General features: G+C 56.9%; 60 protein-coding genes and 1 riboswitch (1 of these 61 cut by a window edge). Of the genes, 3 read left to right on the forward strand and 57 right to left on the reverse strand.

Annotated elements, in window-relative coordinates:
• The 24 genes from QZ177_RS01820 to QZ177_RS01935 all read right to left on the reverse strand — a co-directional run.
• Nucleotides 1–106: the start of a site-2 protease family protein gene (locus QZ177_RS01820; RefSeq protein ID WP_006192440.1), read on the reverse strand. Its footprint begins 521 nt before the window's first position; the window shows 106 of its 627 coding nt (coding positions 1–106); it begins with the start codon at nucleotides 104–106; its stop codon lies off the left edge, out of view.
• Between the two features lie 13 nt (nucleotides 107–119).
• A complete protein-coding gene (locus QZ177_RS01825) occupies nucleotides 120–668 on the reverse strand; it encodes an NUDIX hydrolase (protein WP_264918973.1) in 549 nt (182 codons plus the stop codon).
• 10 nt (nucleotides 669–678) lie between these two features.
• A complete protein-coding gene (recN, locus tag QZ177_RS01830; protein WP_294175330.1) occupies nucleotides 679–2,394 on the reverse strand; it encodes a DNA repair protein RecN in 1,716 nt (571 codons plus the stop codon).
• Nucleotides 2,395–2,404: 10 nt separating this feature from the next.
• Nucleotides 2,405–2,860: an arginine repressor gene (argR, locus tag QZ177_RS01835; protein ID WP_006192443.1), complete on the reverse strand. Its 456-nt coding sequence runs from the start codon at nucleotides 2,858–2,860 to the stop codon at nucleotides 2,405–2,407.
• Between the two features lie 35 nt (nucleotides 2,861–2,895).
• Entirely contained in the window at nucleotides 2,896–3,747 is an 852-nt protein-coding gene (locus tag QZ177_RS01840; protein ID WP_006192444.1) for an NAD(+)/NADH kinase, read from the reverse strand.
• 11 nt (nucleotides 3,748–3,758) lie between these two features.
• Nucleotides 3,759–4,574 carry a TlyA family RNA methyltransferase gene (locus tag QZ177_RS01845; protein WP_264918970.1) on the reverse strand — a complete coding sequence of 272 codons (816 nt, stop codon included), beginning with the start codon at nucleotides 4,572–4,574 and terminating at the stop codon, nucleotides 3,759–3,761.
• Entirely contained in the window at nucleotides 4,555–6,453 is a 1,899-nt protein-coding gene (gene dxs / locus QZ177_RS01850; RefSeq protein WP_294175331.1) for a 1-deoxy-D-xylulose-5-phosphate synthase, read from the reverse strand. Before dxs ends, QZ177_RS01845 begins: the two co-directional genes overlap by 20 nt.
• Before the next feature lie 11 nt (nucleotides 6,454–6,464).
• Nucleotides 6,465–7,352, reverse strand: coding sequence for a polyprenyl synthetase family protein (locus QZ177_RS01855; protein WP_294175332.1), 888 nt, complete (start codon nucleotides 7,350–7,352; stop codon nucleotides 6,465–6,467).
• Entirely contained in the window at nucleotides 7,336–7,587 is a 252-nt protein-coding gene (gene xseB, locus QZ177_RS01860) for an exodeoxyribonuclease VII small subunit (RefSeq protein ID WP_294175333.1), read from the reverse strand. Before xseB ends, QZ177_RS01855 begins: the two co-directional genes overlap by 17 nt.
• Nucleotides 7,587–8,789, reverse strand: a complete 1,203-nt coding sequence (xseA, locus tag QZ177_RS01865) for an exodeoxyribonuclease VII large subunit (RefSeq protein WP_294175334.1) — start codon at nucleotides 8,787–8,789, stop codon at nucleotides 7,587–7,589. The genes xseB and xseA overlap by 1 nt, the downstream gene beginning before the upstream one ends.
• A gap of 67 nt (nucleotides 8,790–8,856) precedes the next feature.
• Nucleotides 8,857–9,279 carry a transcription antitermination factor NusB gene (nusB, locus tag QZ177_RS01870; protein WP_294175335.1) on the reverse strand — a complete coding sequence of 141 codons (423 nt, stop codon included), beginning with the start codon at nucleotides 9,277–9,279 and terminating at the stop codon, nucleotides 8,857–8,859.
• A gap of 66 nt (nucleotides 9,280–9,345) precedes the next feature.
• On the reverse strand, nucleotides 9,346–9,633 hold the full coding sequence (locus tag QZ177_RS01875; protein WP_294175336.1) for a DUF2273 domain-containing protein: 288 nt from the start codon (nucleotides 9,631–9,633) through the stop codon (nucleotides 9,346–9,348).
• Between the two features lie 14 nt (nucleotides 9,634–9,647).
• Nucleotides 9,648–10,226, reverse strand: a complete 579-nt coding sequence (gene amaP, locus QZ177_RS01880) for an alkaline shock response membrane anchor protein AmaP (RefSeq protein WP_009646059.1) — start codon at nucleotides 10,224–10,226, stop codon at nucleotides 9,648–9,650.
• 17 nt (nucleotides 10,227–10,243) lie between these two features.
• The gene (locus tag QZ177_RS01885) at nucleotides 10,244–10,639 is read right to left on the reverse strand and encodes an Asp23/Gls24 family envelope stress response protein (protein ID WP_006192453.1); all 396 of its coding nucleotides are present in this window, start codon (nucleotides 10,637–10,639) and stop codon (nucleotides 10,244–10,246) included.
• A 102-nt stretch (nucleotides 10,640–10,741) separates the two neighbouring features.
• Nucleotides 10,742–11,299, reverse strand: a complete 558-nt coding sequence (gene efp, locus QZ177_RS01890; RefSeq protein ID WP_006192454.1) for an elongation factor P — start codon at nucleotides 11,297–11,299, stop codon at nucleotides 10,742–10,744.
• 18 nt (nucleotides 11,300–11,317) lie between these two features.
• Entirely contained in the window at nucleotides 11,318–12,403 is a 1,086-nt protein-coding gene (locus tag QZ177_RS01895; RefSeq protein ID WP_294175337.1) for a Xaa-Pro peptidase family protein, read from the reverse strand.
• Nucleotides 12,400–12,858, reverse strand: a complete 459-nt coding sequence (gene aroQ / locus QZ177_RS01900) for a type II 3-dehydroquinate dehydratase (RefSeq protein WP_294175338.1) — start codon at nucleotides 12,856–12,858, stop codon at nucleotides 12,400–12,402. The genes QZ177_RS01895 and aroQ overlap by 4 nt, the downstream gene beginning before the upstream one ends.
• A gap of 29 nt (nucleotides 12,859–12,887) precedes the next feature.
• Nucleotides 12,888–13,178, reverse strand: coding sequence for an acylphosphatase (locus QZ177_RS01905; protein ID WP_294175339.1), 291 nt, complete (start codon nucleotides 13,176–13,178; stop codon nucleotides 12,888–12,890).
• A complete protein-coding gene (locus QZ177_RS01910; RefSeq protein WP_294175340.1) occupies nucleotides 13,175–14,452 on the reverse strand; it encodes a U32 family peptidase in 1,278 nt (425 codons plus the stop codon). Before QZ177_RS01910 ends, QZ177_RS01905 begins: the two co-directional genes overlap by 4 nt.
• Nucleotides 14,453–15,700 carry an endolytic transglycosylase MltG gene (mltG, locus tag QZ177_RS01915; RefSeq protein WP_294175341.1) on the reverse strand — a complete coding sequence of 416 codons (1,248 nt, stop codon included), beginning with the start codon at nucleotides 15,698–15,700 and terminating at the stop codon, nucleotides 14,453–14,455.
• 141 nt (nucleotides 15,701–15,841) lie between these two features.
• On the reverse strand, nucleotides 15,842–16,129 hold the full coding sequence (locus QZ177_RS01920; RefSeq protein WP_294175342.1) for a hypothetical protein: 288 nt from the start codon (nucleotides 16,127–16,129) through the stop codon (nucleotides 15,842–15,844).
• A 74-nt stretch (nucleotides 16,130–16,203) separates the two neighbouring features.
• Nucleotides 16,204–16,710, reverse strand: a complete 507-nt coding sequence (locus QZ177_RS10460) for a hypothetical protein (protein WP_366461530.1) — start codon at nucleotides 16,708–16,710, stop codon at nucleotides 16,204–16,206.
• A 561-nt stretch (nucleotides 16,711–17,271) separates the two neighbouring features.
• The gene (locus QZ177_RS01930) at nucleotides 17,272–17,532 is read right to left on the reverse strand and encodes a hypothetical protein (RefSeq protein WP_294175343.1); all 261 of its coding nucleotides are present in this window, start codon (nucleotides 17,530–17,532) and stop codon (nucleotides 17,272–17,274) included.
• Between the two features lie 287 nt (nucleotides 17,533–17,819).
• On the reverse strand, nucleotides 17,820–18,044 hold the full coding sequence (locus tag QZ177_RS01935) for a hypothetical protein (protein ID WP_294175344.1): 225 nt from the start codon (nucleotides 18,042–18,044) through the stop codon (nucleotides 17,820–17,822).
• A 638-nt stretch (nucleotides 18,045–18,682) separates the two neighbouring features.
• On the opposite strand from QZ177_RS01935, the gene QZ177_RS01940 reads away from it, so the two are divergent.
• Nucleotides 18,683–19,129, forward strand: a complete 447-nt coding sequence (locus QZ177_RS01940) for a hypothetical protein (RefSeq protein ID WP_294175345.1) — start codon at nucleotides 18,683–18,685, stop codon at nucleotides 19,127–19,129.
• Complete coding sequence (locus QZ177_RS01945; protein ID WP_294175346.1) at nucleotides 19,089–19,781, forward strand: nucleotidyl transferase AbiEii/AbiGii toxin family protein; 693 nt, start codon at nucleotides 19,089–19,091, stop codon at nucleotides 19,779–19,781. The genes QZ177_RS01940 and QZ177_RS01945 overlap by 41 nt, the downstream gene beginning before the upstream one ends.
• Before the next feature lie 242 nt (nucleotides 19,782–20,023).
• Here the strand turns inward: QZ177_RS01945 and QZ177_RS01950 are convergent, their stop codons facing one another.
• The 19 genes from QZ177_RS01950 to clpB all read right to left on the reverse strand — a co-directional run bounded on the left by QZ177_RS01950 (nucleotide 20,024) and on the right by clpB (nucleotide 39,320).
• Nucleotides 20,024–20,362, reverse strand: coding sequence for a DUF1292 domain-containing protein (locus QZ177_RS01950; RefSeq protein ID WP_009646095.1), 339 nt, complete (start codon nucleotides 20,360–20,362; stop codon nucleotides 20,024–20,026).
• Between the two features lie 10 nt (nucleotides 20,363–20,372).
• Entirely contained in the window at nucleotides 20,373–20,822 is a 450-nt protein-coding gene (ruvX, locus tag QZ177_RS01955; RefSeq protein WP_294175347.1) for a Holliday junction resolvase RuvX, read from the reverse strand.
• Nucleotides 20,819–21,082 carry an IreB family regulatory phosphoprotein gene (locus QZ177_RS01960; protein WP_006190529.1) on the reverse strand — a complete coding sequence of 88 codons (264 nt, stop codon included), beginning with the start codon at nucleotides 21,080–21,082 and terminating at the stop codon, nucleotides 20,819–20,821. The genes ruvX and QZ177_RS01960 overlap by 4 nt, the downstream gene beginning before the upstream one ends.
• Before the next feature lie 42 nt (nucleotides 21,083–21,124).
• A complete protein-coding gene (locus QZ177_RS01965; protein ID WP_294175348.1) occupies nucleotides 21,125–22,159 on the reverse strand; it encodes an aspartate-semialdehyde dehydrogenase in 1,035 nt (344 codons plus the stop codon).
• 32 nt (nucleotides 22,160–22,191) lie between these two features.
• Nucleotides 22,192–22,983: a 4-hydroxy-tetrahydrodipicolinate reductase gene (dapB, locus tag QZ177_RS01970; protein ID WP_294175349.1), complete on the reverse strand. Its 792-nt coding sequence runs from the start codon at nucleotides 22,981–22,983 to the stop codon at nucleotides 22,192–22,194.
• Nucleotides 22,984–23,168: 185 nt separating this feature from the next.
• A complete protein-coding gene (gene gatB / locus QZ177_RS01975; RefSeq protein WP_294175350.1) occupies nucleotides 23,169–24,608 on the reverse strand; it encodes an Asp-tRNA(Asn)/Glu-tRNA(Gln) amidotransferase subunit GatB in 1,440 nt (479 codons plus the stop codon).
• Nucleotides 24,605–26,077 carry an Asp-tRNA(Asn)/Glu-tRNA(Gln) amidotransferase subunit GatA gene (gene gatA, locus QZ177_RS01980; protein WP_294175351.1) on the reverse strand — a complete coding sequence of 491 codons (1,473 nt, stop codon included), beginning with the start codon at nucleotides 26,075–26,077 and terminating at the stop codon, nucleotides 24,605–24,607. The genes gatB and gatA overlap by 4 nt, the downstream gene beginning before the upstream one ends.
• A gap of 12 nt (nucleotides 26,078–26,089) precedes the next feature.
• Complete coding sequence (gatC, locus tag QZ177_RS01985; RefSeq protein WP_265071788.1) at nucleotides 26,090–26,380, reverse strand: Asp-tRNA(Asn)/Glu-tRNA(Gln) amidotransferase subunit GatC; 291 nt, start codon at nucleotides 26,378–26,380, stop codon at nucleotides 26,090–26,092.
• 187 nt (nucleotides 26,381–26,567) lie between these two features.
• On the reverse strand, nucleotides 26,568–27,344 hold the full coding sequence (gene truA, locus QZ177_RS01990; protein WP_294175352.1) for a tRNA pseudouridine(38-40) synthase TruA: 777 nt from the start codon (nucleotides 27,342–27,344) through the stop codon (nucleotides 26,568–26,570).
• Entirely contained in the window at nucleotides 27,341–28,147 is an 807-nt protein-coding gene (locus QZ177_RS01995) for an energy-coupling factor transporter transmembrane component T (RefSeq protein ID WP_294175353.1), read from the reverse strand. Before QZ177_RS01995 ends, truA begins: the two co-directional genes overlap by 4 nt.
• Nucleotides 28,141–28,995 carry an energy-coupling factor transporter ATPase gene (locus tag QZ177_RS02000; protein ID WP_294175371.1) on the reverse strand — a complete coding sequence of 285 codons (855 nt, stop codon included), beginning with the start codon at nucleotides 28,993–28,995 and terminating at the stop codon, nucleotides 28,141–28,143. Before QZ177_RS02000 ends, QZ177_RS01995 begins: the two co-directional genes overlap by 7 nt.
• Nucleotides 28,989–29,849 (reverse strand): energy-coupling factor transporter ATPase, encoded by an 861-nt coding sequence (locus QZ177_RS02005; RefSeq protein WP_294175372.1) that lies wholly within the window; start codon nucleotides 29,847–29,849, stop codon nucleotides 28,989–28,991. The genes QZ177_RS02000 and QZ177_RS02005 overlap by 7 nt, the downstream gene beginning before the upstream one ends.
• A gap of 105 nt (nucleotides 29,850–29,954) precedes the next feature.
• On the reverse strand, nucleotides 29,955–30,632 hold the full coding sequence (locus QZ177_RS02010) for an ATP-binding cassette domain-containing protein (protein WP_294175354.1): 678 nt from the start codon (nucleotides 30,630–30,632) through the stop codon (nucleotides 29,955–29,957).
• A complete protein-coding gene (locus QZ177_RS02015; RefSeq protein WP_009646044.1) occupies nucleotides 30,632–31,822 on the reverse strand; it encodes an ABC transporter permease in 1,191 nt (396 codons plus the stop codon). The genes QZ177_RS02010 and QZ177_RS02015 overlap by 1 nt, the downstream gene beginning before the upstream one ends.
• Nucleotides 31,819–32,232 (reverse strand): DUF4418 family protein, encoded by a 414-nt coding sequence (locus QZ177_RS02020; protein WP_294175355.1) that lies wholly within the window; start codon nucleotides 32,230–32,232, stop codon nucleotides 31,819–31,821. Before QZ177_RS02020 ends, QZ177_RS02015 begins: the two co-directional genes overlap by 4 nt.
• A 170-nt stretch (nucleotides 32,233–32,402) precedes the next feature.
• Nucleotides 32,403–33,788, reverse strand: a complete 1,386-nt coding sequence (locus QZ177_RS02025) for an HD domain-containing phosphohydrolase (RefSeq protein WP_294175356.1) — start codon at nucleotides 33,786–33,788, stop codon at nucleotides 32,403–32,405.
• Between the two features lie 96 nt (nucleotides 33,789–33,884).
• Nucleotides 33,885–35,057, reverse strand: coding sequence for an HD domain-containing phosphohydrolase (locus QZ177_RS02030; protein ID WP_294175357.1), 1,173 nt, complete (start codon nucleotides 35,055–35,057; stop codon nucleotides 33,885–33,887).
• Nucleotides 35,058–35,253: 196 nt separating this feature from the next.
• Entirely contained in the window at nucleotides 35,254–36,570 is a 1,317-nt protein-coding gene (locus tag QZ177_RS02035; RefSeq protein ID WP_294175358.1) for an HD domain-containing phosphohydrolase, read from the reverse strand.
• Between the two features lie 176 nt (nucleotides 36,571–36,746).
• Nucleotides 36,747–39,320, reverse strand: a complete 2,574-nt coding sequence (clpB, locus tag QZ177_RS02040) for an ATP-dependent chaperone ClpB (protein ID WP_009646055.1) — start codon at nucleotides 39,318–39,320, stop codon at nucleotides 36,747–36,749.
• Nucleotides 39,321–39,531: 211 nt separating this feature from the next.
• On the opposite strand from clpB, the gene QZ177_RS02045 reads away from it, so the two are divergent.
• On the forward strand, nucleotides 39,532–39,924 hold the full coding sequence (locus QZ177_RS02045) for a hypothetical protein (RefSeq protein ID WP_294175359.1): 393 nt from the start codon (nucleotides 39,532–39,534) through the stop codon (nucleotides 39,922–39,924).
• A 120-nt stretch (nucleotides 39,925–40,044) separates the two neighbouring features.
• On the opposite strand, the gene QZ177_RS02050 is transcribed toward QZ177_RS02045, so the two are convergent.
• The 14 genes from QZ177_RS02050 to QZ177_RS02115 form a co-directional block, all read right to left on the reverse strand.
• On the reverse strand, nucleotides 40,045–41,043 hold the full coding sequence (locus QZ177_RS02050) for a sirohydrochlorin cobaltochelatase (RefSeq protein ID WP_009646039.1): 999 nt from the start codon (nucleotides 41,041–41,043) through the stop codon (nucleotides 40,045–40,047).
• Nucleotides 41,044–41,423: 380 nt separating this feature from the next.
• Nucleotides 41,424–41,602, reverse strand: a riboswitch (cobalamin riboswitch).
• 129 nt (nucleotides 41,603–41,731) lie between these two features.
• On the reverse strand, nucleotides 41,732–42,685 hold the full coding sequence (locus QZ177_RS02055) for a serine acetyltransferase (protein ID WP_265071455.1): 954 nt from the start codon (nucleotides 42,683–42,685) through the stop codon (nucleotides 41,732–41,734).
• Between the two features lie 76 nt (nucleotides 42,686–42,761).
• Nucleotides 42,762–43,502, reverse strand: coding sequence for an alpha/beta hydrolase-fold protein (locus QZ177_RS02060; protein ID WP_009646074.1), 741 nt, complete (start codon nucleotides 43,500–43,502; stop codon nucleotides 42,762–42,764).
• A gap of 112 nt (nucleotides 43,503–43,614) precedes the next feature.
• The gene (crcB, locus tag QZ177_RS02065) at nucleotides 43,615–44,004 is read right to left on the reverse strand and encodes a fluoride efflux transporter CrcB (protein ID WP_009646107.1); all 390 of its coding nucleotides are present in this window, start codon (nucleotides 44,002–44,004) and stop codon (nucleotides 43,615–43,617) included.
• A 3-nt stretch (nucleotides 44,005–44,007) separates the two neighbouring features.
• Nucleotides 44,008–45,354, reverse strand: coding sequence for an MFS transporter (locus QZ177_RS02070; protein ID WP_294175360.1), 1,347 nt, complete (start codon nucleotides 45,352–45,354; stop codon nucleotides 44,008–44,010).
• Nucleotides 45,355–45,493: 139 nt separating this feature from the next.
• Entirely contained in the window at nucleotides 45,494–46,657 is a 1,164-nt protein-coding gene (gene nspC, locus QZ177_RS02075) for a carboxynorspermidine decarboxylase (RefSeq protein WP_294175373.1), read from the reverse strand.
• Nucleotides 46,657–47,856 carry a saccharopine dehydrogenase family protein gene (locus tag QZ177_RS02080; protein WP_294175361.1) on the reverse strand — a complete coding sequence of 400 codons (1,200 nt, stop codon included), beginning with the start codon at nucleotides 47,854–47,856 and terminating at the stop codon, nucleotides 46,657–46,659. The genes nspC and QZ177_RS02080 overlap by 1 nt, the downstream gene beginning before the upstream one ends.
• Nucleotides 47,857–47,899: 43 nt before the next feature.
• Nucleotides 47,900–48,781 carry an agmatinase gene (gene speB, locus QZ177_RS02085; RefSeq protein WP_294175362.1) on the reverse strand — a complete coding sequence of 294 codons (882 nt, stop codon included), beginning with the start codon at nucleotides 48,779–48,781 and terminating at the stop codon, nucleotides 47,900–47,902.
• Nucleotides 48,768–49,622, reverse strand: a complete 855-nt coding sequence (gene speE, locus QZ177_RS02090; protein ID WP_294175363.1) for a polyamine aminopropyltransferase — start codon at nucleotides 49,620–49,622, stop codon at nucleotides 48,768–48,770. The genes speB and speE overlap by 14 nt, the downstream gene beginning before the upstream one ends.
• Complete coding sequence (locus tag QZ177_RS02095; RefSeq protein ID WP_294175364.1) at nucleotides 49,619–51,088, reverse strand: aminotransferase class I/II-fold pyridoxal phosphate-dependent enzyme; 1,470 nt, start codon at nucleotides 51,086–51,088, stop codon at nucleotides 49,619–49,621. Before QZ177_RS02095 ends, speE begins: the two co-directional genes overlap by 4 nt.
• 41 nt (nucleotides 51,089–51,129) lie before the next feature.
• Nucleotides 51,130–51,903, reverse strand: a complete 774-nt coding sequence (speD, locus tag QZ177_RS02100; protein WP_265071451.1) for an adenosylmethionine decarboxylase — start codon at nucleotides 51,901–51,903, stop codon at nucleotides 51,130–51,132.
• Between the two features lie 158 nt (nucleotides 51,904–52,061).
• On the reverse strand, nucleotides 52,062–52,931 hold the full coding sequence (locus tag QZ177_RS02105) for an Rpn family recombination-promoting nuclease/putative transposase (RefSeq protein ID WP_294175365.1): 870 nt from the start codon (nucleotides 52,929–52,931) through the stop codon (nucleotides 52,062–52,064).
• 225 nt (nucleotides 52,932–53,156) lie between these two features.
• Entirely contained in the window at nucleotides 53,157–55,112 is a 1,956-nt protein-coding gene (htpG, locus tag QZ177_RS02110; protein WP_294175366.1) for a molecular chaperone HtpG, read from the reverse strand.
• A gap of 113 nt (nucleotides 55,113–55,225) precedes the next feature.
• The gene (locus QZ177_RS02115) at nucleotides 55,226–55,828 is read right to left on the reverse strand and encodes a hypothetical protein (protein ID WP_294175367.1); all 603 of its coding nucleotides are present in this window, start codon (nucleotides 55,826–55,828) and stop codon (nucleotides 55,226–55,228) included.
• Nucleotides 55,829–56,063: the final 235 nt, after the last annotated feature.

The raw sequence follows: 56,063 nt of genomic DNA on the forward strand, positions 1-56,063 counted from the left end.
CGCCCATGGCAACGGCGACGCGTGCGTGGGAATACTCGTGCACGACCATGGCAATCAAAATTCCCGGGATACCCGCGATGAACCACATCAAATCAGAACCAAACATATTCCGCCTCCCGTCAGTGTTTCGCTTTGCCGAACGCCGTCATGAGAATTGCTGTCACGGACTTCGCATCGAAGATCTCGCCGGATTTGACGCGCTCTACGGCCTCTTCGAGCGGCATCTTGACGACGTGGATGAACTCATCATCGTCCGTATGCTGCTCGCCCGCCTGCAAATCGTGCGCGGCGTAGATATGGATGTACTCATTGGAAAACCCGACGGTCGTGCCGATCGTCGTGAGCTTTTCCCAATGCTTTGCCGTGTATCCCGTCTCCTCGGAAAGCTCGCGCACGGCACACACGAGCGGATCTTCCTTCGGAGAATCGAGCTTGCCCGCCGGAATCTCAAGCGTGACGCGGTCGACGGGATAGCGGTACTGGCGCACGAGCAGCACCGTACCGTCCTCGAACACGGGCAGGACGGCGGAAGCGCCGGGATGCCTGACCCACTCGCGCACGGCTTCCCTGCCATTCGGCAGCGTCACCGTATCGCGTCGAACATGGAGCAGGACGCCGTCGTAGATGTTTTCACTCCTGAGCTTTTTCTCCAACAAATCTTCGTACATATTTTCCCCTTTATTTCGAGAAACTGCGGCTGATTTCAGCGCGTTTAATTCTAGCATTATCCACCATTTCCCGCGCATTGTCAAGCGCGGCCGCTGTGATGTCGCTACCCGACGCCATGCGTGCGATCTCGTTGATGCGCTCGCCCTCGGCGAGGAGCTGCACTTCCGTCAGCGTGCGCCCCTCCTGCGTCTCCTTGTGGATGTAAAGATGCGCGTCCGCCATGCAGGCAATCTGCGGCAGATGCGTGATGCAGAGGACTTGTCTGTGCAAAGCGACCATGGCGATGCGTTCGGCGACCATGCGCGCCGTCTTGCCGCCAATGCCCGTGTCGATCTCGTCAAATACCATGCTTGGCGGCGAATCATCATTCGCGGCCGAAACAGCCTTGACGGCAAGAGCCACGCGCGAAAGCTCGCCGCCCGAGGCGACGTCCTGCAGCGGCTGCTCCTTCTCGCCCGCATTTGCCGAGAAGAGCATGACGATGTCATCCGCTCCCGTTGCACTGTAATCTGCTGCACGGAGCGCGATGGAAAAGTGCGCCTTCTCCATGCCGAGAGCCTTGATCTGCTCGCCGACGTGCGCGGAGAGCGCCTTGGCAGCGGCAGAGCGCAGTTTCGTAAGCTTCTGCGCCTCCTCTTTCAGCGTGTCCGCGGCGTTTTTAAGAGCAGCCTTCAGGTCTTCCAAGTCGACATCGTAGTTCTCGATGCGCTGCAGTTCCGCCTTGACCTTCGCCAGATGGGCGAGCACGTCCGTCGTCGTCGCACCATACTTGCGGCACAATTTGTCGATGACGCTCATGCGGCTTTCCAACGAGTCGAGCCGATGCTGATCGAATTCCATGTCCGAGCCGTAGTCGCGAATCTCATACGACGCTTCCTGCAAGTCGCAATAGGCATTTTCCACCATCTTGCAGGCATTGTCCAACTCATTGCCGAAGCGCGAGAGTGATTCGAGGTTCTTCTTGACCTTGCTCAGGGCCGCGAGGACGTTCAGCGCCTTGCCTCCCACATCGCCGTTCAAGAGCGCGTAGGATTCTTCGACAAAGCCTGAAATCTTCTCGGCGTTCGAGAGCTTCTTGATCTCCGCCTCGATGCGCTCGTCCTCGCCCTCCTTCAAATCGGCCTCCTCGATTTCCTTTTCCTGCCAATGCAGGAGATCGAGGCGTTCCGTCGTGTTCTTCGCTTCCTCCTCCTTCGCCCTGAGCTGCTTCTTGCAGTCGTTCCAAGCGGCGAAACTTTTCTGATAGACATCGCGCTGCTTTTCAATGGCGGCGTCCGAAGTGTCGAGGAGGAGAAGCTGGTTTTCGGGGCGCAGCAGTGCAAGATTGTCGTGCTGCCCGTGGATGTCGACGAGATAGGCGCCAAGCTCTTTTAGCAGCGCGAGCGTCACACGGCAACCGTTCAGGAGGACGGAACTCTTCCCCTTGTGCGAGACTTGGCGCGTAATGATGAGCTCGTCATCTTCCACAGGAATCGCCTGCTCCTCAAGGAGACTCTTCAATGCAGTCTGCGCTTCCAGATCGAAAACCGCCTCGACACGCAGCCATTCGCAGCCGCTTCGTATGGCGGTCGCCGCGAGACGCTTTCCCAGCACCGCGCCCAAGGCGTCGATGAGGATGGACTTGCCCGCGCCCGTCTCACCCGTCAGGATGTTCAGCCCCGCACCAAATTCGATTTTCACATGCTCCAAAAGGGCAAAATTCCAAACCGTCAATGTCTTTAACATGATGTTCCTCTCACTGAGCGAAGAATTTCTCCATGCGCCGCACGACCTCGGGCGCCGCCTCCCGAGGCTTGACGACGACGAGGATGCTGTCGTCGCCCGCCACCGTGCCGACGATCTCCTGCCAAGGCGTATGATCGAGGACGGCGGCGACGGCATTGGCAGCGCCGGGCAGAGTCTTGACGACGATGATGTTCTCACTGTAATCGAGAGAAACGACGGAATCGTAAAAGAGGCGTGCCATGCGCTCCTTGGAGAGCACGGCCCCCTTTTCTTTCGGCAGCGCATAGCGATAGCGGCCATTCCCCGCCGGCACCTTGACGAGCATCATCGTCTTGATGTCACGCGACACGGTCGCCTGCGTCACGTCGATCTGACGCGCACGCAGCGCCGCTGCCAATTCCTCCTGCGTTTCGATGGCAGTGTTTTCGATAATTTCACGAATGATCGCGTGACGCTTGACCTTCATGCTCTTCCCCCGTTCTCTCGAAAGCGCGCTTTCCCTCAGGCATTGTCCAGAAGTTTTTCCTTCATCGTGCGGTAATAATCCTTGTCGCCGAATTTCACAATGCGCGCGGGATTTTTCGCCTTGCGCACGATCACCTCATCCTCATCAGCAATCTGAAACGACTTCTGTCCGTCGAAGGTAACAAAAATATCGGAATGTCCGGCCTTGATGCGCATGCGCACCGTATCGTCCTCGGAAATCACCATAGAACGGATGTCAAAGGTATGCGGGCAGATAGGCGTGAGGACAAGCGCCTTGACGTGTGGATTGACGATCGGCCCGCCCGCCGAAAGGGAGTACGCCGTCGATCCTGTCGCTGTAGAGACGATCAGGCCGTCCGCCTTGTAGTTCGCGATGCGCGTATCGTTGATGGAAAGTCCGAAACGCAGCATACGCGCAAGCCCGCCCTTCGCCACCACGATGTCGTTGACCGCACTTCCCTTGTAGCTCTTCTTGCCATGATGGACGACGTAGCCCGAGAGCATGAGCCTTTCCTCGATGTGGTACTCCTTGTCGAGGATCTTCTGCAGCTTCGTCTCTATCTCATCCAGTTCGATGTCGATGAGGAAGCCGACCGTGCCGAAGTTGATGCCGCAGACGGGAACGGTCTGCTCGTAAACGCGGCGGCAGACATTCAGAAGCGTGCCGTCGCCGCCGATGCTCAGCGCCATGTCGATCGGATGACGGTTGATGTTCTCGATGCCGTACGCCTCGTGCCCTAAGAGCCTCGCCTCCTTCGCTGGAAGCAGCACGCACACCCTCTTATCGGCAAAGAAAGCGAGGACGCGATCGAGGATCGCACGAATATTCGCCTTCGTCACATTGGGAAAAACCGCTATGGTAAACATCAAATCCCTGCCTACTTGTCCAATTCCGTATGCGCCTCTGCTACGACGGCGACGATTTCCTCTTGTGAAACGCCCGACGCGGCAGACTCTTCTCCTGTGCCAACGAGGTGCATAAGGTACTCGATATTGCCCTCCGGCCCCTTGACAGGAGAATAAGAGAGCGCTCGAATGCAAAATCCCGCTTCCTGCGCGGCACGAAAGACGTCCCGGATCACGGTCTCATGCACATGCGGCTCGCGCACGACGCCCTTTTTGCCGACGTTTTCGCGCCCTGCTTCGAACTGCGGCTTGATCAGAGCCGCGACTTCCCCCTGCGGTTTCAGCAGGGAGCGCACCGCCGGCAGCACCTTCGCGAGCGATATGAAGGCGACGTCGATGGATGCGAAGTCGACGAGCTCACCGAGCGCCTCGGGCGTCACATGGCGGATGTTCGTGCGCTCCATGTTCTTCACGCGTGCGTCCGTGCGAAGTTTCCACGCGAGCTGACCGTAGCCGACGTCGATGGCGTAGACCTTCGCCGCGCCGTTCTGCAGGGCGCAGTCCGTAAAGCCGCCCGTCGATGCGCCGATGTCCGCCATCGTCTTTCCCGCAAGCGAAATGGAAAAGGCTCTGAGAGCCTTTTCCAGCTTCAACCCGCCGCGGCTCACATAGGGCATCTCCTCGCCTAAAAGTCGAAGCTCAGCCTCAGGTTTCACGCCCGTCCCCGCCTTTTCGACCTTCTTGCCGTCGACGAGCACCCTGCCTTCCATGATCATCGTGCGCGCACGCTCGCGGCTCGCGGCAAGGCCGCGCTCGACGAGCAGGACATCAAGCCGCTCCTTCGCCATCGCGTGCTCCCTTCCATGCCGTGAGGATGCTTCTTGCCATCTGCTCAGGCAAAAGCCCGGCCATTTCCAGAAGCTCCTGCGGCTTGCCCTGCTCGATGAATGCATCGCCTATGCCGAAGCGCACGACGGGCAGGAGAAGGCCTGCGTCTGCCAAGGCTTCGAGCACGGCGCTGCCGAAGCCGCCGGCGAGCGCATTCTCTTCCATCGTCACGAGCATCTTCTTCTCATGCGCCATGCGATGCAGCAATTCTTCGTCCAATGGCTTTACGGTGCGCATGTTGACGACGGCGGCAGAAAGCCCCTCCTCTTGCAGAAGCTTCGCTGTCTTTTGCGCCGCATCGACCATGCTGCCGACAGCGAGGAGCGCGATTTTTCCCTCCTCCTCCAAGACTTCCGCCGCAAGATTCTCCAACGGAGTGAACGGTTCTTCCAACGCCGCGCCAATACCCTCGCCGCGCGGGTAGCGCAGAGCTACCGGGCCTTCTAGGGAAAGCGCCGTCTTGAGCATGCGCCCAAGCTCGTTCTCATCCTTGGGTGCGAGCACCTTCATGTTTGGCAGGTGGCGCAGATACGAGTAGTCGAAGACGCCGTGATGCGTCGCGCCGTCCTCTCCGACGAAGCCTGCGCGGTCGAGCGCAAAGACGACGTGCAGGTTCTGCAGACAGACGTCGTGCAAGATCTGGTCGTAGGCACGCTGGGCGAACGTCGAATAGAGCGCGAGCACGGGCTTCCTGCCCGCCGCCGCAAGGCCGGCGGCAAACGTCGTCGCATGCTGCTCAGCGATGCCCACATCGAAGAAACGCGTCGGATACTTCTCGCCAAACGTGCGCAGACCCGTGCCGTCGGGCATCGCCGCCGTGATGGCGACGACATCCGCATCCTCTTCGGCGGCTTCCAGCAAAGCCTTGCCGAAGACACTCGTGTACGTCGGCTTCGCGCCCGCCTTCTTCAGCGTCGTGCCGTCGGCAACGTCGAATCTGCCGATGCCGTGGAACTTGTCCGGCGCCTTCTCCGCCGGCGCATAGCCCTTTCCCTTGCACGTCTCCACATGAATGAGCAGGGGACCCTTTAGCTGTTTCGCCTGCTCGAACACATCGAGCAGAAGGGCGATGTTGTGCCCGTCCAAGGGGCCGATGTAGTGAAAGCCCATGTCGGTGAAGAGGCCGCCCGGCACGAGTGCCGAGCGCACGCCGTCCTTGATGTGCTCGGCCGTCCGGTAGACGCGCTCGCCGATGTGCGGGATGCTCTTGAGAAAGTTCTTGATGTCCTGTTTCGCACGGTGGTAGCCCGGTGCGACGCGGAAGCGCGACAGATACTCGGACATCGCGCCGACGTTCGGCGCGATGGACATGCCGTTGTCGTTCAGAATCACGATGATGTCCTTGCCCAGTGTCCCCGCATTGTTCAGTCCCTCGAACGCCTCGCCTCCCGTCAGTGCGCCGTCGCCAATGACGGCGGCGATACGGTAATGCTCGCCCGCGATGTCACGCGCCGCCGCCATGCCGAGGGCGGCCGAGATCGACGTGCTCGAATGACCTGTGCCGAAAGCGTCGTAGACGGACTCCTCGCGCTTGGGGAAGCCCGTGATGCCGCCTTTCTGGCGAAGACCGACGAATGCCTCGCGCCTGCCCGTCAGAATCTTGTGCGCATACGCCTGATGACCGACGTCCCAGACGATCTTGTCCTCCGGACAGTCGAACGACCTGTGCAGGGCGAGCGTAAGCTCCACCGTGCCAAGGCTCGGGGCGAGATGACCGCCCGTCTGGGAAACTGTGTCGATAATATAGCGGCGCAGTTCTCTCGCCAGCTGCGAAAGCTCATCGAGCGTGCAGCTTTTCAGCGCGTGCGGTTCGTTTATGCGTTCCAACAGCTGTCCCATATCCATCCGCCTCACTTTTTCCGTCCGAGCAGAAACAGCGCCAAATCCCGCAGGAAGGCGGCGCGTTCGCCAAAGATGTCGAGCGCCGCCACGGCTTCATCTACTGCATCCTCAGCCAATTTCTTCGCCTCTTCCAGGGAAGTCAGCGTCACATAAGTCGCCTTCTCGTTGCGAACGTCACTGCCCACGGGCTTGCCGATCGCCGCCTCGTCTCCCGTGACGTCGAGGATGTCATCCGTGATCTGAAAGGCCAGCCCAAAGCGCTCAGCATAAAGCGTCAACGCGGCGAGTTCCTCCTCCTTCGCGCCCGCCAGAATCGCGCCCGAGCGTATGGCGGCGCAAAACAGTGCGCCCGTCTTGCCCATGTGAATCTTTCGAAGGGCTGCCAGATCGAGACGCCTGCCCTCGCCCTCAAGGTCGAGCACCTGTCCGCCGACCATGCCGTAAGGGCCGGCCGCGCGGCTCATCTCGGAGACGACGGTGACGAGGGTTTCAGGGGCAGCGCCCTCTTGGCGCAGCATGACCTCGAAGGCGAGCGTCAACAGAGCGTCGCCCGCGAGCACCGCAATTCCATCGCCAAAAACCTTGTGGTTCGTGGGCTTGCCGCGTCGATAGTCGTCGTTGTCCATCGCGGGCAGATCGTCGTGAATCAAGGAATACGTATGAATCATCTCAATGGCGCATCCCGTCGTCAAGAAGGCCGCGCCATCCTTGCCGACGGCGTCGGACGCCGCCATCAGGAGCACGGGGCGCAGGCGTTTGCCGCCCGCCATGAGGCTGTATTCCATCGCCTTTTCCAGCGTCTCATCATACGCGGGCACTTTCTTCAGCTCGCGCAGAAGCCCCTCTTCCACCAAATCGGCACGCTTTTTCCATTCCGCCTTAAAATTCACGTGCATCCCCCTCAATCTCCAAGCGAAACTCCTCGACTGCGCCGCCCTTTTCCTTGAGCACGACATCCATCGCCTTTTCCGCACGATCGAGCGAAGTCATGCAGAGCTTCGCAAGCTCCACGCCCTTCGCATAATTGTCCATGAGCTGTTCCAAGCTCAAATCGCCGCTTTCCATCGCCTGCACGAGTTCTTCCAGCTCCGCGAGCGCTTGCTCAAAGGACGGCGTCTTCTTTCTCGGCATCATAAACCTCCTTCTCGCAAACCTCCGACGACGGCGTCAAAGCTGCCGTCGGCAAGGCGCACGAGGATCCCATCTCCAACGGCAAGCTCCTTCACGCTGCGCACCGCCGTGCCCGCCTTTTCCACAACGCTGTAGCCGCGCCGTATGACGTGCAGCGGATTGAGCATCTCGAGCTTTTCCGCTGCGACCTGAAAGGCGTGCTGCTTTTCCAGCAGGGCGCGGCGCATCCCGCGGTCGAGCGCTTCCGACGCCATGTCGAGCCTTTGACGACGCTCGGCTAGGAGCGCCTGCGGCGGACGCTTCAGGAAGAAGCCGCCCAGACGCTCCACGCGCTCGCGCTCGTAGTAAAGACGGCTCTTCACCGCCTTTTGGAGACGCATCTCACATTCGCCAATGCGGCGGAAGAGCGCCGCCGTCTCGGGCACGGCGAGTTCCGCCGCCTGCGACGGCGTCGCCGCACGCACATCACTCGCATAGTCGGAAAGAGTCGTATCCGTCTCATGACCGACGGCAGAAATGACGGGAATCACGGAGTCATAGATCGCACGCACAACAGGCTCCTCGTTGAAAGCCCACAAATCTTCCGCCGATCCGCCGCCTCTGCCGACGATCAAAAGGTCGACGGGGTACTTCTCATTGAAGAAGCGGATGGCGGCAGCGATCTCAGCCGCCGCGCCCTCGCCCTGCACGAGCGTCGGATAAAGAACCAAGCGAACATTCGCATCGCGCCGTTTGGAAACGCGGTAAATGTCGCGCAGCACTGCGCCCGAAAGGGACGTCACGATACCGATCGTGCGAGGAAACGGCGGCAGAGGCTTCTTGTGTTCCTCATTGAAAAGCCCCTCGGCGGCAAGGCGAGCCTTCAGCTGCTCGAAGGCGACGCTCAGTTCTCCCGCCCCCACGGGCAGAAGGCGCTCGACATAGAGCTGATAGACGCCGTCGCGCTCGTAGACGGAAACCTCGCCCGTGGCTACGACCTTCATGCCGTTTTCCGGCTGAAAACGCAGAAGCCGCGCACGGCTCTTGAACATCACGCCCTTCAGAGACGCCGTCTCATCCTTCAGCGTGAAATAGCAATGTCCCGAAGCGTACATCTTGTAATTGGACAGTTCGCCCTCGACGGAAACATTGCGCAGCAATCCTTCCGCCTGGAACATGCTCTTGATGTACTGCGTGAGCGCGGATACGCTGTGAACCGCCAAACCGCCGCCTCCTTCCGAAGTCGTCATAAGGAAAGGGGCTGTCGCGCAAAAGGCAACAGCCCGAGGATCACCGTGCCAGTCCGCCCAAGATCCCGTTGACGTAGCGGCTGGAATCATCCGTGCCAAATTTCTTCGCCAGCTCGACCGCTTCGTTGATGGCGACGCCGACATCCACCTTTTCCGCACCGTACTTCATCTCGTAGAGCGCGATGCGGACGATGTTGCGGTCAACGCCCGTCATGCGGTCGAGCTTCCAATCATGCGTGGACGCGGCGATCTCCTCATCGATGGCGGCGAGATGCTCGCGCGTACCGCGCACGAGGGAAGCCGCATAGCTATAATCCCGCTTCGTCTCAACGGGCATTTCCTCGACCGCCGCATCGAGCGCCCACATCTGGCACGCCTCTTCGGAAGCCGACTCCGACGGCGGATTGAGCTCCAGTTGGAACAACGTCTGAAGCGCCGCCTCACGCGCCTGTCTACGACTCATAAAACAAAACCTTTTCCTTTCCTGTCGCTCAAAAGCCAAAGCAACGAGCCGCTTCCGCCTCCAGTCTCATTCCCGAAAGCGATGCCGCCGATAACGCTGTCGATAGGGAAACATCTCATCAAAAAAATCTTCCACATCGCGCAGACGAATATCATGATCGATGCGAATGCCAACGAGCAGCCCGACAAGGCAGCAGAAGAGCACGAAGAACGTCTGCCAGAAGCCGAAGATAAGCACAGCGAGACCAAAAAGCGCCCCGAAAAACACGCCGCCGATCTTGCCGCGATGCGGCAGGAGCGCGGGCGCGTGCGCTTCAAAAAAAGCCTTGAACGGGCATGTCTTTTCCTCACCCATCTGCCTTCCTCCTGTCAAACGACGCGCTTCTTCTTCGTCAGCGGCGCATTGGAAATATCTTCGACGACAATGTCCAGCGAAAACTCATCGACGCCCATCGTTTCCTGCATAGCGCGGCGAACTTCCGTGCGAATATCGTCAGAAACAGCGGCGGCATTCGCCTCCTTGCCTATGACGATAGCGAGGCGAAGGGAGAGCTGCGCCCCGTCCTTCGCGGCCTTCTTCGCGACGGAAACCTTCACCTGGAGACTCCGGACGCCCGGAACGGTCTGCACTGTCTGCTCCACGAGATTGTGGACGGCGCCGAGCGAGACGCCGACATCGCCTGCCTTGCCATGGAGCACGAGGAATTCGCCGCCCTCCCGTTTATCTGAGCCACCCGAAAAGCTGCAGCCGATCAGATGTATGCTTAGAAGAAATACAAGGACGCCTCCCGCAACCAGCTGCCATTGCTGCGCTCCCATCAGGTAGCGGTACTCGTTGAGCAGGATCGGTTCGGGCACGATCTGCAGAGCAAGCGCCACGATGCCCAGCGAAAGGCACGCGACGGCGAGCGCGTAAAGGAACAAAAGAAAGCGGTTGATGATCCCCATGAACTTTCCTCTCCTCCTCAGTGGACGCGCGCGTCCTCTTCCTCTGTTTCCTCAGCGAAGCTCACGCCCTGCACATGGACATTGACTTCGACGACGGTCAGCCCCGTCATGTTCTCGATTGCCTTCTTGACATTTTCCTGCACAGCGATGGCTACATCGGGAACGCGCGCGCCGTACTTCACGATCATGTAGAGATCGACCGCCGTTTCCTTCTCGCCGACCTCGACCTTCACGCCCTTCGTGAAGCTCTTCTTGCCGAGCATTTCGGCAATGCCGCCGGCGATGCCGCCGCTCATGCCCGCGACGCCGTCAATCTCCGTCGCGGCGAGTCCCGCGATGATGCCCACGACCTCGTCGGCGATGCGGATCGAACCGATCGCGCCCTTCTTGCTCATGCTGACTTCCTCTGCCATGGAAAATTCCTCCTTCAAAACACATTGCACGCCGCCCTGTCGGATGGCAGATGCAGAAAACACATCGTATGCCGCCTTATCAGCATCAGATGCAAAAGAAAATCAGGCGCGCTCGATATAGTTGCCCGTACGCGTGTCGATGCGCAGGACGTCGCCTTCATTGACGAAGAGAGGCACGCGCACGACGTAGCCCGTCTCGACTGTCGCCATCTTTGTCGCGCCCGTCGCCGTATTGCCCTTGACGCTCGGCTCACACTCCGTGACCTTGAGATTGACGGACGTCGGCAAGGTGATGCCAATGATGCGATCCTTGAATGTCTGCAGATTGACTTCCATATTTTCCTGCAGGTAGTTCAGGGCGTCGCCGAGCTGATCCTTGCTCAGTTCCGTCTGCTCGTAGTTCTCCGTATCCATGAACGTATACATGCCGTCGGCTTCATAGAGGTACTGCATCTTACGCGTATCAAGACGCGCCGCAGGCATCTTTTCGTTCGGGTTGAACGTGCGCTCGACGACGGCTCCCGTCTCGACGTTCTTGATCTTCGTGCGCACGAACGCCGCACCCTTGCCCGGCTTCACATGCTGAAACTCGACAACCTGCCAAACGCCGCCGTCAATCTCGATCGTGAGACCTGTACGAAAATCTGTGCTTGAAATCATTTGTAGCCCTCCAGTAACCTATCCTTGCGTTATCTCAATCAGGTGCTTTGCCGCCTTCGTCAGCGGCACGCCGCCCCGCTCCTCCAGGAGCACCGTATCCTCGATGCGCAATCCGCCCCAGCCCGGCAGATAGACGCCTGGCTCGACCGTGACGACCGTGCCTTTCGCAAGATGCTCCGCCTTGCTCTTCGGCGACAGGCGAGGCTCCTCGTGAATCTCCAGGCCGACGCTGTGACCGAGTCCATGACCGAAGTTCTCGCCATAGCCCTCCTGCGTGAGGAAATCGCGCACGATTCGGTCAGCCTCTTTGCCTGAGATTCCGACATAGAGACTCTTTACGCCGAGGATCTGCGCCTCAAGCACCGTGTGGTAAAGTTCCCTGTGCTTTTCGGACGCTTCGCCCAAGACGACGGTGCGCGTGATATCGGAATGATACCCTTGGTAAACAGCACCATAGTCCATTGTAACAAATTCGCCCGCAACAAGCAACTTTTCTGATGCAGTTCCATGCGGCAGGCTGCCGCGCACGCCCGATGCCACGATCGTCGTGAAGGCGAGACGTTCCGATCCATGCTCGCGCATGAACGCCTCCAGATGCGCGGCAACCGCACGCTCCGAGATGCCGGGGCGCAGGAACTGCAGCACGTCGTCGAACGCGCGGTCGCTGATCTCCACGGCTTTTCTCAGGCAGGCAATCTCCTCGGCGTCCTTGACCTCGCGCAGCGGCTCAAGCGCAAGGCTGATGAAATTTTCCTCTGGCCAAGAAGGCAAGAGCTTCCGAAACGCTTGGAACGTATCAAAGGAGACATCTCTTCCCTCGAAGCCCAGCGAGCGGCAGCCAAGCTCCTGCACCGCCTTCGCCGCCTGCTGCCAAAGCCCAGCCTTCTGCTCGACGACCTCGAAAGCGGTTTCTGCCTTCGCCTGCTCCATATAGCGAAAATCCGTGAGCAGCAATTCGCGCTCCGCCGTGATGAGGAGAAGCGAGTCGTCGCCCGTAAAGCCGCTGAAGTAGCGCAGATTCACGATCTTGCTCACGAGCATCGCCTCGACGCCCTTCTCCTTCATGAGGGTGCGCAGACGCTCTACGCGCTTTTCCGTGCTCATCGCCTCGCCCCCTTCTCCTTCGCTTTGAGCTTCATCAAAGTGATTTCGAGCGCCCCCAGATAGCTCTCCGCACCGAAGCCCGCAACCTGTCCCATGACGACGGGCGCGATCACCGACGTATGGCGGAACTCCTCGCGCCGATGGATGTTCGACAGATGAATCTCGATGACGGGCACGGAAACGGCGGCGATCGCATCACGCAGAGCGATGCTGTAGTGCGTGAAAGCGGCGGCGTTCAGCAAGATGAAGTCCGCACTGCCCTCGGCATCCTGCACGGCATCGACGAGCGCCCCCTCATGATTCGACTGAAAGAACTCGATTGCCGCACCCGCTTTTGCCGCACGCTCCCGCAGCACCTCGTTGATGTCCGCAAGCGTCGCAGCCCCGTAGATTTCCGGCTCACGCTTTCCGAGAAGATTGAGATTCGGACCGTTCAGCACCAAAATTTTCGACAAGATTTCTCCCCCCGTCGTTTCCATCTTCATTAATAGCGAATCACAAAATCCTGCTCATCCGCCGTTTCCCGCGCCTCCGTGACAAGACCGCTGACACGGATGTAGCCGTTGCCCTGCCAAATCCTGTTCCAAAGCGCCTCGACAGCCTCGGCTTGACCCTGCACCTCCATCGTGACGGAGCCGTCCTCCATGTTGCGCACCCAGCCGCAAAGGCCAAGCTCCAGCGCATTCTGCTGCACGAAGAAGCGAAAGCCGACGCCCTGCACGCGCCCCTCGGCTCTGGCAAAGAAGCGCACATTTTCCTTTTCCATCACATTCATCCTTTCTCCCTGCAGCGGCGCAGGATGGCATACTCCTCAACGGGCTGCTCCATGTGCATACGCACGATCTGCTGCGCATGAGCTGCCGTCGAAACAGGCTCGCCCACCTCGTCCCTCATCTCTGCCAGGCGCTGGCAGAACGTCTCGCGCGTGGGCTGGAACACTTCGATCTCCTGTCCGACCTTCATATTGTTGCGCTGCTCGACCGTCGCCATGCGCGTCCTTTCATCGTAATGGCGCACGAGTCCGATGAAATCCGCCGTCTGCTCGTACGAAGCGCTCGCATAGATCTGGTCGCCCCCATCGGGCACATGATCGAAGAAGCCGCTCGTGTAGATGCGGTGCGATACCTTCTGCAGCTCTTCGAGCCAAGAATCGCGCAGATGGAACATACGCCCCTCATCATAGGCGGCGTCGATCGCCTCGCGGTAGACCTTCGTGACGCTCGCCGCATAGTGGACGCTCTTCATGCGCCCCTCGATCTTCAAGCTGTCGAGTCCCATGGCGCAAAGCTCGGGCAAAAAAGGCAAGAGGCACAAGTCCTTGGAATTCATGATGTAGGTGCCGCGCTCGTCCTCCTCAATGGGAAAAACCTCGCCGGGACGACTCTCTTCCACAAGCCCGTAGCGCCAGCGGCACGCCTGCGCACACGCGCCGCGATTCGCATCGCGCCCCGTGAGGTAGCTGCTCAGGAGGCAGCGCCCCGAATATGATATGCACATCGCGCCGTGCACGAACATCTCCAACTCAACCGTAGAATGCGCACGGATCGCGGCGATCTCGGCACGCGAAAGCTCGCGTGCAAGCACGACGCGCTCAGCGCCGAGTTTCTGCCAAGCGTCAACCGTTGCCCAATTCGTATTGTTCGCCTGCGTGCTGATATGGAGCGGCACAGAGGGAGCAAACTCACGCGCAAGCGAGAAGACGCCAAGGTCGGAGACGAGCAGTCCGTTGACATGCATCTCGGCGAGGAAGGAAAGATACTCCGGAAGCCTCTCCAAATCCGCATTGTGTGCGAAGATATTGAGCGTCACATAGACCTTTCTGCCAAGCGCATGGGCAAAACGCACGCCTTCTTCCATCTCCGACTCGCTGAAGTTGCCGCCGAAAGCGCGCAGTCCGAAGCTCTTGCCGCCCAGATATACGGCATCCGCACCATAGATAAGCGCCATCTTGAGCTTCTCCAAGTTGCCCGCGGGGGAAAGAAGCTCCGGCTTTTTCATGCACCTGTCGCCTGCGCGGCAAGACGGGGCACGATTTTCCGTCAAATTCATCTAGCGCACCTTCTGCACGATGGCGTCGTGCTCCTCGTATGTATGGGAATAATAGTTATGCCCCTCCCTGTCCGCGACGAAATAGAGGTAGTCCGTATCCGCCGGCCAGAGCACAGCCTCGATGGACGCCGTGCCGGGATTGGCGACGGGGCCGGGCGGCAGTCCTCGGTGCTGGTAGGTGTTGTACGGCGAATCCATCTCCGTGTCCTTGAGCGTCACATCCTCCTTCGGCGCATCGAGCAGGTACTGCAGTGTCGCATCTGACTGCAGCGGCATACCGATGGCGAGCCGCTTCAAGAGAACCTGCGCGATGATTGCGCGGTCTTCCTCGTAGCGCGCTTCCTTCTCCACGAGCGAAGCAAGAATGATCAGCTCATAGATGCTCAGATTTTCCTCCTTTGCACGCTCGCGCATCTTTCGCGTGAGCCGCTGGTCAAAATCGCGCGACATCATCGAGAGGATGCCGTCGACCGTGATGTCGCCGTCGACCTCATACGTATCGGGGAAAAGAAAACCCTCGGCATAGTAGCGCGCCTTGTCGTCCTTTTCTATATAATCGTAGGGCGCATAATGCTTCGCCGCCTTCAGGAACTCCTCCTTTTTCACGACGCCCTTCGCATCGAGGCGCTTGGCGATGTCCTCGACGGTGAAGCCCTCGGGAATCGTAAAGCGCACCTGCACCGTCTGTCCTTCAACCAAGGCCTGCAGCACATCGCGCGGCTCCATGTTCGTATGGAGCGCATACGTGCCGACCTTGAAAGCGCCGTCCGCGCCGTTCATCTTCGCCGCCAGCCAGAATTTGAAGCGACTGCGTATGACGCCGCGCTTTTCGAGCATTCCTGCCACATCATCGGCGCTCATGCCTGTGCGAACCGTGACATAGACGTCTTTCTGCTCCTCTGAGACAGGCGTCGCCGGCGAAAGAGCGTAAGAAAAGAGCCCGAACAGCAAGAAAAAAAGAAGCGCAGGCGGCAAAATGTACTTTTTCATATATCCCGTCCAATCTTCCGGCGGAAAGCGGCGCAATTCCTCGAAGGAAAGGCTCTTCGCCCACGAGAGGAATATTTCCTGCACCCACACCACGCAGACGAGGAAAAGCGCCAGAGCCTTGCCAAGATATGCCAAAGCTGCAGTTCCGAGACTCTTTCCCGCCTTATCTTTCTCAGGTGAATCAGAAAGCATCCCCTTGAAGCGCTCGACCCACGGCGCAAGAAAATCCGGCAGCCGCAAAAAAACATCCCCTTCCATTCTATTTCCAATCCCATTATACGCAATACCCGTGAAAATTACAACAGGCATAGAAAAGGGCTCTTTGTCAAGAGTTACGGTGAATTTTTTTCAAAATAGTTTATGCGATTTTGGATCGGCGAGCTTGGCGGGCTTTGTTGTTCAGCAGGAATATGATGCGGCGACTTGATTTCCTGCGGTCATTTTAGCTTCCTCCTTGTTGACTGCTTTGATGGAATCCGTTACCATAGGTTCATAAGAGGCAGTTCCTCTCAGCTGTAGGTGGCTTTTGTCAACAGGCTGGGTTTGAAGGGAACTGTCTTTTTCATTGGCGGCTTCACGAGCCGCAGCGGCCTTGTATTCTTCTTCTTTTTGCAGTTTGAACTTGACAAGATCTTCTTCGGTCTTTATACTAGAACCAAAGAGGTCAAAGAACCTTTTACCCTCCATGGGCAATTGAAGCCTGGCGGACTGGTAAAAGTTCTTGGCCTTTCTTTTATTTACATACAGCGTGCTCCCTCCCATTACGTTATTGATATACCATACATGATCTGTACTTCTTGTCCTCCCGCTTCCATAACCGCGCCCATAGATCGATGTGATAATATGTGTTTTTCCCTGCCTTTTACGGCTTCCAAGTCCAAGGGAACAATTATATCCACCCCTTGATTATCCTTTAAGTCAAGAGCTAAAACTATGCGATTGGAGACGGTATGAGACTTGAAGATCATCATTGGCTCTGCCATCGCCGCAGGTATCTTTTTTAATATTTCTTCTGACATGTCCTTATGCTTTACTTGAATGTGTTCTAGGCACGAAATTATTGCTCCGAGGAATAATTTTTGATATAATGCGACGTAGTTAAAGCATCGACGAGCACAAGCCCCACACCTCGCGCAGAGGTAGTGTGCTTGGCTTGATCGGTGCTTTTTCGTGTTGACAAACTCCTCTTCTTCGGCTATCTTATAGCTAAGGAAGCTGTTCGTTTGCTCTTCCAGGGAGAATTGGACTCCGGCGGATGTGAGAAACAGGGCAGCTTTTCCTTTATGACCTTCTTGTTGACTTTTCCTATAAACTTTGCTATCGTAGCCCTTTAAAGGAGCGTTCCTCTCAGCTGTAGGTGGCTTTCGTCATCAGGCTGGGTTTGAAGGGAACGCCTCTTTCGTCAAAGCATCTAAGAATTGCCTCCGTCAGGGGAATCGCCCCTTTCCGATCGCACTCCTTGGATGCTTTTTATATGTCGGATGTTCCATTGACAAAATCCCTTTCTGTCCTTATACTTTGCATTAAGAAGTCTGCTGTTTTCAGCTGCCATGGGGAATTGGACCCCGGCGGGAGCTGAAAACGGCAGATTTTTATTATATCGATATTGACAAAATCCCTTTTCGTCTTTATACTTTGCATTAAGAAGTCTGCTGTTTTCGGCTGCCAGGGGGAATTGGACCCCGGCGGGAGCTGAAAACGGCAGCTTTTTATTGGTCGATATTGACAAAAGCCGCTTGTGTCTTTATACTTTGCTTATGAGGTAGCTCGTTTCTTTCCCCAGGGAGAATTGCACTCCGGCGGATCGGGAGAAACGGGCAGCTTTTTCTTTATCTGCCGCGTCCTGCATCTTCGATCGCGCGTTCGCGTGCGGCAAATTCCATCGCCCACGGCGTATCTTCGTATTCTTTTGCCGCGCCCTCGTACCAGCTCGCCCAAGCATCGACCTCGGCAAGGTCTTCGGCAGTCTCTTCATCGAAAGGCGCGAGACGCGCGAGATCGTCATAAAAGATATGCGCTGTCTCATGCAGAAAGGTGCTTTCGTCGGCTGCTTCAAAGAGGCTGAAGAGACAGCTGCCTTCTTGCAGCACGGAGAACTGTCCTTGAATCTGTCCTCGGGATTCTTGATGTTGCTGATAGTAAGTTTTCCCGTCGGCGTCCTTGACACCGGCGAGCATTTCGCGTATAGTAATGGTATCAGAGGAAGCGTTGTCTGGCCTCCCAGCAGGTGAAAGCCCTGTTGAGGTGGCAGCGCTTCCTCCTTTGTTTGTATGTACATCTTCAAGAAGCACATCATACACGTTTACATCTGCTGGCATCAAAGTGATGACGCCTTCCTGTTCTTCCGCAACGATTCGGATTGTCTTCAGTTCTGTTCCTATGCGCACGGGTACATAAAATCTATGGATATGCTCGACCAGTACTGTGCCGTGAAAGGCTTCCTTGTCGCGCGTGATACGCGCTCTGCCCATGTCGCGGCGTGAGCGACGAGGACGCTTGCGGCGCTCTTCGCCCTCGCATTGTCGCCTTGCAGCGCCTTCTCGACTGCTTCGTAGACGCGGCTGCCGTCTTTGCCGAGCAGTTCTTTCAGTTCTTCCGTCATCTGCTGTCCCGCTTTTTCTCTCTGTATCATTCTTATAGTAGAAATTTTCTGCGGCTTCCTTGACACTGGCGAAAATCTCGCGTATAGTGGTGGCTGTAGAAGAGTTATCTGGCTCCACAAGGGGTAAACTCCCCGCTGGGGCGTTAGCTCTTCTTTTTTGTCTCTGATTATGTCACGTCTGCTGATAGCAAGACTTCCCGTCGGCAGCCTTGACGCGGATGAATATTTCTCGTACACTACTCGTAAAAAGTCTTCCCGCCGTCCCTATCACAGGTGAAATTCCTGCTAGGGGGCGAGAGGTCTTTCTTTTTTTTGCACCGTGCTGCCTGTTGATAGCAAGATTTCCCGTCGATATTCTTAACGCTGACGAGTATTTCGCGTATATTGACAGTAGTGGGAGCGTGCTACTGCGTGTTTATACTAACCCTGTAAGGGTAGGCATCGACGCGGGATCACGTTCTTTCAGCTCCTCTGTCATCTGCTTCCCTCCCTTTCTCTCTTCCTCTATTGTAAATGCTTGCAGTATTAATACTGCACACTTTCCGACGGATGTGAATTTTTCACGAGACTTTGTTAAAGGACGAATTTTCCTGTATACTGGGAGTGAAACAGGTGCTATGACGGAAAGGAGCATTGTCATGAAATACATATCGGGGCTTCATGCGCTCAACATTCCGTGCCGTTTGGAAACGAGCGGCGATTGGCATACGCTGTCTTTGTCATGGGAAAACATTCCTTTATGGAATACGGAGAAATCGCCGTTTGGCACGGAAGGGATCGAACAGCATCACAGCCTTATGGGCAAAAAAGGGATTTTCTACATTGCAAACCACATCCGAGCCTGCCTTGATCTGCTCTTGGCAGGAGATTTTTCCAATTTACAAGGCATGCGCCGCGATTATATCTGCACGGATATTTATGACGCAGATATTTTTGCCGCAGTTTGGAAACTGCGCGAGACAGCACACTGGACAGACATCGACCGATTCATGGAAAAGGAGTATCGAATGAAGTGGATTCTTTTCAGAAAGGAGCAAGAGGCGAATGAATACCGCACGAATGCGTCATATAGAAATCATGCGTAATTTCTTGACAGAACTCAACAAGGAAACCGATACGTTCATCTTGAAAGGCGGGACGAGCCTTCTTCTTGCTTATGGACTGGATCGTTTTTCCGAGGATATTGACTTGGATGGAGAGAAACGGCGTCTCAAGGGATTCATCGAGAGTTATTCCCAAAAGCATGGATTTTCTTTCCGTATCGCCAAGAATACGCCGACCGTCGAGCGATTCATGCTGACATACGATTCATCCATACAGAAACCATTAAAAATCAAAATCTCCTATCGCAGCCGCAGCATTCCCGCCAATACGCATCATCGCGTGAATGGAATAGAAGTTTACACGATCGAGCGAATTTGCCAGTTGAAAACAGGCGCTTACCAAGGACGGGACAAAATCCGCGATCTCTACGACATCTGCTTCATTTGCGATCGATACTTTGAGGAGTTGTCGGCGTCTGCAAAGGAACAGCTGAAGGACGCTCTGACCTATAAGAGCTTTGATTATTTTGATTATGCCACTTCCACGCAGGACGATACACTGATCGATAAGGGCGCATTGGCAGGACTTTATCTGAAGATGTTTGAAAAGCTCGATCTTTTCTATTCGGAGGAAGAGGCGAAAACTCTTTCTGCAAAGGAAACGGATGCAGAAAAAGAGGAATGGAGTCGCTGATACCGACGGACAGAGGATCTCAGGTCGGGAAGATTGCCGACATACACAATAAACTCCTCCGGCATCATAAAATACCTTCTTTCCGTCAAAATAAAAAAGATGTTACGTTGATACAAAATGTATCTTCGTAACATCTTTTTTAGGTTATGTTACTTAGACACAAAATGTATCCCCGTAACGTATAGAATAGAACCAGAAAAAGCCGACGCCTCATGAGCGTCGGCACTTCCTCGCATGAATCGTTAGTCTTCCTCTTCGTCATCCATCAGCGCATCATAAGCACGCTGCACGGCGTCAAATTCCTCGTCCGTAGGCTCGACGTATTCCTCTTCTCCATCATCGCCCATGACGACCTTGGCGATGAGGACATCCTCATCGTGCTCGCCGCAGCCACAGCCGCAACTGTGCGCATGCTCCTCTTCCTCTTCCTCGTCATGGATGCCGATGAGCAGCGCGAACTTGTCATCACCGACGGGAATAATCATTTCCTCGCGGTAATAGTAGCTGTTTCCCTCTTCGTCCGTCATCTCGACAATGACGTCCGCATCCTCGTCCAGAATTTCTTTTTCCTTGTCCGACATATCTTTTTCCTCATTTCTCTTCTGGGACTGCGCCGACGCGCATCCCCAGATTGTCCAAATATCCCTGCAAGATGAACACGGCCGCCATCTTGTCTATGACCTTGCGACGCTTGGCGCGGCTCACGTCGGCCGCGATCAGCGAGCGCTCCGCCGCCACGGTCGAAAGCCGCTCGTCCCAAAAGACGACCTGGCTGCCCTTAAACTTCTTCTGCAGTCTCTGTGCGAAGTCGCGCACGACGTCGCAACGCTCGCCCTGCGTGCCGTTCATGTTCTTCGGCAAGCCGACGATGAAGGTGTCCGTCTCGTAAAGCTCCATCAGTTCCTTGAGACGCGCAAAATCCTTGTCCCACGACTTGCGCCGAATCGTCTCGACGCCCTGCGCCGTGAGACCGAGCGCATCGCTTGCGGCGACGCCGATCGTACGGTCGCCAACGTCGAGCGCAAGAATTCGCTTCTTCACGCCTTCTTCTCCCGATGTGCCTCGATATAGAAATGCACGAGCTCTTCCAAAAGCTCGTCGCGCTCCAGCTTTCGCACCTTGCTGCGCGCTTCCTTGTAGCTCGTCACATAGGCAGGATCGCCGGAAAGAAGGTATCCGACAAGCTGGTTGATCGGATTGTAGCCCTTTTCTTCCATCGCTTCGCAGGCTTCGCGAATGATGACCTCAGCCTTATTCTCTTCCGCGCCGAAGCGGAACATCATCGTTTCATCGCTGACCATCTCTTGCTGTCCCTCCCATCGGAAATGCTCGCATCTGCATCTTCAGCCGATCATCTCATGCTCGATCATGTACTCGGCAATTTGCAGCGCGTTGAGCGCCGCGCCCTTGCGGATCTGGTCGCCGCAGACCCAGAGGTTCAGACCGTGCTCGACCGATTCATCGAGACGGATGCGCCCGACCTCGACGTCGTCCTTGCCCGAGGTGAAGAGCGGCATCGGGTAAGCCTGCTCGTCGGGATCGTCGTTTAGGGCAGCGCCGGGGAAGGCGGCGATCGCCTTTCGCGCTGCCTCGACACTGACCGCTTCCGCAAATTCGATGTTGACCGACTCCGCATGGCTGCGGTAGACAGGCACACGAACCGTCGTCGCCGTCACGCGCAAGTCAGGCTCGGAAAGAATCTTGCGCGTCTCGTCGATCATCTTCATTTCTTCCTTCGTGTAGAGATTTTCCTTGAAGATGTCAATCTGCGGAATCAGGTTGAACGCTATTTGATAGTGCTTCTTGAGCGATGCGCCCGGCAGAATCTCCGCCTTCACGGGCTTCTTCGCTACGATGGCCTCGACCTGCTCCTCAAGCTCCGCCATCGCCTCCTTGCCGCCGCCCGAAACGGCCTGATACGTCGAGACGACGACGCGCTTGATGGGCGCGAGATTGCGAAGCGGCTTCAGCGCCATGACCATGATGATCGTCGAGCAGTTCGGATTCGCGATGATGCCCTTGTGCTCCTTCAAAGCCTCGGGATTGACCTCGGGCACGACGAGCGGCACATCCTTGTCCATGCGGAACGTGCTCGAATTGTCAATGACAACAGCGCCCGCCTTCACAGCGGCAGGTGCAAACGTCTTGCTCGCGCCGCCGCCCGCAAAGAGCGCGATGTCAATGCCCTCGAAGGAATCCTCGCGCGTCTCTGCCACCGTGTATTCCTTGCCCATAAACGCGATCTTCTTGCCCGCCGAGCGCGAGGACGCAAGCAAGCGAAGCTCTGCAAAAGGGAACTTGCGCTCTTCGATGAGGTTCAGAAACTCCTGCCCTACGGCGCCCGTCGCGCCCATGATTGCCACATTATATTTCTTCATGCTGCCATCTCCTGTAATTTTTCCTGCCGACATCAATCGAGCAGTTTCTCCAAGCCGACGACGAGACCTGTAAGTTCCCTGACCTTCTTGCAAGCGAGCACGACGCCCGGCATGAACGACTCGCGGTTGATGGAGTCATGGCGGATCGTCAGTGTCTGACCGAGTCCGCCGAAGATGACCTCCTGATGCGCAACGAAGCCGGGCAGACGCACGCTGTGAATCCTCATGCCGTCGACCTCAGCGCCGCGTGCGCCCGGAAGCTTCTCCTTCTCATCAGGATGCCCCTGCCGCACGGACGCACGCGCCTCCTTGATCAGTTCCGCCGTCTGCAAGGCCGTGCCCGACGGCGCATCAAGCTTGTTGTCATGGTGCAGCTCAATGATCTCGACGTGCGGCATGTACTTCGCCGCCTGACGGCTCATGAGCATCATAAGAACTGCGCCGATGGCGAAGTTCGGCGCAAGAAAAACAGGCTTCTTCTTCTCCAACGACAGCGCTTCGAGCTGCGCCTTTTCGTCCGCCGTCATGCCCGTCGTGCCGATGACGGGCGAGACCCCATGCTGCACGGCAAGCATCGCGTTGGAAAACACGGCGTCCGGCCGCGTGAAATCCACCATGACGTCCGGCTTTGCTTCTAAGAGCGCCTGCGCGAGATCCGTCGCCACCGTCACGCCGCATTTGCCGCAGCCCGCGATCTCTCCCGCATCCCCGCCGCCATGCACGTCGACAGCAGCAACGAGGGAAAGCTCCGCATCCGCGAGCACTGCCTTGACGACAGCCTGTCCCATGCGGCCGCAGGCCCCGCTGACCAACACATTTACCAAGATATGCGCCCCCTTCAAGCAAGCCTTGCGAAAAACGTGCAAGACCAATGTGCATCTATTGTATATGAAGCAGATGGAAAAAGTCAATGTATTTTCTTATTGTCGTATGCCTGTGGGAAATTTAGGTAAAAAAGGGCAGTGCATGAGTCAGATCCGACTCATGCACTGCCCCTTCAAACACTTTATCAGCTCAGCTTATCTGCCAGCAGCTGGTTGACCATCTGCGGATTCGCCTTTCCCTTTGACTGCTTCATAACCTGGCCCACGAGAGCGCCGAGCGCCTTTTTGTTGCCGCTCTTGTAGTCGGCGACAGGCTTTGGATTGGCGGCGATGACGGCGTCGACGATCGCCTCGATCGCCTTCGTGTCCGTGATCTGCACGAGTCCCTTGTCCTCGACGATCTTCTCGGGCGCATCGCTCGACGTCCACATCTCAGCAAAAACCTTTTTGGCAATCTTCGACGAGATCGTGCCCTTTTCGATGAGCGCGAGCATCTGCGCGAGACGCGAGGCTTCGACCGGCGATTCCTCGATCGTCTTGCCCTCGGCATTGAGGTTCTTCGCGAGGTCGCCCATGATCCAGTTTGCCGCGCTCTTCGCGTCGGCGCCGCCCGCAAGGCAAGCCTCGAAGTATTCCGCCATCGCCCGCGACGCCGTGATGATGCCCGCATCGTAAGCCGACAGGCCAAACTCCTTCATGTAGCGTTCGCGGCGTGCATCGGGCAGCTCGGGCAAACCCTTGCGATACGCCTCGATCTCTTCTTCCGTGGTCACGATGGGTACGAGATCCGGCTCCGGCATGTAGCGATAGTCATGCGCCTCTTCCTTCGAGCGCATGGACTTCGTGACGCCGCGCTCAGGATCCCATGTGCGCGTTTCCTGCACAATATGACCGCCGTCTTCGAGGATTTCCTCCTGGCGCTCAATCTCGTAGGAAAGAGCGTCCTCAACCGCCTTGAAGGAATTGATGTTCTTCATCTCCGCCTTCGTGCCAAGCGTCTTCTCTCCTGCGGGACGAAGCGAGATATTGAGGTCGGCGCGCAGATTTCCCTCTTCCATGCGGCAGTTGGAAACGTCGATGTATTCGAGGATCGACTTGATCTTCTCCATGTAGGCGCGCGCTTCCTCGGGCGTCGACATGTCCGGCTCGGAAACGATCTCGATGAGAGGCACGCCCGTGCGGTTGTAATCGACGTTCGATGTCAAAGAGTCCGTGATCGTAGCGCCCGAATGGACAAGCTTGCCCGCATCCTCTTCCATGTGGATGCGCAGGATACGGATGCGCTTCGTGCCATTCTCCGTCTCAATATCGACATAACCATGCTCAGCAATCGGCAGATCGTACTGCGAGGTCTGGAAGTTCTTCGGCAAATCGGGATAATAGTAGTTCTTTCGGTCGAATTTGCTGTACTTGTTGATCGTGCAGTTGAGTGCAAGACCCGCTTTGATGGCGAACTCGACAACGCGCTTGTTAAGCACGGGCAGGACGCCGGGCAGCCCCAGGCAAACGGGGCAGACATGCGTATTCTGCTCGGCGCCGAACTTCGTGGCGCAGCCGCAGAAAATCTTCGTGTTCGTCTTGAGCTCGCTGTGAATCTCAAGACCGATGACTGCTTCGTAATTCATGCCTTCGCCTCCCCGATCTCTGCCCTGTCCTCATGGAAGGAATGTGCCTGCTCATAAGCGTAGGCGGCGCGCAGAATCGTTTCCTCCGCCAGCGCCTTGCCGATGATCTGCAGGCCGATGGGCATGCCCTTCGCCGAGTAGCCGCAAGGCACGGAAATGCCTGGCAGACCTGCGAGGTTCAAAGGCACGGTGCAGATATCCTGCAGATACATCTTCAGCGGGTCAGAAACCATCTCGCCGATCTTGAAAGCCGGCGTCGGCGCTGTCGGTGCCATGATGACATCGACCTTTTTGAAGGCGTCAGTGAAATCCTGCTGCACGAGCGTGCGCACCTTCAGCGCCTTGAGATAGTACGCATCATAATAGCCCGCCGAAAGCGCATAGTTGCCGATCATGATACGGCGCTTGACCTCCTCGCCGAACTTCTCGCTGCGCGTCTTCGTCATCATCTCAACGATGTCCGCGCCATCGACGCGTGCACCGTAGCTCACACCGTCGTAACGCTCAAGGTTCGTCGCGGCTTCCGCCGGCGCAATGAGGTAATACGTCGAAATCGCATAATCCGTATGCGGCAGAGTGATTTCTGTGACCTCAGCGCCCATCGCCTCAAAATCCGCAATCGCCTTGCGGATCGCCTTTTCTACGTCGGCGTCCATGCCCTTGACGAAGTATTCCTTCGGCAGACCGATCTTGAGTCCCTTCACATCCTCGGTCAGCGCTTTCGTATAATCGGGCACGGGCGCGGTACTGGAGGTCGAATCCATCGCATCGTGTCCAGCGATGACATTCAGCACATGCGCACAATCCGTCACATCGCGCGTCACGGGGCCGATCTGGTCGAGCGACGACGCATAGGCGACGAGACCATAGCGCGAGACGCGGCCATACGTTGGCTTCATGCCGACGACGCCGCAGAACGACGCTGGCTGGCGAATCGAGCCGCCCGTATCGGATCCGAGCGCCCAGACCGCCGTACCTGCAGCGACCGCCGCCGCACTGCCGCCCGAACTGCCGCCGGGCACGCAGTCGAGATTCCACGGATTGTGCGTCTTCTGATAAGCGGAATTCTCTGTCGAACCGCCCATCGCGAACTCATCCATGTTGAGTTTTCCTAAGATGACAGGATGCTCTGAGGCAATCTTTTCCATGACCGTAGCATCGTAGGGAGGTACGAAATTCTCCAAGATCTTAGAAGCGCACGTCGTCTTGACGCCCTTCGTGCAGATGTTATCCTTGATCGCGCCGGGGATGCCCTCCAAAAAGGCGATCCGCTCGCCGCGCGCGATCTTCTCATCAGCGCTTGCTGCCTGCAAGAGCGCCGTCTCACGCGTCTGCGTCAAATACGCCCCGACTTCGCCCTCGACCTCATCCATACGTGCGAGCACGTCTTTCGTCAGTTCGGTCGAGGAGATTTCCTTCTTTTGCAGCAAATCATGAAGCTCATGCGCTGCCTTGTCGTAAAGTTTCACCTAGGTTCCTCCTCAGCCTTCCAGAATCTTCGGCACTTTGAAATAGCCATCGTCCGCCAAAGGCGCGTTGGAAAGCGCCGCCTCTCGTGCGAGCGAAGGCTTCACCTCGTCGGCACGAAAGACATTCTGCATCGGCAGGGCATACGTCGTCGGCTGAACCTCTGCCGTATCGACACCGTCAAGGTTCTCGACATACTGCAAAAAGGCGTCGAGCTGCCCAAGATACTTTTCCCTCTCCCCCTCTGCAATCGAGAGGCGCGACAGGACAGCGACATCCGCCAAATCCTTCTCCGTGACTTTCATCTTCTCACCATCCATATAATGACTGTTGTTACACGCTGTCTACTATGAATCCTAAAAAATCGAGCCGAAGGCTAAACCTATCGGCCGTTTTTATGGCAGGGAAGTGTATAATATTCAAAAAGCAGACATCGTGCACTCGATTCATTATAACACATCCGCGCCTTTCTGGGGAATAAATCCTTCGTATTCAATACACGACGCTTTCCAAAAACAAGCCGCGTGCAGGCGCGGTCGCCGAGGCACGCTTTCGCTCGCGGCTCGCGAGGATCGCGGCGAAGTCCGCCCGCGTGCGCCGCCCCCTGCCGACATCGACGAGCGTGCCGACGATGTTGCGCGCCATGTGGTAGAGGAAGCCGTTCGCATGGAAGCGAAACTCAATCCTCTCGCCCTCGATGCGTCTGCCCTCGGCGCTGTACATCGTGCGCACGGGCAGCATCGGCGCACCGCCTGCGGCACGAAACGCCGAAAAGTCGTGCGTGCCGAGGAGCAGCGCCGCCGCCTCGTTCATCGCTGCAAGGTCGAGCGGCGTGCCAACGTACCAAGCGTAGCGTTCGCTGAACGGGTTCGGCATCTCGCCCTCCTGTATGCGATAGATATACGACTTGCTCTTCGCGCTGTGACGTGCGGAGAAGTCACGCCCTTCTTCCCGCGCCGCCTTGACGACGATATCGGGCGGCAGGACGCTGTTCATCGCACGCACGATGCGCTCTGTCGGGATGCGCCCGTCCGTAAAGAAGTTCACGACCTGCCCCATGGCGTGAACACCCGCATCAGTGCGTCCTGCCGCCGCCAGTTCGATCGCATCGCCGAAGACGAGCGCAAGCTTTTCCTCCAGGACGTTCTGCACGGCGCGGATCGGCGGACTCTGACGCTGGAAGCCGTGGTACGCCGTGCCGTCGTAGGCGACGGTCAAACAGATGTTGCGCGCGCGCGCCTTCATCCTTTCCTTATGCTCGCGCTTCATGCGATCCCGCCGAACTTCAAGGCGGCGAGCGCCGCGAAAAAGAGTGCGCCGAAAGCGTAGGCGACATAGTCGATGGAGCTGATGCGCAGCGCCTTCATCTGCGTGCGTCCGACGCCGCCGCGATAGCAGCGCGCCTCCATCGCCAGCGCGAGGTCGTCGGCGCGGCGAAACGCCGAAATGAATAGCGGCACGAGCACGGGCACGAACCCCTTGACGCGCTCGATGACGCTTCCCTCCGTGAGGTCTGCGCCACGCGCCTGCTGCGCCTTCATGATCTTGTCAGCCTCCTCGATCAAGGTCGGCACGAAACGCAGCGCGATCGTCATCATCATGGCGATCTCGTGCGCGGGTACACCGACGCGCTTCGCGGGCTGCATGAGGGTTTCCAAGGCATCGGTCAGGGCGAGCGGCGAGGTCGTATACGTGAGGAGCGCGGACAAGAGAATCAGAAGCGCCAACCTGAGTGCGATGAAGAAGCCCTTCGCCGCTCCCTGCCAAGTGAGGTCGAAGAGCCATACATGGAAAAAGGCGTCGCCCGGCGTGCTCACGAGGTGGATGACGAACGTAAAGGCAATGATCCACGAGAGCGGTTTCAGCGCCTTGAGCATCAAGAGGAGCGGCACGTGGCTGACAGCGATCAGCGCCGCCGTGAAAGCCGTTAAAGCCGCATAAGCGAGCGGCGAGTCAAAGACGAAGATCGCCGCAAGGAAAAAGAACAACAGGACGATCTTCGTGCGCGGATCGAGGCGATGCAGGAGCGAGTCGCCCGGGAAGAACTGCCCGAGCGTGATGTCCTTCAGCATAGTCTTCGCCTCCCCAGAGCCTCTTTGATGCGCACTGCGCCATCCGCCGTGTCGAAGGCGGCGGGATCGAGATCGAGTCCCTTCTCGCGCAGCTCTTCCAGAAGCTCGACGAGATGCGGCGCACGAAGCCCCGCCTCCGCCAGTCTTTCCTTGGCGAAAAAGACCTCACGCGGCGCACCTTCGAGCGTCACACCGCCCGCGTGCATGACGATGAGGCGGTCAGCATAGTGCGCGATGTCGTCCATATTGTGCGAAACGAGCACGATGGTCACGCCGCCCTGTTCATGCAGTTCGGCAAGACGTGCGAGGAGTGCAGCGCTCGCACGCGGGTCAAGTCCCGCTGTCGGCTCATCGAGCACGAGATAGCGCGGCTTGAGCGCCAGAACGCCCGCGATCGCCGCACGCCTCCTTTGCCCTCCGGACAGAGCGAACGGCGACCGCGCCCCAAACTCGGAGACAGGAAGCCCCACGAAGTCCAGCGCCGCCCTCACGCGCTCCTCGACCTCCTGCGCGGAAAGCCCGAGACGCGTAGGGCCAAACGCGACATCCTTTTCCACCGTCTCCTCGAAGAGCTGATGCTCGGGGTACTGGAAGACCATGCCGACGCTGCGTTTCGCCTTCTTCGCTTCCGCGCCCTTCTTGCCGATGTCCGTGCCGTCGACGAGAACTGTGCCGCTGTCGGGCTGCAGAAGGCCGTTGAGATGCTGCACGAGCGTCGATTTGCCCGATCCCGTATGCCCGGCGAGCGCCGTGAAGCTGCCCGCCTCGATCGTCAGCGAGACGTCCGAAAGAGCCTTGCGCTCAAACGGCGTGCCGCGCATGTATGTGTAGTCGATATTTTTCAGCACGATGGACAAAGCGCACTCACCAATTCCCTATCCGTCAAGAGATCCTGCGGCAGCGATATGCCGTCCGCGCGAAGGAGCGCCGCCAGCTCGACGGCGAGCGGCACGTCGAGGCCACGCGCCTTCATGCCCGAGACGTCCTGAAACACCTCGCGCGGCGTTCCCTCCGCCGCGATGCGCCCCTCCTCCATGACGATGACGCGGTCGGCGGCCGCCGCCTCCTCCATGAAGTGTGTGATATAAATGACGGTGATGCCCCTCTCGCGATGAAGCCGCTGCACCGTCTGCAAGACCTCCTGCCTGCCCAAAGGATCGAGCATCGCCGTCGGCTCGTCGAGCACGAGGCAGCGCGTCCGCATCGCCAACGCGCCCGCAATCGCCACGCGCTGCTTCTGCCCGCCCGACAGGAGGTGCGGCGCCGCCGTGCGATAGCGCTCCATGCCGACGGCCGCGAGCGCGTCTCTCACGCGCACGCGGATTTCCGCCGGCTCTATGCCGAGGTTTTCCGGCCCGAAGGCGACGTCGTCCTCAACGACAGCGGCGATGATCTGATTGTCGGGATTCTGGAACACCATGCTCACGAGCTGGCGGATGCGCCAGAGCTCCTGCGTCTCCTTCGTATCCAGCCCCGCGACCGTACATCGGCCCTCGGTCGGCAGGAGGAGCGCATTGAAGTGACGCGCCAGCGTCGACTTACCCGAACCGTTCGTGCCGAGGACGGCGAGGAACTCGCCGTCGGCGATGGACAAGGAGATGTCGGAAAGCGCCCGATAAGCGTCCTCTTCCCCCGCATGGAATACATGCGAAAGATGTTCGGCACGAATGAACTCCGCCACGCTTCTTGCCTCCCCTGTCATGCACGGACGAAAAACTGCCGCGCCCTTCTCCCAGCTACCGCAAATCACGCGGTCAACAAAACACCCCCATTATACCCGATTTCAATCGTCAACACAAATAAAATTTTAGGATAACAATTCCAATCTTCCCGCCTCCATGCGATAGAGGCTGTCAGCGTAGTCTGCCGCCTCACGTTCGTGCGTCACGAGAAGGACTGCCTTGCCGCGCGCCGCCTCTTCGCGCAGCAGCGTGAGGACGAGGCGCGTATTCTCGTCGTCAAGATCGCCCGTCGGCTCGTCGAGCAGCAGGACGGCGCTGTCGCGCACCAGGGCGCGAGCCAGCGTCAGGCGGCGCAGCTCGCCGCCCGAAAGCTCCGTCGGATCGGCGCACCTGAGATGCGCGATGCCGAGGCGCTCCATGAGCTGCTCAGCACGCGGCTTCGCCTCTTGCGCCTCACCGTAGAGCGAGCACGGCAGCAGCACGTTCTCTTGCACCGTCAAGCTGGAAAGCGCCATGAGCGTCTGCGGCGCGAGGCCGATCTGCCGATTGCGCAGCCGGGCAAGCTCCGCCTCTTCCAGTCGGTAGATGTCCGTATCACCCAGGAGCACGCGTCCCGTGCCCGGCTCCATGAGGCCTGCCAGCATTTTCAAAAGCGTGCTCTTGCCGCTGCCCGAGCGTCCCGTGATGGCGATCAAGGCACCCGCACGCAGCGAGAAGTCCGTTTCCTCGACCGCCATGAAGAAGCCCTGCGGCGCACTCGGCCGCAGGAAATCCCGGCTGATTTTTTCTGCACGAAGTTCCATCACATATCCTCCCGCAGCGTCACATCCATGCGCCGCACCGTCCAAAGCGCCGCGAGCGCGGCGGAAAGAACAGCGGCGCAAAAAGCCCCTGCCGCCAAAAGAGCGATGCACGAAGCGTCGGGCAGAAGGTAGGGCCGCGCAAAACTGTCCTTCAAGAGTGCGGTAAAAGGCAGCAGCACGAAAGCGCCCGCAAGGACACCGCCCGCCGCGCCAAGAGAGGACACGATGAGGGCTTCGGCGAGGACGATTCGCGCGAGTACGCCTCTCCTTGCGCCGCTGATGAGGAGCACGGCGAACTCCCCGCGTCTCTCCGCGAACACCAGTCGAAAGGCGAGCGCCAGAAGCCCGATGCACAGAAGCCAGACCACGAAGAGCAGGACGCCGACCGTCCCCGTGACGCCGCCCAGTCCCGCCTCCACGCTCCGAACCATGCCGTGTGCGGGCCGCGCCGCGAGATCGGGATAGGCAGCGGAAATCGCCTGCGCCACGGCCTCAGGGCTGAAGTCGGGCGAGGTCTTGACGAGCACGGCGGAAATCGCCTGCTCGGGATCGACACCCTGAAACGATGCGAAATCCAAATCCGCCGCATTCTTCATCATGGCGCGGATCGTCTCTATATTCGCGTAGACCGCCGTATCCATGCCCGTTCCCGTCGGGCTCAGGCGACCGACGACGCGGCACGGCACATTGTAAAACTTCAGCCGCCTGTCTGCGGGCACGGAGATGCCGCTGCCGCAGAGGATGTCACCATAGCCGACGTCTCCCGCATAGCTCTCCAAAAGCCACGGCCGGATCGTGAAGTCCGTCGCCGGATCGAAGCCGATCAGCTGCACCGCTACAGAGCAGCAGCCGGCATTTGCCGACGTCAGGAAGAACTGCGGTGCGGCGCGTTCGACGCCGGGCAAGGACGCGATTTCTGCAAGGCGCGAGGCTTCCATGTAGAACTGAAGCGGCTTTCCCTGCACGAGCACGCCTTCCAGGCCGCCGTCCGCCTGCGCCGCCTTGGGCAGAACGAGAATGTCTGCGCCCAGACGCTCCTGAAAGCGATTCAGGCCGTTCTGCAAACTCAAGACGACGAGCGAACCGCCGAAGAGCGCCAAAGCGAGCAGCGCCGCCACCAGCCCCAGCGCGGCGGTGCGCGAAGGATTCCTGCGGCAGTTCCGCACGGCAAGAAAGCGCGCGAAGCTCATCGGTCAACCCCCTTCCGATAGCAATAAACATCCAGGCAGGCGAGCAAGATCAACACGACGGAAATCGCCCTGGCCGCAGGATGCATCACCGTATGGCAGCGCATCGTCTCCATCATGCAGAGATCGATCATTGTTCCCGGCAGGAGGAAAGCCAACACCGCTGCAGGAATCATCGTCAGAGCCAGCCCCATCTTGATTTGGGCGCGCGGAATCAAAGCGTGCAGCAAAGAGATGACGAAGAGCACAGCGGCAACACCCGTGAGCGCCTCACCCGCCCAGTGGCACACCATCCACTTGCCGTCCGCCTGCTGAGCGCAAGGCGCAAGGAACGTGCGCATACCGACAAGAAACGCACCGCTTGCGAGCAAGAGCAGGATGTCGGTGATCTTAAACCTCCGCTTCTTCTCCAAACAAAACTCTCCTTCCTTCTTTTGCCAAACATTTTTCCCATCATAGCAAAATAGATAATTATTTTCAAGTATATATTCCCTTAGTACACCATGTTTCTACAAAAAAAAGCTCCCGAACGGACCTATCCTTCCGTTCGGGAACGCTCCCCCATAGAGCCGTATTATCATCTTTACATGCCGCCTGCTGCTGTTTTCTCTACAGATTTCGCCTTTTTTCCCGCCTCGGAACTGGACAGAAGATATTCGACCTTGATGTTTGGCATCGTATTGAGGTCGATGAACTGTCCCTCAGACGTCTGCACGACCGGCAGGGCGTTCATGCGCGAGCCGTCGATATAGACGATCTTCGCCACCTCACCATTGGAAAGCTTGACCCAATTGCCGTTAAGGGTGCTGGAAAAGTTGCGGATGAAGACGATGCCGTACTCCGCATCCAGACGTCCCGCAATACACTCGTCTGAAATAACAGAAAAGACCTCGAACGGAGAACGTCGTTTCGCATAATAGCGGCGCGATGCCATCGCGTCGTAGGTGTCTAAGATGGCGAGAATACGTGCAAACTTGCAAATTCCGTCCTTCTTCATTCTCTGCGGATAGCCCGAACCGTCATTTCGTTCATGATGCTGCAATACAGCCTCTACGACCTGCTTATCAAGTTGCAACGAGGAACGAGAAACAATGTCATAACCTAAGCGAGCATGCTTCTGCATAAGACGGCGCTCTTCCGGCGTATAAAGTGCGATCTTCCTGAGAAAATTCGGTGCGAACGAGGTATAGCCAATATCCATGAGAAACGCCGCCAAGATCAGTCGCTGCCTTTCCTGCGCCGACATCTTGAGCCATTGCGCCATGAGTCCGGCGAGAACCGCGACGCGCATCGTATGATGCAGCTGGTATTCGCCGATCGTCTCCATATTGTAAATATGTGTGACCGCCTTCGCACTCGAAGAAAGCGGCGCGAAATTGCGCGAGATCGCCTCCGCCTCCGCCGTGTTGATGCGGCCGTTGGAACGTACTGAACTGAAAAATCCCTGTAGCTCCTCGAAGCACGCTTCATACTGCTCAAGATACGCTGCTTCAAGCACTGAAGTCTCGCGCAGCACGACACCTGACTTGGATGTAGGCCGATGATCTTCTTCCTCAGGCACAGGAGCCATCTTCTCGTGATACGCCTCTTCTGGGACTTCAGCCTGCACTTCCTTCTTCGCCTTTGCCGCCCTCTGAGCTGCCCGCTCCTCGACCGCTGCCAAAGCCTTTTTCTTTGCTTCTTCTGCAGACGCAAGCACCGCCATCGCCGCTTGCGTCTGCTCGCTCGACACCTTTGAGGCAGCGTCCAGCTCTTTCTTCACCTGTGGCGACTCGGCAACTTCGGCAGACTCATCTGCATCGGGCAGCAAAATGCGGACGAAGACTATCCCCCGCTGCTCGAGATATTCGATTCGCTGCTCATCGAGCACCGTCCCTTCGCCCAAGAGGACGGACATATCCTCAGCATATACCGTTCGCCCAATGACCATACCTGTTTTCAACTGGTCAACAGGATACTTCTTCAACATCCACTTGCACTCCCTTGCAGATCGCTGCAAATTGCGGAAGAATTTATTCTCATGCAAAAATTCCTCGGCAAATCTTCAAAGCAACAACAATAAATCTTATGCCCCCTGTACTTCATTACTCGTAAGCAAGGACACAATCTTAATATTGCCGTTCGTGTTGAGATCAAGGAACTCCCCTTCCATTGTCTGAACGACCGGCAATGCATCGAGGCGCGATTCATCGATATAGACAATCTTGCCCACACCTCCATCACTGAGCCTGACCCAACAGCCATTCAAGGCTTGTCCGATATGGCGGATGAACGAAACGCCATACTCCGTATCCAGGCGACCTTTCAAGATGTCATCAGCAAGAATTTTAAATACATCAAAAGGCGATCGCTTTCTCTTATAAACGCGGTTAGAAGCCATCGCGTCAAAGATATCCACGATAGCAAGGATGCGGGCAAAGCCGCAGATCTGTTCCTTCTTCAGTCTTGACGGGTAGCCCGATCCATCGTTTCTCTCATGATGCTGCAGTACAGCGCCGACAATCTGCTCATCCGTCCCGAGCGCAGACCGGGCAAGAAGTTCCTGCCCTAAGCGCACATGCTTCTGCATGAGCCTGCGCTCCGCATCGCTGTAATAGCCCTGGATCTCAAGGAATTCCGCCGCGATGCGCGTCGTACCAATGTCCAAGAGAAAAGCCGCCATAATGAGACGATCCCTCTCCGACGCACGCAGTTTGAGGAATTGCCCCATAAGTCCCGCAAGAATGGCAATGTGCATGCTATGGTGGAGGCGATAATCCTCTTCCGTCTCCATATTGTAAATCTGCACGATCGCCTTTGCACTTTCACACAGCGGCAAAAACTTCCGAGTCAACAACCGAGCAGTCTCCACATCAATGCGTGAGGTCGTCCTCGTGGCAGCATAGAACTTCTTCAGCAAGGCAAAAACCTCGTCATATTGCCGCACATAGGAATCATCCTGAAGTCGCTCCTTCTTCGGCGCAACCTTCACAGGCATCTTCTCATCTGCCTCGGCAGGAATCTCGCCTCGCTCCTCATCTTCCCCGAGCGACGGCGGATTTGGCGCTGAGATCGCTTCCTCCTCGTCCTCCGCCTGAATATACACGGAAAAGATGTCGTGATCGGCAAGGGAATCGAGCATCTTGGACGTGAGCACCGTTCCTTCGCCCAAAAGGACCGTCATATCGTCCTTGTATACATCCCGTCCAAGAATCATGCCTTCCCGCAGGCGGCCAATAGAACACTTCTTCAACATCATCCTGCACCCTTCCATGGCGAAACAGCCGGGTACGTCATCGAAACGTCCATGCCCGATGGTATCCGACTGCTTTTCTTTCTCCGCCCAAAAATTCCTACAATCGTCGCATTTAATTATATCATAATTCCTTCTTGAATGCTACTGTTTTCGGCAAATAGCAACGCGCGGGAAGATAGCAACGCGAGCAGAAAATTTATCAATGTGTCATCTCTTCGCTCGCGAGCATGGACTCGATGCGTATGCTGCTCAGCATATTGAGGTCGACAAAGGCGCCGTCCATCGTCTGCACGATTGGCAATGCATCGAGCCGCGATTCATCGATGTAGACGATCTTTCCCGTCTCGCCGTTCGTGAGTTTGACCCAGTTGCCGTTCAATGAATTGCAGACGTGGCGGATGAACGGCAGGCCATAAGCCGCATCGAGATGGTTTGCGACAAATTCATCGGACAACGCCGAAAAGACGTCGAAGGGCGAACGCCTCTTGGCGTAGGAGCGTCTCGAAGTCATCGCATCGTAACTGTCGAGAACGGCAAGGATGCGTGCAAAGTCACAGATCTGCTCCTTCTTTACGGCATCCGGATAGCCCGAGCCGTCATTTCGCTCATGATGCTGCAGCACCGCTCCCGCAATCTGCGCATCTGAAGCGAATGCCGAGTTCATGACGAGCGCATGACCGAGGCGCGTGTGCTTCTGCATGAGCATACGGTCCTCCTTCGTATAGCTGCCCACCTTTTTAAGAAACCCCGGTGCTATGCGTGTGGAGCCAATATCAAGAAGGAGAGCCGCCATGACGAGACGCAGCCGATCACGCTGCATCATCTTTAGCCATTGCCCCATGAGGCCTGCGAGAATGGCGACGCGCACGCTGTGATGAAGCGCGTAGTCGCCCTTCATCCTCACATTGTAAATGTGCGTCATCGCCTTGGCGCTTGAGCAAAGCGGCAGAACCTGCTGCGCGAGGATCTCCACCGCCGCCTTGTCGATGTGCCCGCTCGTGCGCGTCGTTTCGTAAAGCATCGAGAGATTGAGCCAAAGATCCTTGTACTGGCTCACATAAGCGGCCTCAAGAGAGGCGTCCTTTTGGGGGGCAATCCCCGTCTGCACGACAGAACGGACAGCCCTCCGACGAATCACAGGTTTCACGGCAACGGTGTCCGCCACCTCTCGCATGAATTCCGTCAAGGCGGCGTCCTTGTCAGGAGAAGACGCTTCAGGCATGACGTTCAGCGTGGGCAAGGGAACTCTCTCGGACTTTGCCTGCGAGCCGCCCAAGGCCGCCGCCACATCCGCCAGAGCGGTTTTCACATTGTCAACCTGATGCCCAAGGGGCACAGGCGCGATATCGTCACGTACATGAACGAAGTATACGTCGCGGCTTTCCAGCAAAGAAATCATCTGACGATCAAGAACCGTCCCCTCCGACAAAATGACCGTCATATCCTCTTCATAAATACCTCTGCCAATAACCATTCCTTCCTGCAACTGACTTACTGGATACTTTTTCAGCTTCACGATAAATTCATCCCTTCTTCGCACCTCACTAGTTTGTTTGTCCTATTATAACATCACATAGGACTAACCGCCATACTTTTTTCAAATTTTATTTTTTTCTTATCTAAGATCCATTTTCCTTCATAAAAAGCAAAAAGATGGGAGGCATCCGCCTCCCATCTTTTTTGCTTTTTTCCTCAAAGCGTCTTGAACGTGAACTCGCCGCCTTCTGCGCCGATCTCGACGACATCTCCTTCCTTCGCTTCGCCCTTGATGATCTCCTTCGACAGTGCCGTTTCCACCTTGTGCGAAATCAAGCGGCGCAGCGGACGCGCGCCGAAGTTCGGCTCGAATCCCTGATTCGCCAGCAACTCCAAGGCGTCCTCCGTCCACGAGAGCGTGATGCCCACCTGGTGCTGGAGACGCTTAGAAAGGCTCTCCAGCAGGAGCTTGGCGATCGCCTTGACCTGCTCACGCGCGAGACCCTTGAACACGACGATATCATCGACACGGTTCAAAAACTCAGGACGGAAATACTCTTTCAAAAGCTCCTTGACTGCCGTCTGCGCTTCCTCGAAGTCCTTGTTAAGAATCTCGTGCGATCCAAGGTTGCTCGTCATGATGATGACGGTGTTCTTGAAGTTCACGACGCGCCCCTTGCCATCCGTCAGGCGGCCATCGTCCAGAATCTGAAGGAGCACGTTGAACACGTCGCGATGCGCCTTCTCGATCTCGTCGAGCAAGATGACGCTGTAGGGACGACGGCGCACGGCTTCTGTGAGCTGTCCGCCCTCCTCGTAGCCGACGTAGCCCGGAGGCGCTCCGATGAGCCTCGCCACGGAATGCTTCTCCATGTACTCCGACATGTCGATGCGGATCATGCTGCGCTCATCGTCGAAAAGCGCCTCCGCCAAAGTCTTCGCCAGTTCCGTCTTGCCGACACCCGTCGGGCCGAGGAAAATGAACGAGCCGATCGGGCGGTTCGGATCTTTGATGCCCGCACGCGCCCGCAAGATTGCCTCGCTGACGACGCGCACAGCCTCGTCCTGTCCAACGACGCGCTCATGCAATACATCTTCGAGGCGCAAGAGTTTTTCGCGCTCGCCCGTGAGCATCTTCGAGACGGGGATGCCCGTCCAGCGACTCACGACTTCGGCGATGTCCTCCTCGCTGACCTCCTCCTTGAGCAGATGATCGTCCTCCGCCTTCTTCGCCAAGGCATCCTCCTCTTCCTTAAGCTGCTTCTCCAAGGTCGGCAGCTTGCCGTAGCGAAGCTCGGACAGGCGGCTCAAGTCGTAGTCGCGCTCGGCAAGTTCCATCTCGTTTTTGACCTGGTCGATCTCCTTCTTGACGGCACGCACGCGCAGGATCGCCTGCTTCTCCGCCTCCCACTTGTCCTTGAGTTCCTTTTCCTTCTTCTGCAGTTCCTCCTTCTCTTCGGTCACATGCGCGAGCTTCTCCTTCGAGGCGTCGTCCGTCTCCTTCTTCAGCGCCTGCTCAGCGATCTCAAGCTGCATGATCTTGCGCCGCGCCTCATCCAGCGGCTGCGGCATCGACTCGATTTCCGTACGCAGCTTTGCCGCTGCCTCGTCAACGAGGTCGATCGCCTTGTCGGGCAGGAACCTGTCCGAAATGTAACGGTCGGAGAGCGTCGCCGCCGCCAGGAGCGCGTTGTCGCGGATGCGCACGCCGTGATGCACTTCGTAGCGCTCCTTGATGCCGCGCAGGATCGAAATCGTGTCCTCGACCGTCGGCTCACTGACCATGACCGGCTGGAAGCGGCGCTCAAGAGCCGCATCCTTCTCGATGTACTTGCGGTACTCGCTCAAGGTCGTCGCGCCGATGCAGCGCAGTTCGCCGCGCGCGAGCATCGGCTTCAACAAATTGCCCGCGTCCATCGCACCCTCGGCTGCGCCCGCGCCGACGACCGTATGCACCTCGTCGATGAAGAGCAGGATCTGACCGTCCGACTTCGCGATCTCGTTCAAGACGGCCTTCAAGCGCTCCTCGAATTCGCCACGGAACTTTGCGCCCGCAACGAGAGAACCCATGTCGAGCGAGTAGAGTGTCTTGTTCTTCAGCGATTCAGGCACGTCACCCGCCACGATGCGACGCGCAAGCCCCTCAACGATTGCTGTCTTGCCGACGCCCGGCTCGCCAATGAGCACAGGATTGTTCTTCGTGCGGCGCGTCAGGATCTCAATCGTACGGCGAATCTCCTCATCGCGGCCGATCACGGGATCGATCTTGCCCTTCTTCGCCGCATCCGTGAGATCGCGCCCGTACTTTTCGAGCGACTTGTAGCCCTCCTCAGGATTGCCGCTCGTGACGTTCTGCTTGCGGTTCTTCTTGACGGCATTCATGACGCTGCTCTTCGTAAGCCCGAACTGGCGGCAGATCTCCTGCACCTCATTGCTGCCGTCAGCGGCAACGCCGAGCAGCAGATGTTCCGTACTGATGTAGTCGTCCTTCATGCTCTTTGCATATTCCTGCGCTCTGCCAATGACGCGCACCATGTCCATGCCCATCGTCAGACGATCCTGCCCCTTGACGCTTGGCAGTTTGCTAAGCTCCTGTTCCAGCCGCGCGCGCAGCATCGCCTGATCCGTGCCGCAGTCCTCGAAGATCGTTGCAAGCAGTCCCTCCGGCTCCTGCACGAGCGCATAGAGCAGATGCGCCGACGTGATTTCCTGCTGATAGCGCATGGCCGCCGCCTGCTGCGCCGTCTGCATCGCCGCTAAAGCTTTCTCCGTATATCTTTCTTCACCCATAATTTCTTCCTCCTATATATCAATGATGATTTCCTAAGAAAGTACAAGGCGTCTTTCACCTCGCCTCGTTATTTCTTATTATAACGCTAAAAGTCAAAAAGTCAAATATTTTTTGACCTTTTGATCAATTATTTTCGAGAGAATATAAAGTCGGTCAGACTTTATGTCGGGTACGGTTTATGGTATAGTAAGGAAGATTGGAGGAATCTATATGCTGAACACACTTCTCCTCATAGCCCTCGGCCTCCTCACCGCCCTCTTCATTCTGCAGATGCACCGCTCACTCAAGCGTTCAACGCTCGTCAACTCGCTCATCAACGAGTACATCGACCGGCCTAACGATCCTGCGCTCATCGACACGATCTATGCCTATTGCACATCGGACTGGCGGCTGCGGCGCATCATGAAAAGATACGACGGTACACGCACGGACATTGAGACGCTTTTCCAGAAGCTCCTCGTCTGGGCGAACTTCAGAAAGGGACGGCGCTTTGTCCCCATCTCTGCCTTCTTCTTTGCCGGCTCCCTCGCCTACCTGCTGCGCAACAAGGACGCCGAACCAAAGAAGCTCGCGATGCGGATGATGAATTTCTTCCACATTTAAGGGAAACCGCAAATCTCGGCCGCGCAAGACCGATAATTTCCCGTTTCCACAATTGACGCAAGAACGCCGCTCGGCAAGCCGAGCGGCGTTCTTTTATTGAAAGGAGATGTGTTAGGCTTCTTACTTGGCTTCGAGCATATCCCACGACTCATTCGCACGTTCGACAAAGAGACTGCGAATCGCCTTGTTCTCACCAAGACCATGAATGTAGGTGTTGACCTTGAAGCCAGCCTTCATGAGAACGGATTTGTGCGAATCCGGGTCATCGCCCGCCATGTCGTTGTTCGCATGATCGCCGGCGACCATCATCATCGGCATGAGCGTGACGGACTTGATGCCCTTCGCCTTAAGCTCGGGGATAATGTCCTCAAGGCTCGGCCAGCCCTCGACCGTATAGATGAACGTATTCTTGAGCTGCATCTTGTTGATGCCATCCTGAATTACGGCATAATAAGCGTTTGCCGGATGCGGCGTGCCATGCGCCATGACGAGGACGGCTTCATCGTCAGCAACCTCGGGGAACTGCGTCGAAAGCGCCTTCAGAGCAGATTCGACGTCATCGCGCTGCTTTTCCTGCCCCTGCCAGTAGATGAGCGACGTGCCGAGCGTCATCTTCTTGAAGTTGCCCTTGTACTCATTGAAGATCGCCTTGTCATAGGCATATTCCATGCCCGGAATGACATCGAGCGAGCACAGCGCAATGCGCGTATAGCCGTCCTTCTTGAGCTGCTGCAGCGCCGCCTCCGGTGTCGGAATATCGAGACCTTCCTTCGCCTTGATGCGGTCTACGATGATATGCGAAGTAAATGCCAGCTCAACCTTCACGTTCGGATGAGCCGCCTGAATCGCCTTGACCGTCGCCTCGATCGTCTTTTCGCGCGAATCCTTGAAGGTCGTGCCAAAGCTCATGACGAGGATGGCGTCCTTGTTCGGGAGATTCTGCATCTTGGGGTTTTCATACTTCAAGACGCCGATTTCCGACGCCTCAAGGAGAGCCGGCGTCGCATCCTTGACTTCGGGATTCAGCATGTAGGAAGCGTCGGCGGAGGGTGCGCTCAAAGCGAAAACAGCGCCGCACGCGAGCGACATGGCTAGCATTTTCTTGAAATTCTTCTTCATTCAATATCTCTCCTTTGAATCTTGAAAAATAAGGCTTCAGGAAACGCCCCCCGAAGGATGTTCCCTAGAAGAATTATGGCAGACCTCGCGCTCGATGTCAAGGCATAGAGACGTAAAGCCAGTCTTTGAAAAAGGAAGCTCCGTGTCTCCACACACGGAGCTGCTGCAGAGCAGCAAAAGAGAACTGGATCGGAAATAATATATGAGCAATGCTTTCCCCTGTAGCCCAAGCCGCAGGGAAAACTCTCCGCCGAAATTGATCCCCTTTGCCCGCGAAGGGGAAGGGGTTTCGGAGGGGAGGCACTACAAAAGAAAACCCGGCCTTCAGCCGGGATTCATTGCGTTGCGCAATAATCCCCTTCCCCATCACTCGCAGGTCAAACGGTGATTGTCAGCTAGGCAGTTCTCCTGGCTCCAGGTCATCGCTCCTCTGCGCCTTCCCAAGGAAAACTCCCCAGTGACATCATGCAGATTCGCTCGCTGTTACAGTGGCGGGACCGCTCCGGCATTGACCGGATTCCCTATTAAGTCTTGCGACACCTAACCCAATCGATATGAAGTTTTTATGTTCTCATGAACTTCATGTATTATGGTAGCACTATGCGCGTCCCTTGTCAACACCTTTTATGAAAAATATCCATAAAGCCTTCATGCGAGAGGGTCGCAGCACATGCCGCCCTCTCGCCGCTCATATCACATAAAACCACGGAGCTTCTCCCTCGAAATCGACCTGTTCCAATTCGTCGCGTGACTTGTCGTAGCGCAGTTCCTGATTCTTCACGCTGATCTGTGTGCCCGGCGCGACGGACTTCGTGATGAAGGCGTTGCCGCCGATGATTGCCCCCCTGCCGATGACGGTCTTGCCGCCGAGGATCGAGGCGCCCGAATAGATCGTCACATGATCCTCGATCGTCGGGTGGCGCTTCTTGTCCTTCAGGGAGCGGCCGCCCTTTGTCGAGAGCGCCCCCAAGGTCACGCCCTGATATATCTTCACATGCTCGCCGATCTCTGTCGTCTCGCCGATGACGACGCCCGTCGCATGATCGATGAAGAAGCTCCTGCCGATCGTCGCGCCCGGATGGATGTCGACGCCCGTGCGGCTGTGCGCGTGCTCCGACATGATGCGCGGGATCACGGGCACGCCGAGCACATGAAGCTCATGCGCGAGGCGATGCACGCAGATCGCGTAAAGACCCGGATAGGAGTAGATGATCTCGGCCTCGCTCGACGCTGCGGGATCGCCCTCGAACGTCGCATGAACGTCCAGTTCGATGTAGGAGCGAATCTTCGGTATGGCACGAAAGAAGGCGAGCGTGATCTCCTGCGCACGATCAGCAATGACCTCTTCCGACTGCATAGACGCACATTTGCACGGCAAGGCGATGGCAATCTGCTTATTCAGCAGATAAGCCACATCTTCCATGACCATCGTCATATTATTCTCGACGCTGTAGACACGGTAGTGCTCGTCCTTGAAGTAGCCGGGAAAGACGATGCGCACGAGCTTGTCGAGGATGTCGATGACCGACTTCTTGTCGGGACGACAGAACACGTCCATCTTGTCGATGATGCGATCCGTCTTGTAGTCGGCGAGGATGTCGCCGATGACGCCGTGCAAATTTTCCGCTATGATGTCCGCCATTTCTTCACTTCTCTTTCTTTCAGAAAATGCGGCGCATTGCCGCTGTTTCTCTCTTCCCTACGAACAAAGTCTTCCTTCACCTGCCGAGCACGTAGGGCAGGAAGTACATGAGCTGCTTTTTCCACCATTCCCAGCCATAGTCGACGTCCGCCCCCCAGAAGTCAACCCATGCATTTATGCCCCTCTCGTGCAGCACGGAGCGCAGGAGATCCGTCGTGCGACGCGGCTCGTCAAGCCCCTCTCCTTGCCCCGTGCAGAAGACCATCTTCCTCTCGTTGTAAAGCTCGATATAGGGATGTTCGTTCGCCATATTGGGCAGGAAGTCGAGCGGTGAATTGTCGTAGAGCTGTGCATTGAGCCAACCACCGAAAAATGTCTTGGCATCGTAGGAACCGGCAAGCGAGATGAGTCCCGTAAAAAGATCGGGGCGACGCAGGAAGAGGATCGCCGCGTGAGCGCCGCCGAAGCCGCAACCGACGGAGACGGGAAGACGCGTCCAATCACTCAGCGAGCGCACAAAGGGCACGACTTCTTCGGCAACATATTCATAATAAGCCTCCTGCCGATTGGCACGCCACTCACGATCATCCGCACTGAACCAGCTCTCGGAGTCAATCGTATCGACCGTCACGAGCCGGATCATGCGCCCGTCGAGCCAGCGTGCGAGCGTTTCTGTCACGCCCGCCGCTTCATAGGCATCGGAAAGCATCTCTCGCGGCGGGAAGGCGAGCACGGGCGTGCCGTCTGCCCCATACGTTCGGACAGTCATTTCTTTCTGCAGCCGCTCGCTGTACCAGCGATCCACTCTCGTTTCCATATACATCCCCTCCCCATTGTTCCCTAATCATAACTATACTATACAACGTCTGTCGTGACAAGAAGAAACGGCTGCCGCAAAAATTTGCAGCAGCCGTTTCTATTTTTCTCGCCTACAGTGCAGCGCGCACGAGCAAGAGTCCCGCCCATGCCGCCGCCACACCGAAGGCGACGTTCGCCAGTACATTCCAGAGCGCTGAAAGCGCATTCGCGCCCTGCAGCAAGGTCAACGTCTCCATGCTGAAGGACGAGAACGTCGTGAAGCCGCCGAGGAAACCGACGGCGAGCAGAAAGCGCAGGTTCTCAGGCAAAAGCGCGCCGCGCGGCAAAAACGGCAAAACGCCGATAAGAAGCCCCATAAGGAAACTGCCCAACACGTTGACAAAGAGCGTGCCGTAAGGAAATGCCGCCCCGAAGCGCACGGCGAAAAACGAGGTCGCCAAATAGCGGCAGACAGCGCCGAGGCCGCCGCCAAGAAAGACAAAGATATACTGTGCTCCCATCGCTTACGCTCCGTGCGCTTCGCGGACATCGGAGAGATCTTCGAGCGTCTTCTGCTTACTTTCCTTGCCGCAGGCGATGACGACGATCGAGATCAGCACGAATACGGACGCGAACAGAGCGAAGATCGTCCCAATGCCGACGGAGCCGGCGAGCAGCACGCCGACGAGCATCGGCGCGATCATGCCGCCGATGCGTCCAAAGCCCGCCGCCCAGCCGCTGCCGAGCGCGCGCATCGCCGTCGGGTACTGCTCGGGCGTGTAGGTGTAGATGACGCCCCATGCGCCGAGGTTGAAGAAGCTCATGCCAGCGCCCCAGGCGAGAAGCGCCGACGACGATTCGGCAGCGCCGAAGAAGTAGCTGCAAACGCCCGACAAGAGCAGAAATGCGGACAATGTATACTTGCGTCCGATGACCTCGACGAGCCACGCGGCAGCAAGATAGCCGGGCAGCTGCGCAAGCGTCATCATCAGCACATACTCGAAGGTCTTGACGACGGCGAAACCCTGCGCGTAGACGAGCGACGGCAGCCACATGAAGATGCCGTAGTAGCTGAAGACGATGCCGAACCACGTCAGCCAAAGCATCGCCGTGCGCAGACGGAAGCCCTTTTGCCACAGCGCGGCAAATCCCGTCTCTCTGCCGCTCTCCCGCGGCAATAGTTCATCTGCCGTAAACGGACGATTCGCAAGACCGAGCTTTTCCTCCAGATGGCAGACGATTTCCTTCGCCTCCTCGACGCGCCCCTTCGCGAGCAGGTAGCGAACGGATTCGGGCAGGTGCAGGCGGATGAGGAACACATAGAGTGCAGGCAGAGCGCCGAGGAGGAACGCGAGCTTCCAACCGAACGTCGGAATGAAGAGATACGAGATGCAGGCGGCGACGAGCCAGCCGACGCCCCAGAAGCTCTCAAGAAGGACGATGAAGCGTCCGCGCAGCCGCGTCGGCGCATATTCGGTCATGAGCGTGACGGCGACAGGCAGTTCGCCGCCGAGACCGAAGCCGACGAGGAAACGGAAGACGAGCAGCGATTCATAGCTCCAAGCCAGGGCGCAAAGCCCCGTCGATACACTGTAGAGCAGAACCGTCACAGTGAAGACCTTCTTGCGCCCCCAGCGATCGGCAAGCGAGCCCGCCACGACCGCCCCGAGCGCCATGCCGATGAGTCCCACGGAGCCGATCCATCCCGCCTGCGCGGGACTCAGCCCCCAATCCTTGACCAAGAGCGGCAGGACAAAGGCGATCAGACCCGTATCCATCGCATCAAAGAGCCATCCCAGACCCGTGACGAGGAGCATCTTGTAGTGAAAAGAGCCAATGGGCAATTCTTCCAAACGACGCAGCATAAACATCCACTTCCTTTGAAAATAAAATCATATCTTCTCCGCCCTGAACAAAGGCGTCGCCCTTTATTATACCACCTATGCACCGCAGGTCAAGTCTTTCCTACAGGACGCAAAGAAGCGCCATCGCGAACGACGGCGCTTCTTCCTAGGACAGGCGCATCTTGAAATCCTCGTAGCCGAAGCGGTGCACGACCTGCCATGCGCCCGTTTCATCGACGGCGACGATCGCGGGCAGCGGCATACCGTTGAAGGTGTTGTTCTTCACCATCGTATAGATCGCCATGTCGCCGAAGACGATGCGACGGGAGGCAGCAAGCGGCGCATCGAACGAGTATGTGCCGATCGTGTCGCCTGCAAGGCACGTCGGCCCCGCAAAGGTATAGGCGAAGGGCTTCTCCCCTGCCTCGCCCGCACCCAGAACGGGCGGGCGGTACGGCATCTCGATAACATCGGGCATGTGACATGCCGCCGACGTGTCGAGGATGGCGACAGGCGTATCGTTTTCAACGATTTCCAGTACCTCGGCGACGAGGAATCCCGCATCGAGCGCGATCGCCTCGCCCGGCTCGATATAGACCTTGAGTCCGTATTTCGTTTGCATACGCATAATGCACCGTTTCAGCAGGTCGATGTCGTAGCCCTCGCGCGTGATATGGTGTCCGCCGCCAAAGTTGATCCACTCCATCTGCGGCAGCCATGCGCCGAACTTCTCCTCGACGGCTTCGAGCGTCTCCGCCAGCGGCTCCGCCCCCTGCTCGCAAAGCGTATGAAAGTGCAGCCCCGTCAGCCCTTCCATCTTGTCGGGGCGAAAATCGCCGCACTTGACGCCGAGACGCGAGCCTGCCGAGCATGGGTCATAGATCGCGTGCTCCTGCGTCGAATGCTCGGGATTGATGCGAAGGCCGCACGCGCAGCCGTGCTTCAAGGCAAACTCACCGTACTTTTCCCACTGGGCGAAGGAGTTGAATACGATGTGGTCGGCGATCTTGACGATCTCCGCCATGTCCTCAGCTTTGAACGCCGGCGAAAAGACGTGGTTCTCCTTGCCCGGCATTTCTTCGTATGCAAGACGCGCCTCAAAGAGACCGCTCGCCGCCGCTCCTGCAAGGTATTCGGCGATGAGCGGATAGAAGCGGAACATCGAAAACGCCTTCTGTGCCAGAAGTACATATGCGCCCGTCTCCTGCTGCAAGTCGCGCAGGACGGCGAGATTCCTGCGCAGAAGCTCCTCCATGACGACGTAGGAGGGCGTCGGCACGGCATGGAAAATTTCTGCGTACTTCTCGAATTTCCCGAAAGTCTCGCCCATCAATCGACAAGCTCCGGCGTGAAGCTCTCCTGCCACGGCAAACCCCAGAGATTCAGCGCATCCATGAACGGATCGGGATCGAACTGCTCGATGTTATAGACGCCCGCGCCCTTCCATGTGCCGTTCATCACGAGCATCGCGCCGATCATCGCAGGCACGCCCGTCGTGTAGGAAACCGCCTGCGAGCCGACTTCCTTGTAGCACGCTTCGTGATCGCAGACATTGTAGAGATAGTACGTCTTTTCCTTGCCGTCTTTCTTGCCGCGGAAGATGCAGCCAATGTTCGTCTTGCCCTTCGTCCTCGGGCCAAGGCTCGCGGGATCGGGCAGAACTGCCTTGAGGAACTGCAGCGGAATGATCTTCTTGCCCTCGAACTCAATCGGCTCGATCGAAGTCATGCCGACATTTTCCAGGCACTTGAGGTGGCGCAGGTAGCTCTCGCCGAACGTCATGAAGAAGCGGATGCGGCGAATGCCGGGGATATTGATCGCGAGCGACTCCAGCTCCTCGTGATGCAAGAGGTACATATCCTTCTCGCCGACCTCGGGGAAGTTGTAGACGCGCTTGATCTCCATCGGCTCCGTCTCGACCCACTTGCCGTTTTCCCAATAGCTTCCCTTCGCCGAAACCTCGCGGATGTTGATCTCGGGGTTGAAGTTCGTCGCAAACGGATAGCCGTGATCGCCCGCGTTGCAGTCAAGAATGTCGATGTAGTTGATCTCGTCGAAGTGATGCTTCAAGGCGTAAGCGGAAAAGACGCCCGTGACGCCCGGGTCGAATCCCGAGCCGAGCAGCGCCGTGATGCCGGCTTCCTTGAAGCGGTCATTGTACTCCCACTGCCATTTGTATTCAAACTTCGCCGTGTCCTCTGGCTCGTAGTTCGCCGTATCGACGTAGTGCGTCTTCGTCGCAAGGCATGCGTCCATGATCGTCAGATCTTGGTACGGCAATGCGAGATTCAAGACGACATCAGGCTTCTCTCGCTCGATCAGGGAGATGAGCTCGTCCGTCTTGTCCGCATCCACCTGCGCCGTCGTGATTTTCGTCTTGCCGCCCGCGAGCTTTTCCTTCAATGCGTCGCACTTCGCCTTCGTGCGGCTCGCAATGCAGATTTCCTCAAAGGCGTCGCTGTTCTGGCAGCACTTGTGCACGGCGACGCTTGCGACGCCGCCCGCGCCGATGATCAAAGCCTTTCCCATGATTTTCCTCCTGTCGTCAACTCAAGGGCGTTCGCCGCCCGCATCAAACTATCTCTGCACCGCGAATCGCCGGTTCTTCCCAAGCGAGAAGCATCTCTCTGAGGAGCTTCAAGGCCACCGCCGTCGATGCGCCGCTCGCATCGTAGTGCGGCGACAGTTCGACCATGTCGCAGCCGACGATGCGGTCGAGCCGCAGCGTCTTTCGGAGCGCACGAAGAAGATCGAGGAAGCTCACACCGCCCGGCTCGGGCGTGCCCGTACCGGGAAAAACACTCGGATCGAGCACATCGAGATCGAGCGTCAGGTACACGGGCTTTCCCATGAGTTCAGCAAGACTCCATTCAAGCCCCGTGAAATCAAAGCGCTGCAAATGTGTGTGCTCCTTCGCCCAGAGGAACTCCGCGCGCTCGCCGCTCCGTATGCCAAACTGATAAATGCGCCCGTCACCCAGGATGTCCCAGGCGCGGCGCATGATCGTTGCGTGCGAGAGCTTCGCGCCCAAGTAATCATCGCGCAAGTCCGTATGTGCATCGAAATGTACGATATGGAGGTCTTCGTAGCATTCGGCGAGCGCACGCACGACGGGAAGCGTCACGAGATGCTCGCCGCCGATCATGAAGGGCTTCTTGCCATCGGCGAGCAGGTTCCGCGCAAAGTCCTCGATCTGCCCTAAAGCGCGAGCCGTATCACCAAAGCAAAGCTCCAAGTCGCCGCCGTCAAAGACGCGCGCCTCCTCCATATCAAGGTCGAAATATGGGCTGTACGTCTCCAGCCCATACGACTCGGCACGCATCGTGCGACTCGCAAAGCGCGTGCCCGGGCGAAACGACGTCGTCGAATCGAAAGGTGCGCCGAAGAGCACGATGCGCGACTCTTCGTATGAAGTCTCGCAGCCAAGAAAAGTTTCTACATTATCTTTCAACATCGCGCAGCATCTCCTCCACATAGGTCGGCAAGGCGAAAGCGCCGATATGCAGCTTCGTATTGTAGTAGCGCGTCTTGATGCCGAGCCGCTTCCAACGCTGCCAATCAACACCCTCGATGGGCGCACGCTTCTTCGACGCGAAGCCGAAGAGCCAGTGCCCCGACGGATACGTCGGGATATGCGCCTGATAGACGCGGCTGATGGGGAACGACTCGACGATGCGCTTGTGCGCACGCTGCATGGCATAGGCGTCGTCCTTGTAAAACGGGCTTTCGTGCTGATTGACCATGATGCCGTCCTCGTGCAGAGCTTTGAAGCAGTTACCGTAGAACTCCTTCGTAAAAAGCCCCTCGCCCGGCCCGAAAGGATCGGTCGAATCCACGAGGATCAAATCGTATTCGTCCTCGGGCTGACGGATGAAACGCAGTCCGTCCTCGAAAAAGAAACGAATGCGCGGATCTGCAAGGCACGCCGCTGTCTGCGGCAAGTGCTCGCGGCATGCCTCGACGACCATCTCGTCGATCTCCACGAGGTCGATGCGCTCGACGCTCTTGTAGCGCAGAAGCTCGCGCACCGTGCCGCCGTCGCCACCGCCGATGACGAGAATGCGCTTCGCCTCGGGATTGACGCACATCGGCACATGCACGATCATCTCATGGTAGATGAACTCATCCTTCTCCGTCAGCATCATGTAGCCGTCAATCGTCAGAAAGCGCCCGAATTCCGGCGATTCGAAGATATCGATGCGCTGGAATTCGCTCCTGCCCGAGTAGATTTGCCGATCGACCTTGATGGAAAAACCCGCATCCTTTGTGTGCTTCTCCGTAAACCAAAGATTCATGCCTCAGTCTCCTTCATCACGTTGAGCCGTCGGATTTCCATATCCTCAGGCCCCGTCAGCGAGCAGCCCTTCTTCTTCGCGTAGCGGATATAATCGAGGATGTCCGCCGTCACAAGCTCGCCCGGTGCGAGGATCGGAATGCCCGGCGGATAGCACATGACAAATTCGCCCGCGACGCGTCCCGCCGTCTCGGCGATGGGAAGCGCCTCCTTCTCAGCGTAGAACGCCTCCTGCGGGCCGCAGACGACCTTCGGGCTGATGTACTCGACCTCCAGCATGTTTTTCGGCGGCTTCTTATAGTTGCGCCGAATTTCGGCGAGCGCGGATACGAGACGCTCAATGTCCTTGGGGCGGTCGCCGATCGAGACGTAGGCGAGGAGGTTCGCCATGTCGCCGAACTCCGTCTGAATGTCGTACTCGTCGCGCAAGAGATCATAGACCTCGATGCCCGCAAGTCCCAGAGAGCGCGTGAAGATCGAAAGTTTTGTGACATCGAAATCGAAGACGGCGTCGCCATCGGCAAGTTCCTTCGCATAGGCATAGTAATCGCCGATGGCGTTGATCTCAGAACGCGCATATTCGACGTGACGGATGACCTTATCGATCGTCTCGCGCCCACGAATCGCAAGGTTGCGCCGCGAGATATCGAGGCTTACCATAAGGAGGTACGACGCACTCGTCGTCTGTGTGAGATTGATGATCTGATGCACATAGCCCTCGTGCACGCGCTCGCCGATCAAAAGGAGCGAGCTTTGCGTCAGAGAGCCGCCCGACTTGTGCATGCTCACCGACGCCATGTCCGCCCCCGCCGCCATGGCGGAAACGGGCAAATGATCGTGGAAGTAGAAGTGCGTGCCGTGCGCCTCATCGGCGAGGAGCAGCATGCCGTGCGCATGAGCGAGATCGGCGATGGCGCGGATGTTCGAGCATATCCCGTAATACGTCGGATTGTTGACGAAGATCGCCCTCGCGTCCGGATTCTCCTCGATCGCACGCTCGACATCGGCGAGCCTCATGCCGAGCGCGATGCCGAGCCGCCGATCCATCTGTGGATTCACATAGACAGGAACAGCGCCCGAGAGGATCATCGCGTTGATGACGCTTCGATGCACATTGCGCGGCAGGATGATCTTCTCGCCGCGCTTCGCCGCCGTCAGAATCATCGTCTGCACCGAACTCGTTGTGCCGCCGACCATGAAGAATGCGTGTGCCGCACCGAACGCCCGCGCCGCCAACTCCTCCGCCTCGCGAATCACCGATACGGGATGGCAAAGGTTGTCGAGCATCTTCATCGAATTGACGTCGACGGAAAGGCACTTCTCGCCAAGAAAGTCCACAAGCTCCGCGTTGCCGCGTCCGCGCTTGTGCCCCGGCACGTCAAAAGGCACGACGCGCCTGCTCTTGAAGCGCTCCAGAGCTTCAAGAACAGGCGCCCTGTCCTGCGTATAGTAGTCGAATGCTTCCAATCCTTCTTTTTCCTCCCAAAGAGCAAAGCGCGAAGCCTCGCTCAGAATACATTGCTGCCGCTGTAGATCTCAATCATCTCGCGCCGCAGGCTGTTGCTGATCGCGAGCCGCGTCTTCGGCGGTATCTCGTAAATATCCGTATTGAAGAGGTAATTCTGCAGCTCGATTTCCTTGATGAGCATGCGCGTGTGGAAAATATTCGCCTGATAGACATTGATGTCCATGGCGTCGTACGTCGCCAAAGTCTCCGACTTGATATACTCTTGAATCGACGACATCTTATCGTCCATGAAGAGCTTCTTTCCCGTCACATCTCGCGTGAAGCCGCGCACGCGGTAATCCATCGTGATGATGTCCGAATCGAACTTGCCAATGAGGTAGTCGAGCGTCTTCAAAGGCGTGATCTCGCCGCACGTCGCCACGTCGATGTCGACGCGAAACGTCGCGATGCTCGTCTCGGGATGGAACTCGGGGTATGTATGCACGGTCACATGACTCTTGTCGAGGTGCGCGACGATCTCGTCATTCATCAGCGGCTTCTTGTGCCCTGCTGCATCCTCTTCCGAAATGAGGAAGGTCACGCTCGCGCCCTGCGGATCGTAATCCTGCTTCGAGATGCTCAAGACATGTGCGCCGATCATCTCTGTCACGCGCATGAGGATCTTCGTCAATCGCTCTGAGTTGTACTGCGAGTCAATATATTTGATGTAGTCCTGCTGCTCACGCTGCGATTTCGCGTAGCAAATATCGTAGATATTAAAGCTCAAAGACTTCGTCAGATTATTGAACCCGTATAACTTCAGCTTTCCTTCCAACCCGAACGTCCCATCCTTCCCTTGGCTGACAAGAAAAGGCAGACAACGAGCTATCGCTGCGTCACCTGCCGTTCATTTTCGTTTTTGCTAGCTCTGCCTTATTATAATGGAAATTTCGTGCTTTGACAAGACTTCATCACTGCAAGCTGGAGGACAACTCACCCTTTGACGAGCGCTGCGTATTTGGCACGTTCCGCCGCAGGAATCTGCAAAATATCCATCGCCTTTTCCATGGAAAAGTTCAATTTCTCCATCATGCTGCGAATAGAAAGCGCCATCCCTTCGGCTTTTCCTTCGGCTTTTCCTTCGGCTTTTCCTTCAGCCTTGCCCTTGGCAAGACCCTGACGTTCCCCTTCCCTGAAACCCTCTTTCCTTTCCTCCATCATTTTCATCGCGAAAGTCACGTAACTCACCCTCTCTTCGTTCTCTTTCTTGATTCGCCGAATTTCCTCGTCAATTTCCTTTACAAGAGGATTGTCGCATACGATACCGTTCACATAATCGAGAAACGCTTTGACTCCTTCATCCACATCATTCAGCGTACCCTTAGCATTTAAGAAAATTTTTATTGCTCCATCAGAAAGCTCAAGCTTCTTATCCTCCACGCATAGATTGCGAAAAGTGTAGATATGCCGCCCCTTGCTGAAAGGATCAAAAGGACAGATAAAAATGATAACGGTTTTATTCAAGTCGTCATAGTCCGCACCTGCCGCCAAGAGATCGGCATCAATCATTGACTGGTAGTAGCGCGTACGCTTGAAAAGACTTTCCCCTTCAAGCATACGAACCTGCATTTCGATGTTGTATACTGTATTAGCATCGTCGCGCACATAGACATCCATGCGAACACCCTTGCCTTGATAGCGTGCGCCCATGGATTTTTCTGTTTCCAGATAATGGATGTCCTTGATTTCCACACGGAGAATTCCTTGCAGCAAGTTCAGGCATATCCGTTTGACGCCCATGATGAGTTTGAACATGTAATCATCTTGAATCGTCAAGTCTTCCCACGGCTTGATGCGGTACATCTTCCTCACTTCCTTATTTGTATTATACTACATTTTGCCGCATTCCGCCAAGAATTGCTGCAGCAACAACCTGCATACAATGTCCAAAAAACTAACGGTTGCACGTGCAGCTCACTCGATTCTTCACATAGAAAAATCCCCAAGAAAATTGGACTTCTCGGGGATTTTCATTTTTATATAAGCGACTGCTTCACTCGCATCCGTCACTTATCACACCATTTTTCCTCACTTCGCCATAAGCTTCGCAAGCTTATTCGCAAAGTCCACGGGATTTTCGGGCAAGATGCCTTCGATGATCAAAGCCTGCGTGTAGAGGAGGTCGCAGTAGTCCTTGAAGTCCTCCGTGTCCTTGCCCGCTTCGTGCAAGGCCTGCAGGCGCGTGAAGATCTCATGGTGCGGGTTGATCTCAAGGATGCGGCGCGCCTTGAACATCGGGTTGTCCATCTCGGAGAACGTGTGCTCCATCGAGAGACTTGGCCCCATCGCGTCCGCCACGAGGCAAACGGCGCTCGACTTGAGACGCGAGGTCAGCTTAACTTCTGCCACGCGGTCGCCCAAGGCTTCCTTGACGTCCTTCAGAAGATCGTCGTTCTTCTTCTGGATGTCCTCCGTCTCCTTCTTCGCCTCCTGCGACTCGGCGTCGTCAAGGTCGAGGTCGCCGCGGCTGATCGAGTGGAACTTCTTGCCCTCGTATTCGCGCAGCGTCTCAATCGTGAACTCGTCGACGGGGTCGGTCAGGTAGAGGACTTCGATGCCCTTCTCGCGCAACAGTTCCATCTGCGGCAATTTCTCGATCGTCGCCTTGTCCGTGCCCGTCGCATAGTAGATTTCCTTCTGGCTCTCGGGCATGCGCGAAACATATTCCTTGAGCGTTGCGAGCTTGCCTTCTTTCGAGCTAAGGAAGAGCAGCAAGTCCTTGAGCTTGTCAGCCGTGTTCTCGCCGCTGTAGATGCTGTTGTAAATGCCGATCTTCAGCGACTTGCCGAATTCCGCCCAGAACTTTTCGTACTTCTCGCGTTCGTTCTTCAGCGTGCGCTCCAACGTCTTCAGGATGTTCTTTTCAAGATTCCTGCCTATGGTCTTGAGCTCGCGGCTCTGCTGCAGAAGCTCGCGCGAGATGTTGAGCGAGAGGTCGGGGGAGTCAACTAGCCCCTTCATGAAGCGCAGGTAGTCGGGCAGGAGATCCTTGCACTTGTCCATGATGAAGACGTGGCGCGAGTAGAGCTGCACGCCAGGCTCGAAGTCTGTATGATAAAGGTTGAAGGGTGCATGTGCCGGAATGAAGAGTAGCGCCGTGTACTCGACCGCGCCTTCCGCCTTCGTGTGGAAGATCTCCATCGGGTCTTCCCACTCGTGGAATTGATTCTTCAAGAACTCGTTGTATTCCTCGGGCTTGATATCGCTCTTGTTCTTCGTCCACAGCGGCGTCATGGAATTGAGCGTGCGCACCTCCGTGCGCTTCGTCTTCTCCGCGCCTTCGATGGGCTTGCCATCCTCGTCTTTCGGCGTCTCCTCGATCTCGAAGCTCATCTTGATCGGGTAGCGCACATAGTCCGAATATTTCTTGACGAGACCTTCGAGCTTGTACTTGTCGAGGAAGTTCTCCTCCGTTTCCGCACCGTAGTATTCCTTGGCGAGCGTGATGACGATCGTCGTGCCGTGCTTCTCCTTCGCGCACTCCTCGATGCTGTAGGTGCCGTCGCCCGTCGATTCCCAGCGTATGCCCTGCTTTTCGCCCGCCTTGCGCGTGAGGATCGTGACCTTCTCGGCGACCATGAAGGCCGAGTAGAAGCCCACGCCAAACTGGCCGATCAGTTCCTTCTCGTCGAGTGTTCCGTTCTCTTCCTTCGTGCGCTGCAGCTGCTCCAAGAACGCCTTCGTGCCCGACTTCGCAATCGTGCCGACGTTCTCGACGACTTCCTCCGCCGTCATGCCGATGCCGTTGTCCGAAATGGAAAGCGTATGCGACGCCTCGTCCGGCACGAGGAAGATCTCCGCACTCTCATCGCCCTCTCGCAATGCGCTGTCCGTCAAGGCAGCGAAATGCAGCTTGTCGAGCGCATCCGACGCGTTGGAAATAAGCTCCCGCAAAAAGATCTCGTGATTCGTATAGATGGAATGAATCATCAAGTCGAGAAGCTGCTTCGTTTCTGCCTGAAATTCATGCTGTACTTTTGCCATGAAAAAATCTCCTTTACATGAAAATGCACGGGCGGCAAACTGCGCTATGCGCCGTTCATCCCGTGCATTATCATACTACATAAAGGTCAAAAAGTCAATATCCTCCGCACAAATTACAAATCTTGGAGCGTCGAGATGCCCGCACGGAATTCCGAAACATTTTTCGCCGTGATTTCTGGGTTGTCGATCAGCTCGATCTTGAAGGCGCGCCCCTTTTCCGAGCGCAGGAAGACGACTGCCATCTGCGTGTCCGCCGTCGCTTCGGTGTCGAGCTCTCCATCGCCGTCCGTATCAACCATGATGGTCTTCGCAGTCACGGCGAAGACACCCTTCGTCTTTGCCGTGACCGGTATGATATCGACGACAGCGTAAGCGCTGTTTTCCTTCAACTGTGTCAGAAGAAGCGCCTCATCCTTCTGTGAGAGCTTCGTGAGATCAGGCAGATCCCCCTTGGCGAAGCCGTCGGGGATGATGATCCAAGCCTTGTTGATCTTGTAGCCATCGTTGGCAAAGACGAGCACGCTGCCCTTCTCATCCTCATTCAGCACACTTGCGGGCAGAACGCCAAGCGGCTTCGTCGGACACATGATACTGTAGCCTTCCTCCTTGTTCGTATAGGTGTAAGGCTCCGCGCCCGCTGTCTGCGGCATCACTGCTGTCACTGCGAACATCGCACAAAAGGCGAGGGCTACAGCAAAAATCTTCTTCAGCTTCATAAAAAATCTCCTTTCCCAACTCCCAAAATATCGGCAGAACGACATCTTGCTGTTCATGCCATCATACAACGAAAAATCTAGAGCCTCCTTACATTTGCTTAAATAATCAGCGATAAAGGCTGAAACTTGTCTAAAAGGCTGTGTGACAAAATTGTGTTCCATTCAATGTGAATCATCTAGGGAAGCGCTGATAAAATGAGGTCGCCCAGATTTGCACAGATGCGCTGTATCTATC

It is taken from the genome of uncultured Selenomonas sp. (assembly GCA_905372355.1).
GTDB lineage: Bacteria > Bacillota > Negativicutes > Selenomonadales > Selenomonadaceae > Selenomonas.

Excerpts from the sequence above, each read along its gene's own strand:
- gatB (WP_294175350.1), bottom strand. The coding sequence starts at position 24,608 with ATGAATTACGAAGCAGTCATCGGTCTTGAGATTCACAGCGAGCTCAAG.
- QZ177_RS02060 (WP_009646074.1), bottom strand. The coding sequence starts at position 43,502 with ATGGAAACGAGAGTGGATCGCTGGTACAGCGAGCGGCTGCAGAAAGAA.
- QZ177_RS02025 (WP_294175356.1), bottom strand. The coding sequence starts at position 33,788 with ATGTTGAAGAAGTATCCTGTTGACCAGTTGAAAACAGGTATGGTCATT.
- gatC (WP_265071788.1), bottom strand. The coding sequence starts at position 26,380 with ATGAAAGTCACGGAGAAGGATTTGGCGGATGTCGCTGTCCTGTCGCGC.
- xseB (WP_294175333.1), bottom strand. The coding sequence starts at position 7,587 with ATGCCGAGAAAGAAGACGCCGTCCTTTGAGCAAGCGCTCGCGGAGCTG.
- QZ177_RS01840 (WP_006192444.1), bottom strand. The coding sequence starts at position 3,747 with ATGTTTACCATAGCGGTTTTTCCCAATGTGACGAAGGCGAATATTCGT.
- argR (WP_006192443.1), bottom strand. The coding sequence starts at position 2,860 with ATGAAGGTCAAGCGTCACGCGATCATTCGTGAAATTATCGAAAACACT.
- mltG (WP_294175341.1), bottom strand. The coding sequence starts at position 15,700 with ATGGAAGGGGATGTTTTTTTGCGGCTGCCGGATTTTCTTGCGCCGTGG.
- QZ177_RS01910 (WP_294175340.1), bottom strand. The coding sequence starts at position 14,452 with ATGAATTTGACGGAAAATCGTGCCCCGTCTTGCCGCGCAGGCGACAGG.
- QZ177_RS01995 (WP_294175353.1), bottom strand. The coding sequence starts at position 28,147 with ATGCTGAAGGACATCACGCTCGGGCAGTTCTTCCCGGGCGACTCGCTC.
- QZ177_RS02045 (WP_294175359.1), top strand. The coding sequence starts at position 39,532 with ATGCTGAACACACTTCTCCTCATAGCCCTCGGCCTCCTCACCGCCCTC.
- QZ177_RS01940 (WP_294175345.1), top strand. The coding sequence starts at position 18,683 with ATGAAATACATATCGGGGCTTCATGCGCTCAACATTCCGTGCCGTTTG.
- speE (WP_294175363.1), bottom strand. The coding sequence starts at position 49,622 with ATGAATCTTTGGTTTACGGAGAAGCACACAAAGGATGCGGGTTTTTCC.
- crcB (WP_009646107.1), bottom strand. The coding sequence starts at position 44,004 with ATGGGAGCACAGTATATCTTTGTCTTTCTTGGCGGCGGCCTCGGCGCT.
- nusB (WP_294175335.1), bottom strand. The coding sequence starts at position 9,279 with ATGAGTCGTAGACAGGCGCGTGAGGCGGCGCTTCAGACGTTGTTCCAA.
- QZ177_RS01950 (WP_009646095.1), bottom strand. The coding sequence starts at position 20,362 with ATGTCGGACAAGGAAAAAGAAATTCTGGACGAGGATGCGGACGTCATT.
- QZ177_RS01905 (WP_294175339.1), bottom strand. The coding sequence starts at position 13,178 with ATGAATGTGATGGAAAAGGAAAATGTGCGCTTCTTTGCCAGAGCCGAG.
- QZ177_RS01960 (WP_006190529.1), bottom strand. The coding sequence starts at position 21,082 with ATGGTCAGCGATGAAACGATGATGTTCCGCTTCGGCGCGGAAGAGAAT.
- QZ177_RS01945 (WP_294175346.1), top strand. The coding sequence starts at position 19,089 with ATGAATACCGCACGAATGCGTCATATAGAAATCATGCGTAATTTCTTG.
- htpG (WP_294175366.1), bottom strand. The coding sequence starts at position 55,112 with ATGGCAAAAGTACAGCATGAATTTCAGGCAGAAACGAAGCAGCTTCTC.
- speB (WP_294175362.1), bottom strand. The coding sequence starts at position 48,781 with ATGTTGAAAGATAATGTAGAAACTTTTCTTGGCTGCGAGACTTCATAC.
- efp (WP_006192454.1), bottom strand. The coding sequence starts at position 11,299 with ATGATTTCAAGCACAGATTTTCGTACAGGTCTCACGATCGAGATTGAC.
- QZ177_RS02005 (WP_294175372.1), bottom strand. The coding sequence starts at position 29,849 with ATGACAGGGGAGGCAAGAAGCGTGGCGGAGTTCATTCGTGCCGAACAT.
- QZ177_RS01825 (WP_264918973.1), bottom strand. The coding sequence starts at position 668 with ATGTACGAAGATTTGTTGGAGAAAAAGCTCAGGAGTGAAAACATCTAC.
- QZ177_RS02080 (WP_294175361.1), bottom strand. The coding sequence starts at position 47,856 with ATGGGAAAGGCTTTGATCATCGGCGCGGGCGGCGTCGCAAGCGTCGCC.
- QZ177_RS01920 (WP_294175342.1), bottom strand. The coding sequence starts at position 16,129 with ATGGAGGGTAAAAGGTTCTTTGACCTCTTTGGTTCTAGTATAAAGACC.
- QZ177_RS02105 (WP_294175365.1), bottom strand. The coding sequence starts at position 52,931 with ATGTACCGCATCAAGCCGTGGGAAGACTTGACGATTCAAGATGATTAC.
- amaP (WP_009646059.1), bottom strand. The coding sequence starts at position 10,226 with ATGGGGATCATCAACCGCTTTCTTTTGTTCCTTTACGCGCTCGCCGTC.
- nspC (WP_294175373.1), bottom strand. The coding sequence starts at position 46,657 with ATGGGCGAGACTTTCGGGAAATTCGAGAAGTACGCAGAAATTTTCCAT.
- QZ177_RS02010 (WP_294175354.1), bottom strand. The coding sequence starts at position 30,632 with ATGGAACTTCGTGCAGAAAAAATCAGCCGGGATTTCCTGCGGCCGAGT.
- dxs (WP_294175331.1), bottom strand. The coding sequence starts at position 6,453 with ATGGGACAGCTGTTGGAACGCATAAACGAACCGCACGCGCTGAAAAGC.
- QZ177_RS01895 (WP_294175337.1), bottom strand. The coding sequence starts at position 12,403 with ATGAGCACGGAAAAGCGCGTAGAGCGTCTGCGCACCCTCATGAAGGAG.
- QZ177_RS01845 (WP_264918970.1), bottom strand. The coding sequence starts at position 4,574 with ATGGCGAAGGAGCGGCTTGATGTCCTGCTCGTCGAGCGCGGCCTTGCC.
- QZ177_RS01855 (WP_294175332.1), bottom strand. The coding sequence starts at position 7,352 with ATGCACGTGAATTTTAAGGCGGAATGGAAAAAGCGTGCCGATTTGGTG.
- QZ177_RS02050 (WP_009646039.1), bottom strand. The coding sequence starts at position 41,043 with ATGAAGAAGAATTTCAAGAAAATGCTAGCCATGTCGCTCGCGTGCGGC.
- QZ177_RS02115 (WP_294175367.1), bottom strand. The coding sequence starts at position 55,828 with ATGAAGCTGAAGAAGATTTTTGCTGTAGCCCTCGCCTTTTGTGCGATG.
- QZ177_RS02070 (WP_294175360.1), bottom strand. The coding sequence starts at position 45,354 with ATGTTTATGCTGCGTCGTTTGGAAGAATTGCCCATTGGCTCTTTTCAC.
- QZ177_RS02030 (WP_294175357.1), bottom strand. The coding sequence starts at position 35,057 with ATGATGTTGAAGAAGTGTTCTATTGGCCGCCTGCGGGAAGGCATGATT.
- QZ177_RS01885 (WP_006192453.1), bottom strand. The coding sequence starts at position 10,639 with ATGGCAGAGGAAGTCAGCATGAGCAAGAAGGGCGCGATCGGTTCGATC.
- QZ177_RS02015 (WP_009646044.1), bottom strand. The coding sequence starts at position 31,822 with ATGAGCTTCGCGCGCTTTCTTGCCGTGCGGAACTGCCGCAGGAATCCT.
- QZ177_RS02055 (WP_265071455.1), bottom strand. The coding sequence starts at position 42,685 with ATGGCGGACATCATAGCGGAAAATTTGCACGGCGTCATCGGCGACATC.
- clpB (WP_009646055.1), bottom strand. The coding sequence starts at position 39,320 with ATGGGTGAAGAAAGATATACGGAGAAAGCTTTAGCGGCGATGCAGACG.
- truA (WP_294175352.1), bottom strand. The coding sequence starts at position 27,344 with ATGAAGCGCGAGCATAAGGAAAGGATGAAGGCGCGCGCGCGCAACATC.
- recN (WP_294175330.1), bottom strand. The coding sequence starts at position 2,394 with ATGTTAAAGACATTGACGGTTTGGAATTTTGCCCTTTTGGAGCATGTG.
- QZ177_RS01965 (WP_294175348.1), bottom strand. The coding sequence starts at position 22,159 with ATGAAGAAATATAATGTGGCAATCATGGGCGCGACGGGCGCCGTAGGG.
- QZ177_RS01935 (WP_294175344.1), bottom strand. The coding sequence starts at position 18,044 with ATGACGGAAGAACTGAAAGAACTGCTCGGCAAAGACGGCAGCCGCGTC.
- QZ177_RS01875 (WP_294175336.1), bottom strand. The coding sequence starts at position 9,633 with ATGGGTGAGGAAAAGACATGCCCGTTCAAGGCTTTTTTTGAAGCGCAC.